The organism is Ornithinibacillus xuwenensis (genome assembly GCF_039614845.1).
GTDB lineage: Bacteria > Bacillota > Bacilli > Bacillales > Amphibacillaceae > Ornithinibacillus > Ornithinibacillus xuwenensis.
Genome location: NZ_JBDIML010000001.1, coordinates 572,061 through 629,731, shown reverse-complemented (window position 1 = coordinate 629,731; position 57,671 = coordinate 572,061). Strand labels below are relative to the sequence as shown.

The window sequence follows — 57,671 nt, the reverse complement described above, 5'->3', positions numbered from 1 at the left end:
AATATTGCTGGATTAATCTTGATGCCTGCCACAAGGCATAATTTCTTACATTTAAACAAAAGTATCCGCATTAAAGAAAGACTTCAAAAGAAGCTAGATTAATAGAAAAATAAAAGGAAATTTAACCAGAAAATAAATTAACGAATTAGAAATAAGCAAGAAAATACTGATTGCAGCTCTTTAGTTGGTTGATAACATAAAATTCCATTATTAACATAAGTTCTAAATATCTATGTTAGAATAATATAACTGTTTAATTTTCTTCCTCAGATTATACTACCGTAAGTGGCGGAAGAACAGATGCACGAATTACTATTTCCATCTATTCATGAACAATACCACTAAGGATTACACCACAAGCTAAACCTACATATAGTTACCTCTTGTTTGGAAATAGTTCAGAAGACAGTACTTTTGTTAGCAAGAAATAAAATAAGTTAATTGGGGTTGATAGATGTGGAAGAAACTCGTATGAATAACAAAGATAACGAATTAGTAGATATCGCATTACAAAAATATGATTTGCAGGTTAAATCTGTATCGTTCCTTATTGAGGAGACAAACGACTTCTACAAAGTAGAGGATCATCAACAAAATTTATATGTACTTAAAGTGTATCAAGAAGAGTCTAGTTCAATAGATGATAATTTAGTAGAAGTGTTTTTTCTAAAATATTTAACGGAGAATAGTGATTTATTGATTCCTACTATGATCCAAGCAAAGGATGGAAAATACATTCAACAAATTGTAACTCCTAACCATTCGAAGCCAAGACGCGTTGCCTTATTTTCATGGCTAGAAGGAGAGGACTTACATAATAATGAAACGGAAAGTCTATTTATCAAGTTGGGAGAACTAACAGCAAAACTACATCAAACTATGAAAGGCGTATCTATCCCTCCTAATATCTCACCTAAAAAGTGGAACAAAGTATTTTTTTATGCTGGTGAAGAAGCAGTTTACCGAAATGAAAATTATGAAAGTATTCTTTCACAGGAGTACTTTGACTTAATGGATAAGATCATTCCATTTTTAGATGAAGCCTTGTCGAATTATTATAAAGAAAATGAGAATCAGCTCCTATTAATTCATGCTGATCTAAATCCATGGAATATTAAGGTTTTACGAGATGAATTAAGAATACTGGATTTTGAGGATGCATTACTTGGTTTGCCAGTTCATGATATTGCAATAATGCTATATTACTATGATTACGAAGAAGATTTTAACCTCAAAGAAGTAAAAAACTTGTTCTTAAAAGGCTACGAAATGGTTTGTCCACCACCTTCGTTTACAGATTATGATTTGGATTTATTAATGACAGCTAGAAGAGTTAATTTTATGAACTACATTCTTCTAGTCAGCGATGAGCCTCAAAGCTTTATTGAAAAGAGTATTCCGCGCGTAAAAGATTTTATAAGACGATATAATATTGTATTAGATTAATAGCCCTGATGAATTAGAAAATTACCTTTTCATATTGATAGAAAAAATTCAGACTGGAACGAACAGTTACCATTTATTGATTGGGATTCCGTTAAAAATGGGGTATCAATTTCACCTGTGTTAAATCGAGTGGTTTGAATATGACTTGATTAATGAAAGGGAAATCCATAAGGCGATGATACAATTCGCCTTTTTTTGCTGTTTTTACATAAGGTGTTGGAAAATTATGATAGTATTTAAAATTACTGATATTATTAAACTAGGTAAACTTAGCTGTAGGAAAAATTAGGCATGGAAAAGGAAGGGATACTAAAGGAACATGTTAGGAAAGAGGGACGATATGAAGACCTCGTTTATTATGGAATTCTAAGCAACTAATAATACTCTTACATAGGGAAGGGGAAAATTCAAAGGATGAATATCCCAATAGAAATTAATCATGTTCTAGAAAAATATTTTGAAAACATGGAATCGAAATTACCTAAATTGCTTGATTCTTATTATATATATGGTTCGACATCACTAGGAGAATATAACCGTGGGATTAGTGATATTGATTTTGTAGCGATATTAGTTCACGATGCTTCAGAACAAGAAGTGAATTCGCTACTAGAAATTCACAGGAGCATGCAAAAGCAGTTTCCTAAATTGATTCTAGATGGTATTTATATTATTGCTGATGGAAGTGATTCCTTCAGCGGAAATAAAACCCTTCGTTTTAATGAAGGAGAGTTTCATGGATACGGAAAATTTAATAATCACTCAATTGATGCCTTTCAATTAAAGACATATGGTATCCGAATAAAAGGGAAAGAAAATGAAAGTCTGACTTTCGATGTTGATTGGGAAATCTTACTACGTAATATGAGAAATAATCTAAATACATATTGGGTTAATTGGTTAAATGGGTGTAAGAAGACATTATCACGCCAATATTTAAGCTTATTTGTTAGTTTAGATACGTTAGAGTGGGGGGTGTTGGGAGTATCGAGACTCTACTATACATTCAAAGAAAAAGATATCACATCTAAAGTAGGTGCAGGAGAATATGCATTAAAAAATGTACCACAAAGGTGGCATAAGATAATTCAAGAGTCTTTAAGATTACGAAAAGGCAATAAGAAGTCGCATTACATTTCCATATTCAAAAGGCGAAAGGATGCCCTAGACTATATTGATTATTTGATACGAGAGTGTAACTCGTTATTTAAATAAGCCTTTGATACAGAATACTGTCCAAAACAAATGGGGGAATTTTAGTTGGATAAGATCGATCATATTGAATTAAAACATTTTACACCGGAATATATAGATAAATTACATACTTTCAAACTACCAGAAGAACAAGCCAAATTCACTTCTTTACCTAGTAATTATATGGAGGTAGCAACCGGACAGTTTAGGGTTGTTATTTTATGCGGAAATGATCCGGTTGGATTCTTTCTATTGCATAATACGAATCGCGTGAACGATTACACAGATAACCCAAAAGCTATGCTATTAACTTCATTGTCCATTAATCATAATCAGCAAGGTAAAGGCTATGCAAAAAAAGCAATGAGTTATTTGGATAAGTTTGTCGCAACAGAGTTTCCAACCTGTAATGAAATCGTATTAGCAGTAAATCACAAAAATACTCCAGCACAAGACTTGTATGTAAAGGTTGGATTTCAGGATACAGGAAGAAGAAAAATCGGAGCTATTGGTGAGCAATTCATTCTTAGTAAACGATTGAAATAGCTTTACTTATAGGAATATTTTCAGGTTATAGTCAAATGAAAAAATGAGGAGTAATCAGAATGAATATTAGACTAGCTGAAGTAAAAGACATAAAACAATTAATTCAAATGAGATGGGACTTTACTATTGAACATGATGAAAGTAAGAAAGAAGCATCGTTCAATGATTTTGCCTCGGAATGTCAGGCTTTTTTAGAAAATGCCCTTAAAGGAAATCAATGGTTCATTTGGGTAGCAGAAGAAAAAGAACGAGTGGTATCACATATTTTTATTGAGTTGATCTATAAGGTACCTCGCCCGGGCAGAAAGACATATCCATTTACTTACATGACTAATGTCTATACCATCCCAGAATATAGAAATAAGGGTATTGGTAGTAAATTATTAAGCTCAATCAATAAATGGATTAAGGAAAATAATTATGAGTTTGTGATTGTATGGGCAAGTGACGAGTCTGTCAACTACTATAAGAAGAATGGGTATATTCCGTGTACGGAGCCAATGGAATATTTCCCATCATAATTAAAGTTTCTTTGAATTTGAAATTCTAAAGTCTTGTGTATTACATTCAATTAGTATAGAATCAATTATAGACATCAAAGGTCTTTAATATGTATAAAGGAGCACGGTAATGAAATATTCTAGAGCTACTAATTATGCCTTGCACACAATGGTATATTTAACTTTAACGTCAAAAGGAAAGTCAGTAGGAGTTGAACAATTAGCAAGCATTCAAGACCTCTCACCGACGTATCTATCAAAAATATTAACAAAACTTGTAAAAGCAGGATTGATTGAATCTACTCCAGGTGTAAAGGGAGGATACAGTATTGCGAAAAAAGCTAGCGAAATTTCCTTTTTAGATGTTATTCACGCCATTGAAGGAAAAACTACTTTATTCAGTTGTTCACTGGAACATGAAAACTTTCATAATGAAGACTGTCTAATAGAAAATGTGATGATTGACGCAGAAAAAGAGATGACAGATCAATTAGCAAATCAATATATTATGGATATTGCAAAGGAAATTGAATTAACAAAAAAACAAAAAAGCTGTGATTAAAAACAAATTTTTTTACTCCTATTATAGATATTAAGAGTCTTTAATGTACTTGATAAAGAGAGGAAGATTACATGTTATACGATTGTGTCATTATTGGTGGAGGTCCATCTGGTTTAAATGCTGCACTTGTACTTGGAAGAGCAAAGAAAAATGTTCTGTTATTTGATGAAGATAAACCGCGGAATGCTGTAACTTATGAATCCCATGGTTTTATCACAAGAGACCGTATTAAGCCCTCAGAATTTAAGCAAATTGCTAAAGAAGAATTAAAAAGGTACCCAAATATAACCATACACCATGAACGAGTAATTGATATTTCGAAAGAAAGACATTTTATAGCGATTCATACCAATAATGGACAATTATATCGTTCAAGAAAGGTGATATTATCGACAGGTCTTACAGATGTTCTTCCTGATATAGAAGGAATTCATAACTATTATGGTAAGAGTTTATTTAGTTGTCCATTTTGTGATGGTTGGGAATTAAAAGATCTACCATTATTAGTTATCTCAGAGGATGAGCGTGCTTTTCACATGACAAAAATGATCTCAAACTGGAGTAGTAATCTTGTTGTATGTACAAATGGGAAATCTTTATTCTCAATAGAGCAGAAGGAGTTAATCACAAATAAGAATATAACAATTATGGAAGAAGAAATTGAAACATTTTTGGGTCAGGATGGATTACTACAAAAGGTTAGGTTTAAAAACGGAAAAGAGATTACAAGGCAAGGTGGATTTGTCACGACTGGTTTGAGACAGGCATCTACATTACCCGAAAAATTAGGTTGCGCTATGAATAAGATGGGTGGAATTGAAGTTGATAGTTTTGGACGAACCAATATAGAAGGGGTTTATGCTTGTGGTGATAATACGATGCAAGTACCTGCCCAATTAATTATTGCTGCGGCAGATGGTAGTAAAACTGCAGCTGCAGTAGTAGGTGATTTCGTTCAAGAAGAATTTTAATGACCAAAAGCAAAAGGGGAATATAAATGGAGAAAAAACGATTTAAAAAAATAGTTAAATTTCTTGAAAATCCAAATAAAAGAGGCGACATACCACCAGAGCAACTTCTACAATTAATACCTATTAAAAAAGATGATAACATATTAGATTTAGGAGCTGGTTCAGGCTATATTACTATTCCAGCAGCTAAGTATGTAGAAGGGGTAGTTTATGCATTAGATATAAATTCTACAATGCTTGAAATAATTAAATCGAAGGCAAAACAAGAAAACATAGGAAATTTAGTAACGCTGGAAGCAAGCATTGACAATATTCCACTAGAAAATAGTACAATAGACATTTCACTAGCTTCCTTTGTATTACATGAGGTTATGGAATTGTCTATAGCACTCGAGAAAATTAATCAAGTGTTAAAGAAAAATGGACATTTCGTTTGTGTTGAATTCGAAAAGAATGAACCCTATGAAGAACCGCACCCTAGAATTTCCTCTACAACTATGGAGCAAGAGATATTGAAGGCAGGATTTCATGTCATAGAAAAAATATTTCCAACAAAAGGTGTGTACATTATCATTGCTAAAAAATAACTCTAATTATGCTAGTGAATGATTTTCAAAATAAAAAAGTTAACCATAAATTTGTGGACGTATAAGAAGACTTTCTAAATCAGAAAGTCTTTTTTTTTTATATAAAATCATTATAAATTGGAATATTATGATAAAAATAATATATAAAAAAGTTTCGTTCTACATCGTAACATTTTTTTAATAAAATGGGGGAGTATATGATCTGATGCCTAAAAAAAGAATCCTAGTTTTTTCTCTAAGTATATTATTTATAATTCTAGTAATGACTTGGTTTTATCCTTATTCATTCTTTAGTATTAAAAAAAGCTATCTATATAATCCTGATTCAGTAGTGGTTAATCAATATGTTAGGGACATAACCAATTTTAAAGAAGTAGTTGAACAAGATTTAAGTGAAAATACTTCGGAAAATCCAATAGATTTAACCGTAGATAAAACCCGCTCTGTGCTACCAATTTTAGAACAAGATTGGTTAGTTAGTAAGAAGCCTGTTCCAATGAATAAACAGGATTTAAGTACCATGTTATTTGAAGTTGAAAATGCCAGAGACACATTACTAAACCTTGTTGCTGACCAAGAATATTCTAGTGAATCGAGAGAGTATTTAGTAGCTACTATAGGTAGTCTGTTGCGAGTTGAGAAATCCATTACCGATCTTATAAATGAGACAGCAGCATCCAGGAAAGCATTGAGAATAAAATTTAACAACTTAAAAGGAGAGATCATGAAATCATTTATGTTATATGAATCATTTTATGAATGGTCCCAAGAAGAAATCAATTAGTAGGTTGGATTGTTCGTTCGTTAATTTCGTCGGATAAATTAACTTCATATTCAATTTCTAGCAAATTGTTTTGCTACTCTTGCCACAATTCTCGTTATTATTATCCGAATATTATGTTAGTATAAATCATAGGCAATAAAGTAACTGGAAATTATGGGTATAAGGATGGTTTAACTATGAAAATTTGTAAAACAATTATTCTACTATTGATTATATTGTTGGTTTCAGGTTGTGTATTTATAGGCATGGTACGTATTGAGGGAGATAGTCAGCATTGGAAAGGTGAAATAACCTATAAAATCAGTGATACTGTAGAGAATGGGGAAGGCTACATTGAATATTTAGGTGATGAACAATTAGTAAGTATTGAATATGTAATAAAATTCCCAGAAATTTTTACTATAGGACACTCAGGGTCCATGGAAAATATAAATCAGGATGACACAATCTTTAGTATAGGGATTTTGAATCCCCCTCACGAGGATGTTGATACCTTCCGAAATAATGTGGATGATATATCAATTACCGTAAAGTGGGAAACTGTCAGCGGAAATGTATTTGAGGAGAATATTGATTTAGAACAAAAGTAAATCTGTTATTAATAAAACATGAAGTGAGTGGAGGGTAATAATTGCAGTATTTCATAGGAATCGTACCATCTGAAGAATATAGCATGAAAATTATAGCATTCCGCAACAAGTGGACAAATAATTCCATTCATGATGTCGTAGAGCCACATATAACATTAAAAGCTCAAGGCGGATTAACTTTCAAACGAGCTAAACCTTCTACATAATTATATCGTAAAAAAAGTAGACCCACCTATTGAATTGGTAAATAAATATTTTGAATTAGAACGTTTTGTACCTCATATGACTTTAGGTAAAACGAGCTATGGGCTAAACCAAATAGATCTAGCAAACATGGCCAAGCTAGCTGAGATAGAATTGTTTCCATTTCCGACATTTAACGTAAATTTTGTAAGAGTATATCGAGAGAGCTCTCCAAACAAATATATAAAGTATTTAGATATCCCTCTAAAATCATGAATAAGTTTTTAGGAGGTTTTGAGGATTGCAAAGGTGTAACAACTGCAATAGAAAATTTAAATTGACGAAGAATTTGTTTTTGGTTCAATAATTACTTTATTCTTTTGGGCGATCGACGAGATTCTGATGAGAATACTTAAAAAGTGATAGACTAAAAATCACAAATGGAGGCCTGGTGAACTGATGTAAAAAATACATCCCGGTTATAATATAAAATGAAAATAGCATTTACTAAGACTTTTAGACAGAAAAATCGTTATACCCTCTACCTCATAATTAGAAGGAGATAGGAAAATGAAACCTAAAAAACTATTAATCATTACGAGCATAGTTTTTGTAATTGTTTTAATTTTAGCATTTGGAACTCTTAAACAAGCTTCTGTACATAATTTCCCTATACCAATTAATGCAAAGGTAGATGAGGAACGTTCAAATAATCATATTATCTATAGTTATATTGGAATTAATAGTATATATGTTAATCAGGTAAAGTTATTTGGGTGGAAAGAAATAGATAGATTAGGCTCTAAACGGATATTTGAAAAAGATGGAAAAAGGGTTGCGGTTACAACATTTAAAGAAGGATTTCACATCTCAGCTACCGAAGGGCAATAGGAGTATTACTCGGATAGGAACTATTGAATAGATACTTAATATATAATTACTTTGTTATGTTACATATTTAACCATTACTATTCTTTTTCCTAATCATTTCAAAAGGAGGGAGAAGAAATGTCAGGAAATATTCTTATTAAAGAAATGACGTTTCAATATATGTCAATGATCGACCCACTATTTAACAAGGTGAATCTTAATATCAATGAAAATTGGAAGTTAGGACTTCTTGGACGTAACGGAAGAGGGAAAACAACATTTTTTAAAATTCTTTTAAATCAATTGGAATACGAAGGTACCATTCAATCTGCGCTTAATTTCAAGTACTTTCCATTATATCCAAGTGTTCAAGAGGATCTAACCGCTTTAGAAATATTACGAAAACATAATCCGAATATAGAAATCTGGCAAATTGAGCGTGAGCTAGCTTTTATGGAATTAAGTCAGGACTTATTATATAAAAGCTTTCATAATTTGAGTGGAGGGGAACAAACAAAGCTGCTACTTATTGAGCTGTTTTTGGATGATAGTTCATTCCCATTAATCGATGAACCGACGAATAACTTGGATTTACATGGAAGGCAAATTGTCGGTAAATACTTACAAAATAAGAATGGCTTTATCGTAATTAGCCATGACGAGTCTTTTTTGAATCAATTTGTCGACCATATACTAGCAATCAATAAGGAATCAATTGATCTTATTTCTGGCAATGTTGATACTTGGAAATATGAAAAAGCAAATGCAGATGAATTCGCGCAGGAAAAGAACTCAAAGCTTAAAGCAGAGATTAATAGACTTCATGATGTTTCAAGACAGGTTGGAAAATGGGGATTAAAAAGAGAAAATAGTACAAAAGATGCGGCTGAAAGGCGATTAGCTGCGAAACAAATGAAGCGAGCAAAAGCTATTAAGAAAAGAACAGAAGAAATGATTGAAGAAAAAAGAAATCTACTACAAAATTCCGAGAATATAGTAGAACTAAATATGAAAGTTGAACAACCTAGAAAGTCGGTCTTATTCTTCCGAAACTTTACTATTTTACGAGAAGGCAGACCACTCTTTGAACCTATCGATATTGATATGTATCCAAATGATCGCTTCTTTATTGAAGGGAAAAATGGTGCTGGTAAAACCACTTTATTAAATTTCATACTTGGAAAGGAAAAGCTAGAGACAACTGGAGCCTATCACATAAACCTTCCTGAGAAACTATCTATCATGAACCAGAACAAGCAAATGGAAATCAGTTATAAATCCTTTTTAAATGGTTTTTCTTCCAAAGAAAAAGAAGAATATTGGCATCTTCTACATCAATTAGGTATCAAACGTTCAAGATTTTCTGATTTATCATCGAATAATTGGAGTGCAGGTGAACAGAAAATAGCATTATTAGCACAGTCATTATTAGGGGAAAAAGCTTTATTGGTTTGGGATGAAGTGACCAACTACTTGGATATGATGGTAATAAATCAGTTGATAGATGCCATTAAAGGGAATCTTCCAACCATGATTGGAGTTGATCATAATGAAAATTACGTTAATGAAATCGCTACCAATAAGATAAAATTGATACCATATTAAATCTAGTATAACTAAATTTGCTAGAATAACTACAAAAACTCACGAGATGGAATATAATGGAACTAACGAAGTGATAAAAATAATCATGATACTCATTATAGCTTGTTCTTTAGTATTTATCGGTTTTCAGATTAAAAGATTAATTGAAGCATTAGAAAATGTAGCACTAGAGTTAAGTTACATACGGGGGAACCTTTAATTTTTTTTATTAATGAAATTGCAAGATAATATTTCGTTTGCCAATACTATTTGTTGATTAAGTTAGTATTTTTCAAGCAAATGGAAAAGGAGTTATACTTATGAAAAAAACCTATGTTATATTTGCAAGTGTTATTGTGTTTATTGCTGCAATTTACTTGCTAAGTTACAAACAAATCAACGTGAAGCATTCAAGTGCTAGTGTGATTTCAAATGCTGATACTATGCAGCACAAAGAAGAAATGAAGAAAGAAAGTACTGTGTCCGACAAGGTACCCGTTGGAATTGATTGGCAAAACGAAATCGAAGAATTAGCTAAAAACAACTCAAATATTATGCCAGTATCTGAGTATGATTCAGTAGATGAATATATTAATAGTTATGTAGCATCATTAAACCGTGAGAACAAAGAGCAAGTTGGATTAACTGATAAATATACATACGAATTACATATTACAACAACAGCACAAGAATATGCTAAGCATTTTTTAGAGCTAACAGATTCTCAAATCGAACAAGAGAAATTAAAACAAATTGTAGAAATCACCAATGTAGTGTTTGAAAAGATGAAGGAGAACCAATTAGACGATACAACACTAGAAAGTGCATTTAACGAATTACGAGATACTATGAACAGATACTAAGATCATTTGAAGTAAGGAAAATTACTTCTATAACAAACTTACTATGATAATAATAGATTTCGATTATACATGTACAAATAGATTGTTTAGTTAATAGGAATAAGTAATAATATTCCTTCTACTAAGAATGCAATACTTATAAAACATAGGAGGAATTTATATGGAATACGTGATGGAGCTAAGGAAATTAGTCGGGAATAGACCTTTAATTTTACCTGGGTCAGTAGTGTTAGTAATAAATGAACAAAATGAATTGCTGTTACAACACAGAATCGATGGAAGCTGGGGGTTGCCCGGTGGTTTAATGGAATTAGGTGAAAGCTTAGAGGATACGGCTAAGAGAGAAGTTAAAGAGGAGACAGGACTTGATATTGCAAAACTAGAGTTACTTGATGTTTTCTCTGGCAGTGACTATTATTTGAAGTTGCATAATGGAGATGAATTATATTCAGTAACAGCTGTTTATGTTGCGCATGAATCAACAGGTAAGATTAAAATGGATAAAACAGAGTCTATTGATTTGCAATATGTAAGTCTAGATGATTTACCCGAAGGTTTAACGTTGGCAAATCGTAAGTATATTGAAGCTTATGTGAATAAAGTTATCTTAGCAAGCAAATGAAAGTGTAAAATTTAACCCCGAATCGTAACTCTTATTGATTGGTACGATTCGGGGTTAGGCATATGTTGGCGTCGTTAGAAAACTCGTAATTACTATTAATTGTATTTCATGATTCAAATAACGTATGAAACTAATTAATTGCATGTAAGCTTTCCAAGTAGAATCTTATATATCAGCGGGATTAATATTTTCAATATTCGAATCAGCTATATCCGGATCTGCCACGTTTGGTGAACTTAATGGATTATTCGTATTTATCCAATATCCTGTGTTTAGACTGCCTGCGCCTGTTACGACCTTACTAGTAGATGTGGGTGCAACATAAAAAGTATCCCCTGTAATGACTTGCCCTTCATTACTATTAATAAATATTGGTCCAATCAAATAACTAGGCATGTAACCTCTCCTTTTTTCAACTGGATAACCTTGTTGGAATGTATTACCCTTTACACCTATAATATGGATTCCAAAATCAGTTTGAAATGTACAATTGTCCTCGTAACTGATATTTAGGTAGATGTCCAATGTTCTTTTAATATACATATAATGCTTAACAACGGACTCATTGGTAAATGATTTATAACTTCTTGCTAAAAATAGAGCTTAATAAATGGATTATTAATTATAATAATAATATCGTTGGAAAAATATGTTAATATAATGGTATTAGGAGTCTAAGTACACACGTTATAAAAGTTCATTTCGATTTTTAACGTTATGACTAAATTAAGTATCTCGAAAGATTAGGGTGATGATAATGGATCCTTTCAACGAAATAAAGAGTCATTTAATTGATGGTAAATTGATTATTAAGAGAGAAGATGGTTATGTAGAAGAAGAAAGCTTTACTTTTTATGCACCAGCCTCTGAAACCGAAAGTAAACTTCTACCTTCATTTGCACCAATCGAGCTTCTATCCTTTTTGAAGTTACATAATGGGGCAGATCTATATGTTAGTCCGAAATATAGTGGCGGTACACATTTATTTTCCGTTAAAGAGATTTTACACTATAGTAAAGAATGGGAGTGTCCTGACAATTTCTTACCAATTGGCATTGGTTTAGATGGGCTTAGAATAGTTTGTCAATGCTATCTTGAGAAGGTTGAGAACTTCATTTGGGTAGGCGAATTTATTGACTTTGAGGATGATTACCATAATTTAAATATGAATTACAAAACGTGGTTGGAGCGATATGTCGCTGCACAGGGCGATCCTTTTTGGGAAAAGTAAATTGATATTGTAACAAGTAGATTGGATGGTTAATAGGTTATGAATCAAAATTCCAACAAAATTAGTTTCGAATATGAATTTATCCGGAATAAAGAAAACATTTCGAATAAGCTTAGAAAAGATGTTCCATCTATACTCTCAGTGGATGCATTATTTACCATTTATATTAATGAAGAACGATATTTTCAAGCAGAAATAGCTATACTAGAATTCTACAAATCACTATATAAATGGAAGCAAGAAGTTTCAATAGATAATATTTCTGCGTTTCATTATTACACGATTGAGTATGATGATTATGAAGATGGTGCCCTTATTTCTGTGATACCATTTTCGGATAAGGCGATTGTGAAATCAATTTGGGCTGAATTGGATATTTATAATTCGTTTGATCTTCATTATGTTGTAAAAGAGCTCGAAGTACTAGAAAAGAGGTTAAGAGAAGATATAGAAGAATACTATGAGATTACACTTGAAAAATTTATGAAACATATTCCGTATAGCCATTAAAGCTCAAAACTCATGAGGAATCAATGGAGGTAAGAACTTGAAAGTAGATATTAGAAGTTTTAGCGAAAAACAAATTCAAGCATGGGAATTGATGAGGCTATATCGAAATGCTGGTTGGTGGGAGGAAAGAGGTGAGCAGGATATTGACAGCATGTTAACTCGGGAAATATCGGTTGGCGCCTGGAAAGGAAATCTTCTAATAGGTTTTGCTAGAGCTATTACTGACGGTAAATATAGAGGCTATGTTGAAGATGTTGTGATACATCGTGATTACCATAAATCTGGTATTGGTAAGAAAGTGGTATCGAAGCTGTTGCAAGAACTTTCACATATTGATGTAATTAGCTTATTTTGCGACAAGGACTTAATTCCATTCTATGAGAAAAACAACAATTTTAAACATAGCAAATCCCAGTATGTTATGCACAGAAAATAGTATATATATAATATAAATTGATAGAGGTGGTTTTTAATGAAAAATAAAAAGTCACCAAGTGTTATTGCCATTGCTGGCGTATCCGGTGGTGGGAAAACAACAATAGCAAACAGACTAAGCGATAGATTACCTAATTCTAGTGTGTTATTTTTTGATAACTATGATTTTGAAGGTCCTAATGACATGATTGGTTGGGTTGACAGGGGATCTGTTTATGAAGAATGGAATCTAAGTCCATTAATCATTGATTTAGAGGGTCTATTACAAGACAATTTTGACTATATTGTATTAGATTATCCCTTTTCTTATAATCATTCCCAGCTACGTTCGTATATTGACTTTACTGTTTTCATTGATACTCCTTTAGATATTGCGATGGCTCGTCGTATTTTAAGAGATTTTCACAATAGTTCTACCGAGATAATAATGAAGGAAATGGATAACTACCTATTACAAGGTAGGAGGGGGTATCTAGAGATGCTAAAAACTATCAAACCTAATTCAGAACTTATTGTAGATGGATCACAAGCAGTGGCTACTCTTGTTGAAGAAATATACCATAAAACTATTAATGGAAAAATTTAGTTATTTGATGAAATTGGAGAAGTTTGATTATTACCTTGTATAAATTTGAATTAATTATTCGGTTACGATATGTCAAGATATAAGACAAAATATATTAAACACGGTGATCAGTAGCTTGTTCGCTTTTTCTGTATAACCCTACTCGTTACAAGTATTAAAATAATTTATACAAAAATGGCTTAAAACAGCTTTAATGTATACGTGACAAATCGTTAGCATCTCTGAAGAAAATCCTCTTCCTCACAATACTTACAACATCCACTAGTTTTTATTTAGCATAATCGGGTAAATAATAAATATATAGTTTTTCACCATATCTTCACATTTTATGGGAATTACTAACATTAGCAAACTAATTTTTTGAGACTAGACGAGGTGATATAGATGGAGAAGCATTCAACTACTCATACCAATCATGAACATCACAATCATGACAATAGTGAACAACATGATCACCAACATCATGGTCATAATCACAGTCATATGTTAGATGACTTTAAAAAGCGTTTTTACATCTCATTAATTTTCACTATTCCAATCCTAATTTTGTCACCAATGATTCAATCTTTCTTAGGGATTGAATGGCGATTCTCCGGCGATCAGTATGTATTGTTTATTCTAGCGACATTCATATTTATTTATGGTGGATTACCTTTTTTAAAAGGATTAAAGGACGAATTGAAGGAAAAAAATCCTGGTATGATGACGCTTATTTCATTGGCGATTATTGTTGCTTATGTCTACAGTTCGTTAACTGTATTTGGTTTGTCTGGCAAGAACTTTTTTTGGGAATTAGCGACTCTTATTGACATCATGTTACTTGGGCATTGGATCGAAATGCGTTCTGTAATGGGTGCCTCAAATGCACTTGAGGAATTAATAAAAATGATGCCCTCAGAGGCTCATTTAGTTGATGAAAATGGAGATGTTACAGATGTGCCTATTTCTGATTTAAAAGAGGGAGATCATGTTCTTGTAAAACCTGGAGAGAAAATTCCTGTTGATGGCGCCATCGTTAAAGGCCATTCATCCATTGATGAATCTATGTTAACGGGTGAATCTGTTCCAGTGGCTAAAGAAGCGGAGGACGAAGTAATTGGTGGTTCTATTAACGGCGAAGGATCGTTGACTGTTTCCGTACTTAAAACAGGTGAAAAGAGCTACTTATCTCAGGTAATAACAATGGTTAGAGAAGCACAAGAGTCTAAATCTAAAACACAGGATTTATCTAACCGAGCAGCTAAATGGTTGTTTTATGTTGCATTAGTTGCTGGGATTACGACATTGCTCATATGGCTTTTGTTAGGGTATGAGTTCAACTATGCACTTGAGCGAATGGTCACTGTAATGGTAATTGCTTGCCCTCACGCCTTGGGGTTAGCAGCCCCTCTAGTAGTAGCTAGATCTACTGCATTAGCAGCGAAGCAAGGACTACTTATACGAAACAGAGCAAGCTTTGAAGATGCAAGAAAACTTCAAACGGTCGTTTTTGATAAAACTGGAACACTTACAGAAGGTAGATTTGGGATTACGGATATGGAAATAGAGGAAGGGATTAATCAAGAGGAAATCATGATGCTAGCTGGCTCTCTGGAAGCACAATCCGAACACCCTATCGCACGAGGTATCGTAGAAGATGCAAAACAAAGAAATATTAAATTGAAGTCACCAGAAAACTTTGAATCACTCACAGGAAAAGGACTTCAGGGAATGGTGGAAGGAAAAGACATTAAAATTGTTAGCCCTGGATATATCAAGGAACAGGGTATTGAATATCAAGTCGACAAATTCCAAGACCTTTCCAAACAAGGAAAGACAGTCGTGTTTGTGTTAGTAGAAAACAAGCTGGCAGGTATGATTGCGCTTGCTGATAAAATTAGACAGAGTGCTAAACATGCTATTAGCGAACTGAATTCTCTAGAAGTAAAGTCGATGATGTTAACAGGAGATAATCGTCAGGTTGCTAATTGGGTTGCAACTGAATTAGGACTTGACGATGTATTTGCAGAAGTATTACCACATCAAAAAGCGGATAAAATTAAAGAATTGAAACAAGAGGGCTTCAAGGTTGCGATGACAGGTGACGGTGTTAATGATGCACCTGCTCTAGCAAATGCAGACTTAGGTATTGCAATAGGGGCAGGAACGGATGTTGCAATGGAGACGGCCGATGTTGTTTTGGTTAAAAGTAATCCAAGTGATGTGGTATCAATCATCTCGCTTTCAAAGGCTACTTATCGAAAAATGATTCAAAATTTATGGTGGGCAGCAGGGTATAATATTGTAACAATACCACTTGCAGCAGGAGTATTATCACCAATTGGAATCGTATTAAGCCCAGCTGTAGGTGCTGTTTTGATGTCGTTAAGTACAGTAATAGTTGCAATCAATGCACGATTTCTTAAAGTGTAAAAAAATGTCTCAATTGGCTTCAAGATTTTGTTTAAGATTGAATAAACCATGAATCGTTACTATATACCTATGATGATCTCCATAACATTGTAAGATACGAATAAATAAATTATTAATAGTAAAAAATATCTCTGAATAATAATATGGAGGTTGAATTATGGGAGTTTTGACAGGTTCTTCAACAAATATGGATAGCTGTATTGATGCATGTATAAAATGTGCGAGAGCATGTGAGGAATGCACAACAGCATGTTTGCAAGAACCAGATGTACAAGCAAGGATTAAATGTATACAAGGATTAAATGATTGTGCTGAAATGTGTTTTCAAGCAATTGCTTATATGTCTCGAAATAGTCCTAGTGCCAAACAGTTTTGTCAACTTTGTGCCGAGATGTGTGAGACATGTGCAACTGAGTGTGAGAAGTTCCAGGATACCCACTGCCAAGAATGTGCTAAAATTTGCCGTGAATGCGCAGAAGCATGCAAAAATATGGCTTAATAATGATCCCCAACAGATATATCACGTTGGGGATCATTATTTTTTGTTCATACAATGGTTAGCTTGCATGTTGAATATGGATATATGATGGATTTGTACTTTTACTTATCCTACTTATGATACTGACGGTACATAACACAACAATTCAATTATTTTTGATGCACCCTTTTATGCGTTTTCAAATTAGTAAAAAGTATTCAAATGGTTATCAATACTTTTAAATACTAAGATAATGCTTAAGATTTTTGATAGATGGACCAATTGTAGGCATATTGCATAGGATAATTCTGTAAAAATAAAAAGGAAGTGAAATCATGTACGCTGTACCTTGTATGTATTGGAATCCATATGTTACAAACGGAACATTTCGAAGCTATCCAAGTCAGCCACAGTATTGGAATACAGTTCAAAATCATGCCTATCTAAATCCTTATTATTACCAACAAATTCCTTATAGGCAAGAGTTTAATATGGATTTTGGAAAGATATTGGTTTAGAGGTTCATCCGGATGTAGATCAATTTCTTCGTATTGAGGAAGGAAGAGCACTTGTACAAATGGGTGACTCCCAGCAAAATTTGGACTTTGAAATGATGGCCTCGGAGGATGATGCGATCATGGTTCCTGCTGGGAAATGGCATAATCTAACTAATAAGGGTGAAAAGCCATTAAAATTATATACGATATACGCTCCTCCAGAGCATCCATTTGGCACAGTACATCGAACAAAGGCAGATGCGATGGCTGCGGAGGAATATTCCTAATTAAAGAAGTCGTTCCCTTATGTTCACTATAGGGGAAACGACTTCTTTTATGAAATATAAGCCTACACGAGAATAATAAATGTGAAAGGCAAACACAATTCCTACAGTACTTTAGTTTAATTCACTATGAATTTCTTTGTAACTTGCTAGAGTAAGAGATTTATTTAGTAATTTATGATTGGTTCACTTATAATCAAAATATGATTCTTACATAATGTTGGAGGAAAATGATGAAAAAAATGATAGTAATTGTTCTTACGGCCGTTGCTGCAATAACAGCAGTCATAATACTAAATAATACAGATGCTAAAGCGGATAAAGTCATTTATGTAGCGCTTAATGGAGATGATGAAAATAATGGTACGAAATCGAAGCCTTTTCGTACACTTGAGAAAGCCGCTTCTGTCGCCCAAGCAGGAACGACTGTATACATAAGAGAAGGAACGTATCATGAAAAACTAGTTGTAAAACATAGTGGAACAGACTCAAATCCTATTATTTTTAGTGCATATCAAGATGAAAAAGTAGTCATAAGCGGAAGTAATCATACAGAATCTGATGGGGATACAGCGTTAATTACAATTGACGATAAGAATAACATTTCAATTTTTGGATTATCAATACAGGATCTATCAACCAATTTATCAGATGAAACAGTTATTGGCATTTATGTAACTGGTTCTAGCAGTCATATTACATTAGAAAATAATCATGTTCATGGAATAACAACAAATTCAGAAAATGGCAATGGTCATGGAATTGCAATATATGGTACTGGTGAAATGAACGATATCAATATTGTAAATAATATCGTTGAAGAGTTAAAACTTGGTTCAAGTGAAGCAATTGTGCTTAATGGAAATATTAATGGTTTTACGGTAAATGGTAATACTGTTCGACGAAGTGATAATATTGGAATTGATATGATTGGTTACGAGGGTATTTCAAAGGATAAGGAACACGATTTTGTTCGTAATGGAATGGTGAAGGACAATGATGTTTATGAGATAAGCTCTTTTGGAAATCCAGCATATGGCGAAGAGTACTCTGCAGCAGGGATTTATGTAGATGGTGGGAAAAATATATCCATCGAAGGAAATACTGTATATAAAAATGATATCGGAATCGAAGCTACATCTGAGCATTCTGGAAAATCCGCTGATAATATTACCATCACAAACAATGTTGTTTATCATAATTATTATACTGGAATATCAATTGGAGGGTATGATGAAAATAGGGGTGGTACTAAAAACACCACAATCGCTCACAATATTATGTATCGAAATGATACAGAGGGTTTAGAGGGAGGACAGCTATTATTACAGTATAATACACAATATAACAGTATAGAAGGTAATATCCTAACTGCTGGACCGTCTCGTATATTTATTGCGAATTACTTTACAGCTAACAAGGAAAATGAATTAAAGAATAATGTTTTTCATTCTGAAGAAGGAAAAGAAGGAATATGGGTATGGAAAGACGAAGAATATCGTTCGTTCTCTGAATTTCTTGAAGCATCAAATGGGGATGAGAGTTCTCGTTATATCGATCCAGAATATCGAAATGAGAAAACATTTGATTTTGATCTTATAGAAGATTCACCTGCAAAAGAAATTATCGAATGATATCCATCATACATGTTGAGATAATAATCAATTATACAGGCTTAGGATAGCAAAAGTAGAGAAGGTGGTCATCGCATTGAACGCCTTTTTTATGATACTTGCGGAATATTATGCTAGCATCTGAACTAGTATAAAACTTGCAAGTAAGTTTCATGAAAGAGATTACCAATCATAAAACCTAGGAGGAATAGTGATGGAAAGTGAGTTAGAAAGAGCTATTAACCTACGAAAAACTGGAAACCGTAAAGAGTCGAATGAAATACTCATTCGATTGGTACAGTTGTACCCTGAACATCCATCTATTAACTATCAATGTGCTTGGAGTTTTGACTTGTTAGGTGAAGAAGCTAATGCAGTACCCTATTACGAACAAGCCATTGAGCTTGGATTACCACGCGAGGAGTTAGAAGGAGCATTATTAGGATTAGGCAGTACATATCGAACGCTTGGAGAATATAAACAATCAAAAAAAGTCTTTCAAAAGGCTATGGAAGCTTTTCCGACGAATCGAGCAATTCAAACATTCTATGCCATGACCTTATATAATCTCAACGAGCATCATAAAGCGATGGAGCTGCTATTAAAATGTTTAATCGATACCACAACTGATGATAAACTATTAAGCTATCAAAAAGCCATTGAATTCTATTCGAATAAATTAGATGTAACTTGGAAGTAAATGATGTTACAACTGAAACAATATTTATAGTAAAATCAAAGGTAAGGATATTCTGTTATGATGAATACATATTAATGATTCGTGTGCACACACTTCATCGGTAATAAATCTTTATGTCTTTAGGAGGGTTTCACATCCAAAGGAAAGTAATTGGAATCGGCGTATTAGTATTCGCTATGTTGACCTTGCTATATATGATAATGAATGATTATGATGCTTTAAATCTTGCAACTCAGAGAATCTCAGATGAAATTGGTATGCTTTCATTTCGAATAGCGGTATGGGCTTATCTTTTCGGTATTTTATCAGAATGGAGAGCTATTCAGCAGCTTATTAATAAAGAAATAAAGGTAAATTTAAAACTACTTATACCTTCTTTATTCTTAACGACCTTAGTCTTTATCCCAAACATATATTGGCTTAAATGGTTTGGTTCACCAATGCCAAAACTAGAACATCTCTTCATTAATATATTTATTATCCCAGAAACACATATGGTTGTTTCTGTATTAGCTGGAATCCTATTTATCCGGTCCTTTACTAAGAATTAATAGTAGAACTGACTAGCGTTGGTTAAAATTAGCTAACATTATTAGAAACGAACGTTTACAAAAATTCGCATTAAAAATAGTTACTAGAATTAAGAGAATATGAGGATGGAATAAAGAATATAGATAAATTAACTGATATTAACAATAACTAGTGAAGGAGATTCTCTTTGAAACATCTAATTTTGGGTATCTTATTAATTATGATTATCCTCATTATTCTGTACTTTATGACTAGCTCTACTCCTTAAAATTATATTTTGGCAATATTTACAAAAAGCGATCTTAAGATCGCTTTTTTGTTTGGGTATAAAAGAATTAGTAGTCTTTATTAACAATTATTAACAGTAATTAAATAGTAGATTAATAGTCATACAGCATAATAGATATAAAGCATGATTATTATGAACTAGAGGAGGAATAGAAGTGAAAAAATTATTATATGGCCTTACGCTTGCTTTGTTAATTGTTGTTGTAACAGCATGTGGTAATTCAGAAGATGCACAGACTAGTGAAGAAGAGACAGAAGGTACAGCTTCTCAAGGAAATTCAGATACAGCAGCAACTAGAACGATAGATACGTTATCAATTGGATTCGTTCCTTCAAGAGAACCAGAAGAAATTATTACGGCAACAGAGCCGTTAAAATCGCTATTAACAGAAGAGTTAGCAGAGTTAGGCTACGATATTGGTGAAGTCGACATAACGGTAGGTACAAATTATGAGGCTGTTGGTGAAGGCTTATCAGCAGGTACCTTAGATGTTGGACTTATTCCTGGTGGTACCTACGTTCTTTATGATGATGGTGCCGAGGTAATTTTAACTTCCACTCGTGCAGGGTTAAGTAACGATTCCAATAATCCAGTCGACTGGAATGATAATAAACCAACTGAACCTTCAGAAGATCAAGTAACTTACTATCGCGCATTAATTATTGCCGGTCCTTCAGAGAAAGGACAAGAACTTGCTGACAAAGTAAACAATGGAGAAGCGTTAACTTTTGAAGATTTAAATAGCGCAAACTGGGCTGTTATGTCATCTTCCTCTCCAGCTGGTTACATTTATCCAGCAATTTGGTTAGATGAACATTATGGCAAAACCATTACCGATCTTGAAAATGTAGTACAAGTAGATTCCTATGGTAGTGCATTTGCTCGCCTAGCGTCTGAACAACTTGACATAATGGTTACATATGCAGATTCAAGACGTGACAATGCAAATTCTTGGAAGAATGATTTTGAAAGAGATGCTTCAATTTGGGATGAAACCAATGTCATTGGTGTCACAACTGGTATCTATAATGATACGATAAGCGTCAGTAAAAATGCGGAAAATATGAATGAAGACCTGAAAACAGCTATCCAACAAGCATTTATTAATATTGCTCAAACGGATGAAGGAAAAGAAGTCATATCCATTTACAATCATGAAGGATATCAAGAGGCCGCTTCTTCGGATTACGACAATGAAAGAAAAGCACAGGAACTGGTGCAAAGTTTAAACTGATAGCGTTTACATCATCTATATTACTTTAAAAAAATGAGAGCATCCATGATGTTCTCATTTTCACAAGAATGGGGATTATCAATGATAGAGTTTATTAATGTCAATAAAACATACACCAATAATATAAAAGCATTACAAAACATTAACTTAAAAATCAATCAGGGTGAATTTGTCGCCATCATTGGATTATCAGGTGCTGGCAAATCGACATTGCTTCGGTGTATCAATCGAATGCATGACATTACTAGCGGTAAAATTATGATGAATCAGGTGGAGGTTAATGCCATTAGAGGTAGTGACGTCCGAAAGCTTCGTAAGCGAGTCGGGATGATCTTTCAATCCTTTAATCTCATTACTCGTACTACCGTATTAAAGAATGTGTTAGTATCATTTGTCCCTGAGCTAACACTTTGGAGAAAAGTAACAGGTGTATTCACAAAAGGTCAGAAGATTAAAGCACTGACTGCATTGGACCAAGTTGGGATACTGGACAAAGCCTATGTAAGAGTCAATCAATTATCAGGTGGCCAGCAGCAACGTGTTGCACTTGCTCGGACGTTGGCTCAAAACCCAGAAATAATTTTAGCGGATGAACCGATTGCCTCTCTTGACCCTGTTACATCTAGGCATGTGATGGATGATTTAAAACGCATTAATCAAGCAATGAATATATCTGTCATTATGAATATTCACCATGTCGAAATAGCTTTAGAATATGCCAATAGAATCATTGGCGTACGAGAAGGACAAATAATATTTGATGGAAATTCTACAGAGGTAACACCAGTTGTTCTAAAACATATTTATGGGGACTCAACTGAATACAAAGTCAATGAAAACACAGGAGAGACCGCTTATGTATGACAAAATATTTTCACCGAAAAAACTAACGTTACCAAATGGAAAGGTTGTCCAGGAGAAAAAGTCGAAGGCAGTTTTCATTATTATAGTTGTTCTAATTGCTACATATATATCGGTCCAAGCTACTAGCTTTGAAGCAAAGGTGTTAGCAGACCGCTGGCAGGAATTTTTTGTCATAATCAATGAAATGATTCCTCCTAAGTGGGATTACTTCGGCCATATTTGGCAGCCGCTCCTAGAAACCATACAAATGTCCTTACTTGGTTCATTATTAGGTTCGCTAGCTGCTATTCCGGTTGCTTATCTTGCATCATCCAACATGATGAAACATAAACTAGTAGTTTTCGTGGCTAAACTTCTGTTAAGTATTATACGAAAGATTCCTACACTAGTAGCTGCATTAATTGCTACATTCATCTTTGGTTTAGGAACATTAGCTGGAACAGTTGCGATATTTTTGTTCACAATATCTTATGTAGGGAAACTACTATACGAACAAATCGAAAATGGAGAAATGGGTAGTTTTGAAGCAATGGAATCACTCGGTATGTCCAAAATACAAGCATTCCGGTATTCGATAATACCACAGATCTTACCAAACTACTTATCTACGTCTTTATTTTGTTTCGAGGGGAACGTACGATACGCTGCTATATTAGGTTATGTTGGTGCAGGTGGGATTGGATTACTGATAAACGAAAGCTTAGGCTGGAGAGACTATGCTAGCGTTGGCATGATATTACTTATGCTTATCTTAACAGTATTTGTAATTGAAAAGATAAGTGAACATTTCAGGAAGAAGCTATTTTAAAGGGGTAAACGTACAAATGGATGTCATCGAAAAACAACTCAATAAATCACCTAAATATAATCGATATTTGATTACCGTATCGCTCATTATTCTACTTCTATTTTTATGGTCTTTTTCAACAATTGATAGGAAAGACATGGAAGGAAGCAGTTGGGAAATTGCAACAAGCATCATAAAAGGTATCATCAGTCCAGATTTAGACCTTTTATTAAACCTTACTTCGGAGGGTGTTCTATTTTTATTAGTCGAAACTCTCTCGATTGCATTTTTAGGTACGATTATTGGTGCACTGTTAGCTATTCCACTTGCGTTTCTCTCGGCTTCAAATGTTGTACCTAAGCCAATCGCTTCGTTCACCAAATTTCTATTAATTATCATTCGCACGGTTCCAGCGCTTGTTTATGGTTTAATGTTTATTCGTGTTACAGGACCGGGGCCATTTTCAGGTGTTTTAACAATTTCATTAATATCGGTTGGGATGTTGGCTAAACTGCTTGTTGATGCTATTGAGGATTTGGATACGAGTATTCTTGAAACCATGACTTCGATTGGATGCAATACCTTTGAAAAAATAAGATATGGGATAGTGCCACAGTTATTTGCGATTTTTTTATCAATTATTATTTATCGATTTGATATGAACTTAAGAGAAGCATCGGTTTTAGGTTTAGTTGGTGCAGGAGGAATTGGCGCACCACTTATATTTGCCATGAATGCTTATCGTTGGACAGAGGTTGGAGCTATTCTAATTGGACTAATGCTCTTAATATTACTTGTAGAGTTAATCTCGAATCGTACACGGGCAAAGTTAATAACCGGATAAAAACGTTGATTATCACAGAATGTTAGAGATATAGCAGCATTTACGAAGCGGCCATTCAATTGGTCGTTTTTCTTTTGCGAAAATTCAATCATTCAAATGGAATATTATGTTAGTATTATAGAATAGATAATTAATTTATATATAAATGCGCCAAAAAGAGTTTGTTGCAATTTCACGTAGAGGAACGGTATGAAAAGAGAGGAGAGATCTGGAATGAATCGAAAGAACTTCTTACTTATCTTAGGATTGTTCTTTTTAACTGCTTGTTCATCTAATGGTGATTTTATTGGTACTAAAAAGGTTTATAAAAGTAATGAATTAACCGGATTCGAACGCACGATACAATTCCCAACATATTCACCTTTTAAAGTTGATGATACCGTATTGGAAACCGAATTTAGAGGTCCTGTTGACTTAGTTAATAACAGTGATGATTCAGAAGATGTTGATGGGCTAGAGACTTTTGCTGAGCCCAGGGATCGTAAAAACAAAGAATTTTATGTTATCTTGACGAGATACATGTCAAGGGATAAAGAGAAGGTAATGGAAATCGAGCAATCAAGCACTTCTATTTTTTCTCTTGATAGTATTGCTAATTATGACGAAAATAAGCTAATTGATTTTGGAAAAGGATTGCGTGGCTTCTATATGGCTAATCGCCATGCACAGACGTTTTATTGGGAAGATAGTGGGACCACATTCGGGATACATCTGTATTCTCTTCATAAGGATAAAACTGTGGGAGAACTATATCCAAAAGAAGAAATCATTAAGATAGCAGAATCATTTAAACAGTATAAGTAATCATGATGATTGTAGAAATGTGAGGAGTGACAAATATGCAATATTTAATCCGTGAAATGGTAAGTGAAGATATTGAGCAGGTCCAAGCTGTAGCTAAGAGCAGTTGGAATGCAACATACGAAGGAATAATTCCACGACCAATCCAAGAAAAATTTTTAAACCTAGCATACAGTGACCAAATGATGAAAAGAAGACTTCGAGATTCTCTCCTAATGGTTGCTGTAATAAACCAGGAAATAGTAGGTTTTTGCAACTTTTCTTCAGTAACAGCAAAAGGGGAAGCAGAGTTAGCTGCGATATATCTATATCCAGATTCACAAAGTAAAGGAATAGGAACTGCCTTATTATATGAGGGGATTAAGAATTTACATGGAGTAAAGCATATTTATATTAATGTAGAAAAGGAAAACGAAGTCGGAAGAACCTTTTATGAAGCAAAAGGCTTCAAGGTAATTAAGGAATATGATGATAATTTCGAAGGTCATATTCTAAAGACTGTAAGGATGGTATTGTCATTATAATAAACTTGTTTTAAGGGAGCAATTAAGTATGAACCAAGGCTGCCTATTGAAACATATAGCTAATATAGACGTATGTAATGTAGGGAGGTTATGCGCTTGAAAAACATTATGGGGATACTGTTCCTGACTAGTATGTTCTTTGTCGTTACGGCATGCGGTGGTAATGTGTTTAATGAAGATTCTATCAAGGAATTCGTTATGGAATACAAAACAGACCAATATACAGTTAAAAATCCATCCAATCCGCCAACAGCAGTAGAAATCGGTGAGAGAGTTAAACCATATCTTTCAGAAGAAGAATACAATAGTTTCATGACAAATCGTTACTTCAATATCATTACTGTCGTTGCAAAAAATACCAGAAAGAGTATTGAAGTGCAAGATGTAGTATTAGAAAAGGTAGAGGAAAATGAAGATGGTTCCATTGACTACAACTATACATTACAATTGAAATACTATGACAATCATTTTGAAGACATAATTGAAAAAGAAGGGCAAATGACTATACAACATAACGGTCAATATATTATCACTCGTGATTGGGAAAAACCAAATCAATATGAACAGGATGCCATTTTAAATCAAGGAAATGAAAATTAATCGAGTTATATGAGCGGAAATATGGTTTTCGTATTTCGTTAGTATTAGGAGAATTACCTAACCACGAATTTCTATGGAGGTTTTATATGTTTATCGTAAATGTTGAAGGAGCAATATACCAAAATGGTAATTGGCTTTTAATCCGAAGAAGTGAGAAAGAAGAACATGGGGCTGGTACACTTTCTCTTGTTGGTGGTAAATGTGAAATTGAAGGCACAAGCACAGATATATTGGAAAGAACCTTAAAACGAGAAATATTTGAAGAAGTTGGAATAGAAGTATCCAATTTAAGGTATGTAAATAGTTCTTCATTTGTTGCTAATTCAGGTCAGAATGTCATTGATATCGTGTTCCTCTGCCAACATAAATACGGGGAACCATATGCTAAAAGTACCGAGGAAGTTGATGAGGTATTGTGGATGACCACTTCACAAATTTTGGATCACAGCGAACTGCCATACTTTCTAAAAGATAATATAAAGCTAGCACATAAGCTATTATCGGAGATTTCCTAGTTTACTATAAGATTGTCAGTGAAATTGGAAGGATAAAAAAATGCTCTTTTATATGAAGGATGTAATCTATTTATCGAGTATATGTTTATTGTCACTGTTTCTCTACGGCTGCGGCAATACCGTCACACTTGAGCAATCTAAAGTATAAGGTGAAATGACGTTTGCTCAACGGATTCCAATAATCGCATCATTTGTGATTTGGAGTGTATTCTACTTCATTCAGTTTGCAGGTTCAAACAAAGTCTGGAGACTATCCTGGTTTGGCATTATGATAGTGTTACTTTTCTTTTGGAATACAGGCCTAGGTGCAACCAGTGGAAGAGTGTTAAGTTAATAGTAAATACTTTAAAGTGACTACAGATAATCTTTATAAATAAAAGAATATAGGAGGAACTTGCATGACAAATAAAGATAATAATAATAAGCACTTATCACCAGAACAATGTGAGGAATTAATCCAGAATCTGAAAATACGATTTGAGAATAACATGGTTCGCCATCAAAATATTAAATGGTCTAACGTTCAAGAAAAATTGAAAGCTAATTCAGTAAAACTGTGGTCACTCAATGAAATGGAAAGAACTGGCGGTGAACCAGATGTTGTCGATTATGATAGGGAGAACGACGAATACATTTTTTATGATTGTTCTAAGGAAAGTCCTAAAGGTCGTAGAAGTATTTGCTTCGACCGTGAGGCTCTTGAGTCTAGAAAAAAACATAAGCCAGAAAATAACGCCATTGATATGGCAGCATCCATGGATATTGAACTGTTAACAGAAGAACAATATCGAGCGTTACAGGATCTTGGAAATTTCGATATGAAAACGTCAAGCTGGGTGCAAACTCCTTCTGATATTAGAAAACTTGGTGGTGCACTATTTTGTGATTTTCGCTTTGGGCATGTTTTCGTCTATCACAATGGTGCGGACTCTTACTATGGATCTAGGGGATTCCGAGGTTCATTAAGGGTATAGATAGACAATAAAATCAAGTGATTCTCGTTGGAAAATGGTTCCAATAACTAACTTTCACTTCTTTTTTGGTAGAATGCTAGGAAATTGTCCTACTGTATAGAAGTATAAATAAACCACTGGATAATAGGAGGAGGTGGAAAAATGGTAAGAAGTAAAGTGACAATAATTATTTCATTATTAATATTTGGTGTATGTATGTCTTTATTCTTCCCGTTTCCAAATAACGAAATAATGGATGCTCGAACTATCTTCATGTCGTTTCCAATTCGAAATTATAATGGATACATTATTTGGGGTATAATCGGCTCATTTTTGTTTCTAGTCGCTATGATACTACTTGTCATTGGCTTAAATAAATATCGCTTAAGGGCAGTATTTATTATGGTCATTGTTTATTCATTATTACCAACTTTTCTAACTACAATGTACCAAGAAACCTTGGCAAGTGGGGTAAAAGCAATTTCATACGATGGTAATGGAAATTGCACATTCCAGGAAATTAATGATAATAAAATTAATGGGGAATGTAATCTTGTCCTATACAATCGAAGCAATGAAGCTGTGACATTTGAGCTAGAGTTTTTAGATTCATATTATTGGGGAGATGAAGCACGAACGGAGTCCATAATGAATTTAGCTGGGCCATATCGTATCTCTATTGAAGCGAATCAAAAAAAATCTATTAATTTGAAGGAACTACTCGATTTATCAGATGTTTCTAATCACATTATTAGTGGAACATCAAATAATATCCACCTTAAATTACGTGATGAAGAGATAGAGCGAAAATTATAGACATCCTAATAAGTGAATGCACAGGTAAATGAGTCAAACAATAAAGGCTATTAGAGAAGTGATAGTTTAGATGGTTAGACTACTAGAATATCCTGATTACCCTTCAAGATTGTCTTGCTTATGTGTAGCTAAAACCTATGAAGATGCTTTAAAGTGGAAACAAATTTTTGATTCATATAACCGAAGAGTATTACAGATTGTTAAACTTCGAGTAACTGGAAATTATTTTGAAGGTGAAGGGAATCTCTTACCAAAGGATGATGGAGTTTCTTTTGCTATAAAAATAGAACAGGCAAGAAAATACTGGATGGGCAATGTAAAGAATGAGCTTCCTGAACTATTAATTAATGGATATATTGAAGTAGTAGACATTATTCATAACTTTTCCGATTAAAGTGGAGTTGGCGAACCAAAAAAGTTCTAGTTAATAAATTCTTTTAACACTAGGTTTATGGTAAATGGTTAGATTAAATCATTTTAAAGTAAATAACCTTTACTAACAGGAGGCTAAAAATGGGACTATTAATAGGAATATTATCTATAATCTCAACTGCAGGTGTTCTATATTATATGGGGAAATCTGGTTATGATTGGGGAACCAAAAGGGATGAACTGCAAAATGATAACTAGCTGTACAGTATGTTTACAAAAATATGAGAGTAATAGTTTATTTGAAAAAAGGTGATATTAATGTTGCTAACTCCTCTTGGGCCTATCAGAGTTTTTGTTAATAATAATGAAATAGAATTCTATCCAATTAGATATATCTTGGATAGCCGTTGTTTAAATCTAAATGGTAGATATTTAATTCAGTATAAATACAATCACGATTATAAGATACAAAGAATAAGATGTTGTTTACCTAACATTGCTACCGAAGGAAATATTGAAAGTGGCGAAAGACTTGAAGCAATCTCTTTCTATAAAGATTTTACCAAAGTAACAATAGGAGCAGAGGCTGCATTTGGTTTGGAAGAAGAATATAACTATGACTATAGTGGCAGTTATGTAAGTAATGGAATAGAGTATGAAACAACATTAACAACTAATAATCAAATTTTTCAATTTGGTGTAAGTTGGATCCGCCCCTTCATTGAGGAAAATGAGTATGAAACGGTGTATGGAGCAGAACCATCGATAATGCACTGGAGGAAAAATAAATAACAAAATAAGACATATTTTATATATATTTCTTTTAAGAAGATTCGTTAATAATCCTATACAGCGCGGATGCTGAATTCTCGGGAATAGGCATCAGGAGGATGATAAATTATCTAAAATCAATAAACCTTTTACCTAAGGAGAACGAGCATGAAGCTTGAAAATGGAATAACAGGCTTTTACGAGAGAACCAACGAACAACCCTTTAAAGAAGAAGGAAAGCATTTTAAACAGATATGTTTTAGTCTCATAAATTCTAATAGAGGAAGTGTAATAAAATTTGAGGAACCTAACGGAACAAATTTTTTTAATGTAGAAGTATTAATATCTGACAAAAATACTCATATTCTATTAAATGCGCATTATCCATATATCGCTTTTGCGTCTGATGTACAATTTGAAAACATTGCATTTATTGATGACGTGGAACTAAATAATGTTTTTAAGCCCTATTATAATATCTTAAATACTTATCAACTTAATAAAACGATGGCATCAGTAGAAATGGATCTAAATTCCGCTGAATTGAAACAAATTGATTATTGGAAACCAACTAGAATTGGAGATATTATTTTTAATTACTGGGATTAAGCGTATTTTTAATTAATTCACTAGAGGAAGGGTATTTAGGAACTTTAAATATTAAGCATGCTATAACAAACTAATATTAAAAGGGTGAATTAATATGGCAAAAGAAGCTTTATTAATAGTGGATATGAGCAATGATTTTGTAGCTGCTGATGGTTCATTAACTGCTGGTACGCCTGCTCAAGAGATAGTACCTTATATAGTAAAAATAGCAAACGAATTTTTAGAAATGGGAAACTTAGTAGTTGTAACAATGGATGCACACCAACCAGATGACCCACACTTTGAATTATGGGCTCCACATAATATAGTAGGTACAAAAGGACAACAATTGTACGGAGAATTATATGATTGGTTTCATCATCACAAAGATAATAAGAATCTGATTTATACGCCCAAAACGAATTACAACGCATTCTTTAAAACAGATTTAGCTGACACTTTAAGAAATTTAGGAGTTGAAAAGGTACATACAGTAGGGGTATGTACAGATATTTGTGATTTTTTAACAGTTGCAGGAGCAGACGCAGAAGGCTTTCGTACAGCAATACATAAACGTGGCGTTGCAACATTTACTAACTTGGGAGACACTATGATTAACCATATGAAACTTTGTTTCCATACGGAGATTATTGAATAAGCTCGGGTTATTGAACCTGTTAAAAGTATGACTTTGAATGAGAGGTTGGTTAACTAACTAATTAATAGTCGAGATTAGATATGGAACAGAACAATATCTCCATCCCAAACATAATGATTATAAATATCATAACCAAGATTCCTTTTAAGCAAAGCCATATTCTTCAAAGAAACAGAAGAATATGGCTTTTCAAATGAAAAAGGTAGAGTTAAGGTACCGTATATTTGGATTACTAGTCATTTGTTTAGTAAGATCTTTGGAATAGGCTATTAATAATGAAGTCGTAATAATTTATATGATCTGGCAGAAAAATTGTGGAATTAGAGGGATAACTATTTTGGATACAACAAGGAAAGAGCTGCCGGTAATGCCTAATATAAATAATTACACTTAAAAATGTAAGATATATATTGAAAAATGTAATGTATAGTGTATAATGTAATATATAGATTACATCTCTGGGGGTTTTATATTTGTGGAAAATCAATTAAAAATTGCTCGTGTTAAAGTGAATTTAACACAACAACAATTAGCTGAAAAAGTTGGTGTAACAAGGCAAACAATTAGCTTAATTGAAAAAGGAAAATATAACCCAACCTTAAAGTTGTGTCTTAAGATCTGTTATACCGTTAATAAGTCTTTAGATGAAATTTTTTGGGTTGAAAAGGAGAGTAATAATGATGTCATTACAAAGAATTAACGATGAACGTCTAATTCTGAAAAATTTACAAAATATAAGGGTTGCTTATGCCATTCAGACTCTTGGAATAATTGGTGTATTAGGCTACGACTATATCACTAAAGGTATGGATGGAATGAAAGAAAATCCATTATGGATTATATTTATAGTATCAACAACTATTTTAGCTTTTTTATCAATGAATATTAGTGTAGATTACGAAAACAATAAAAAATCCCCCAAAAGAGGTTTCGTTATTTCAATTGTCGTGCTGACACTTATTTGTACCAGTATTGGTTTCTTTACAGCGTTAAGTGAAGGTTTTACTGTAATGGATGGTGTGTTTATTGGAGGGATATTTCTTATTTGTGGAATGGTTCCTTTCCTCTTTTTATTTGGCATTAGGAAAAAGCGAAGAGATGAATTTTCAGATGACGAATAAACGTACCAGTAAAAAAATTCTTTGAAGTTACTTTATAGAGATAGAACAATGTCAATTTAGTAAATTCAAGTACTGAGATAAAGTATAGAGAAATATTTAAACCATTTGCGAATTCATTTAGTGACTCGCAAATGGTTTTTTAACATTCTAGTTCTTAACTAGATAGTCGATCATGTATTTCCTATTTCCTCAAAAAATCGGTCAACTTTATGTTATCTTTGAATAAAGTTATTGTGAAATTATTTACTTAAATTAACGAGGGAAGGTTTGATTTAAGAAGGGAAAGTTAGAAGTCGATTTTTAAGTAAGTAGTTTCGTCATTGCAGAGTAAAACAGAAAAACCATAAAAATAGCAATTTAAATATCAGGAAATTGGAGACAAAATATTATCCCGCTTTTTTATGACCAATCGCACACGTTTAGCATAGTTATCAGAACAAACAAAATGATTGATGATTTATAAAGGGGAAATGAGATATAATGTTAATTTGTGTACACTGAAACTTTTTATTGTACTCACCCGTATATACTGAAAAGGGGGTTACCATTATAAAAAAACGGTTAATTTTTCTATCACTGTTATCGGTGTTTTTTTTATCAGCCTGTAACAATAGCGATGAATTATCTGGAAAAACGTTTGACGTTGCTTATTGGGGACCTAATCCCGATAAATATTACTCTGAAATAACATTAGAATTTTTAGATGGTAATATAGTGAAAAACACGAAGGGTTATGAAGAAGGAACTTATGAGTTGAAAGAAGATAAACTTGTACTTTTATTTGAAAATGAAAATGAAAACTTAGAAATAGTATTTACAGTTGAAGAAAGTGATAAAGATTCTAGTAAATACTCAGCAGTAATTAGTGATGTGTCTTATGAAATGACTGATACGGATAAAATAAGCCACTTTCAACATTTATTTTTTCAATTAGATAAAAAGATGCCATACGAATTCATAAAAAAATAGAAGAAGGTAAGTTATCTAAATGAAACTTCAGTTATGAACTATTGAGTGCGTTGATCTAAGAGGGATTAATGCACCTTTTTGTTGAAATTATTTTACTGACGTGGTCGTATAGTGGAAGAAGTCTTTGTTATACCCAATTTTTGAAATTTTTGATACTTAATCTTGCAATAGACGTATTTTGTATCATAGCTGTAAAAACTTGTTTATAGGAGGTAAAGATTTCATTGAACTTATTATTAAAAGGTTAATTGAATAAATTTTCATATGCAAGTACTCTATAATAAATTTTATCAAGGCGTGAATTATATATATATGAATTCTGAACGGTATTACATTCATTGATGTAAATAGTATTTTGGTGTTTAGTATTAGAAAAATAACTTTTAAACAAGGGTAGAAATATACTCTTCATAAACGAGTGTAATAGTAATAGATAAGAGAAAAGGAAGGGAACATAATGGAATTACTGTTTTTAATCTTAATTTTTGCGGGTGTTTTCGCAGTATACGACGCGATAAGGAAACTAAATAATAACCTCCTTGAACAAACAGAAGAAATCAAAAAGATGCGAGAAGAGTTAATGCAGAAAAATACATAGTAGATTTAGTGTACTTCACCTAGATACATCTAGGAGATATTTCTAATTCTTCTTATTCCTATTTTTACAAGTGTCAATAGGGGAGAGCAATTAAATGAGAAGCATAAAATAGAGATTATGAGTTTATCTGAATCTGTTTACACATGTGACATTAGTGAGACTACTAGAAGCTGGGACCAAGTAGAATTAAAACTTGAATGTTTGAATGAGGCTATGGATTATTAACACCTGTTGAGGAGTTTAGACTAAGATAACCCGTACTATATCGCACTTATAGAAAACAGAGAGTGAAACTTCTTTTAAGAATAATCGTATAAGTAATAAAGCAAAAAGGGGGATTAGCTATGTTATTCATTCTCATAGTTTTTTCAATACCTGTTTATTGTTTTGGTATTTGGAGTCTTTATGAACCAGAAGAAAGTTTTTTCTTTTTAGACCGATGGAGATACAAAGAGATTCCAGATTTGTCAGATATTCAGATTAAGTTGATAAGAATTGGAAGTATAGTTGGTATGATTATATGGACGATATTAATTATTATTGCTGCAATTGATACCTTTACACCTGAACCACCTTTACCAACTAACGATTTAATGAACTTATAGTAAATACCAACTTACGTTATTTGAACTATATTGTAGAATACTAATAGAAGGTGATCTGAATTGAAGAGATCGCCTTTTTTCTAATTGGTAAGTTTCTCATAAGATGTTTGGAATATTATGTTAATATTGATATAGAAATAATTAGGTTAACAGGTCAGAAAATACATGATAGCATTTCTCGCCAGATTTATAGAAGGTTAAATTTCACTAGAATAATGTTGAGAGGTAAAAATATGAATATATATATTCGAAACGCCACCCAAAGTGATTATGAGTCTTTGTTGCCTTTATTTAGGCAGGTTCATGAATTCCACGTTTTTGTAAGACCAGATTTATACAAAGAGAATTCTACTCCAGTAGAACAAGAGTTTTTCGAAAGCCAATTAATTGATGAAAAACAGCATATTTTTGTGGCTACTATAGGTAATGATATAGTCGGCTTTGTTGTGGCAAAGGAAGATGAAGTAATTGAAAATACTTTTGTTAACGAGAGAAATGTTATATTTATAAAAAGTTTATGTGTTTCCGAAACACATAGAAAATTAGGTATCGGAAAAAAACTAATGAAGCATGTGTTTGATTTTGGAAGTGGCCTCAAAATTGATAGTATTGAATTGGGAGTATCCGAGGAAAACTTATCTGCCATTGAATTTTATAAATCAATTGGGATGGCTACGAAGAGTAGGAAAATGGAGTTGAAATTAAAATAACTTGTTAATGAGTTAAACAATCCGATCATAGCAGATTTCATTAATTATTTGGTCAAAAAATTACAGAAATAAAACGAATGAATTGTTAATGCTGTTATTATTTATTGGTATCATAAGGTATGGGAATTATGGATAATAGGCATAGGTTAGCGCAATAAAAGGAATATACCTTGGATACCAAAAAGGAGAAGTAGAACCATTGAACTATGAGATAATTAAAGCAGACTTAGATAATAAAGAAACACTTACGAACTTATTACAATTCTATATCTATGACTTTTCAGAGTTTATTGATGCACATGTCGAGAAGAATGGGAGATTCGATGAATATCCTTTAAACGATTATTGGACTAAAGATAATCATATACCATATTTAATTAAGTTAAATGGTAATTATGCAGGATTTGTACTAGTTAGATTAATAGAAGTGGAAACGAAATCATTCTTTTCAATTTCTGAGTTCTTTATTATGAAAAAGTATCGAAGAACCGGTTTAGGTAGATCAGTTGCAAAAGATATTTTTCGTTTGCATAAGGGGAAATGGGAAGTATTCCAAATAGGAAAAAATGAACCAGCGCAATTGTTTTGGAGAAATGTAATAAATGAGTACACAAATGGACATTTTTCTGAGCGAATAGAGGAAGGAAAAAGAGTAATACAAGAGTTTGTTAGTTAATAATCATTTTTGCAACTACCTTCAGTTAAAAATTGTTGTAGAAGTAAATTAACGTAAAGGGAGGTTATTATGAAAAATCAAAGGATTTTTCCTGAAATAGAGACAAGCAGACTAAAATTAAGAAATGTTAATGAGTCTGATGCTGAGTTCATTTTTAAACTTTTCAGTAACGAAAAAGTTTGTGAGTTTCTATATGACGAAGAAATATTTACAAAAAAAGAGGATGCAATCGAATTTATTGAGTGGAATAAAAATCCAGAAGAAAAAAGTCATAATAGATGGGTTATAGAGATGAAAGGTAATAATGAGAAGATTGGTACTTGTGGTTTTGATTTATGGGACAGGACCAACAACATAGCAGAAATAGGCTATGACTTGTGGTATGAATTCTGGGGATACGGATATATGAAAGAGGCATTAATCGCAGCGATAGAGAGTGGTTTTAGAAATATGAACCTTAATAGAATTAATGCATATGTAGCATTAGAAAACAAAAAATCTTCTAATACATTAGAAAGCTTAGGTTTTTTAAATGAAGGAATTTATCGAGACAAACATCTGTTTAGAGGCAAATACTATGACCATTATTCGTATTCACTATTAAAGAATGATTGGTGCTATTAGTTATTCTTCAACCAAAGTGTCATTTATTCAAAATAATGCCACTATTTTCTCTGGATCCTATTGCACTATGGTCAAAGAGATTAGTAAAGGAGGAGGAAAAATACTTTCTACTAAAACAATGCTACTAGGTATTGCAATTATGCTTGTCGCAATATACATACCACATGAAGTTGCCTTTAGAACAGGTGGTTATGAGATTTCCCTGTTAGCTCTTGGGTTTATTCTTGTCGTATTTGGTCTTTTCATAAAAGAAAAGAAAGGTCATTCTTAGAAAAATTGCTCTAGTACGGGTGAAGTAGTTATACAAGGTGAAATTAGTATTGGATTAAAGTGGGAGTCCAGAATATTCTTTGCTCATATTTCGGGCCATTCTCTGAAAATATTAGGTTATAAGTATTGATTATGAATTTAAAACTACTACTCTTTTTAATTGAGAATCGTTATCACTTATAGTATAATAGAGTGTAATAATACATATAAACTGAATAAGGAGAATCCATTATGCAAATATACTGGGCGAAGATAAATAAGATTATTGAGGAAACCTCTGAGGTTAAAACGTTCATGATCGACTGTCCGGAAGACTTTACATGGGAAGAAGGTTCCCATACCCATTTAGCACTAGAAGGTTTCAATGCAGGAGATAAGCCAAACCGCAGTCTGATTCGCCATATGTCAATTTCCACCTTACCGCATGAAAATTCTATTGGTATTACAACACGGATTAGAGAACAGTGCTCTGAGTTTAAGACGATTTTAAGAAATCTTGAAGTTGGCGATGAAGTTGCAATATTTAAAACTCATTCGAATGTACCACTTAAAAGAGAAGACAAAAATGTATACCTGTTATCATCAGGCGTCGGATTAGCAACTTTTAGGCCACTTGTGCTTGATTATTTCCAACGTGCTGATAATGTCAATCAAATTCATTCTCTAAACATCGATTCATCAAGGGATTTCTTATTTACTAATATTTTCGAATCCGTACCTGACAAGAAGTTCACAGCACAGTTCGTCGATAACCGTAATAACTACTATGAAGAAGTAAAAAATCTTGCTGCAGACAAGGATGGAATCTTCTATATTGTAGGAAGCGATGAGTTTCTCGTCCAGAATATTGATGTATTGCGTGAGCAAGGTATTAAACCAGAACAAATTATGCTCGACAAACGTGAAAATTTACTGACCGAGTTTTTAACATTTAGCTAGAAAAATGAGTATTCATAGGAAATAGTTAATAGATGTCGAAATAACAGGCGCAATGATTAATCAAGGCGATCATAATTGATCGTCTTTTTTCGTTCCTAAATTTTTAACAATAACTTCGGAATATTATGTTAGTATTTAAATAATAAATACGAAGCTAACAGGCAACTTAATTCAGCTATCAAATGTATTAAAGAAAGTGTTTGTCAAGATGAAAGAGGGGTTATTACACATGAAATATCGGATGGATTCCCAATTACTTGTTTCTGTTTGTTTATTCCTTATTATTTCGGGGCAAGCTTTACAACATTAGGAGAATTTTTCTTCAATAAGGTAGTGGATAGTTGGAGTATCAGTATTTTTATGGTTATTTCACTTTTTTTATATTATCAATAACGATCAATGGATAATTTATTTTACAAGATGTATTAGATGTACTTGTTAATTAATATTGATAGGGAAAGAGAGGAAGTTGGAAATACATATATTCATTATTCATCGATTTTCATAAATTATTTCTAGTTTACATAATACTTATTATAGGAAGTAATAGTTAAAATCATTATTAATGTCTCACAACCCAAGTATACTCATGATATTGAGACAAAATAGAAAATAACGCTATAATTTACACAATAAAAACTTATAGCGTTATTTAAATTAAATTTACTCACCAACATACTGAGCGTTTGGTCTAAAAATTGTATTATTATTTAGCTGTTCAATTACATGTGCACACCAGCCAACTATTCGACTTGCGCTAAATATTGCTGTAAATAACGTTGAATCTAGTTCTAATGTCTTCATAATTGCTGCTGCATAATATTCTACATTTGTATACAGCTTATAATTTGGTTTTTCTTTTCTTAAAATTTCAATTGTTTCTTGTTCCGTTTTCAAGGCTAATGACATCCAATCTGGTAATTCATTTAGTTTTATAATAGTGTTTTTTAACGACTCTGCACGTGGATCAGTTGTTTTGTAAATTCTATGGCCAAATCCCATTATTCGATCCTTATTTTTTAGTTTATTGTGAATTACTTCACATATCCTATCTTCTGTATTTATTTCTTCTAATAAATCTATTACTCCTGATGGTGCACCGCCATGTAAAGGACCCTTCATAGTACCCAAGGCACTTGTTATGGCAGATACCATGTCACTTTCAGTGGAAATGGTTACTCTTGCAGAAAATGTTGAAGCATTTAAGCCGTGTTCCATGGTTAAAATAAAATATGTTTCTAGAATTTTAGCATTTAGTTCGTTTCTTTTACCACTTAACATATAGATAAAGTTCTCAATATGATTTAATTTCATATCAGGTTTTACAATTGGAAGGTTACTCATTTTACGATAGCGATATGCTATGATGCTGGGAAAAATAGCGATTAATTGTAAAGCAATCTTATTATTATCACCTATATTATTTGTATTAAATGAGGAAATCGTGGTTCTCAAAACATCCATTAAACAGAGTTCTGGCGGTAAGTTATCAAGTATGCTTATCATATAATCTGGTAGACAACGGGATTCTTTTAAACTTTGATTAAATGCAACCCATTTCTCTCCCGTTGGAAGCTCGCCATGCAATAGAAAGTGCGCTACCTCTTCAAATGAATAATTCTCGACCAATTGTTGTACGGGTACACCCCTATAAGTCAGTAGCCCTTCTTCCCCATTTATATTACTTAATTTCGTTTCTACTGCTGTTACACCTTTTAATCCTGGTTGAAACATTATGCTACTACCCCTCTCTTCTTTTTTCTTTGTTGTCTTCATTATAAGCAATTAATTTCATTATTAAAATTTAGTAATTTTTACTATAATAATAAATAATACTTATTAATGGGGTGGGCTATGGATATCAGAACGATCAGAACATTTCTTCTGGCAGCTGAGCATGAGAATTATCGGGAGGTAGCCGAGCGATTATTTATTACGCAGCCCGCTGTAACCTTTCAAATTAGACAATTGGAAAAGGATCTTGGCGGGAAGCTCTTTATGAAGGACGGTAGAAATATTGTTTTAACGGAGTTTGGAAGGCTATTTTATCAAGAATGCGTTGAAATTGTATCGCAATTTGATAAAAGTATCCATCGGATGAATCAGTTTAAACAAGGTTTTCATAAATTACTAAGAGTTGGAATATCACCATTATTTGCGGACACTATCTTACCAACTATCATTCATCGTTATATTGAAGGAAATCCGAATGTAGAAATTACGATTAAAATAATGGAGTCAAGTGAAATTTCACAGCATATCGAAAAAGGGATCATTGATATTGGTTTGTCCTGTCTCCCTGGTTCCTCACTTGTTGAAACGATACAATTTCATGAAGAAGATGTATCATTTGTAACGAGGCATGATGGGTATGATTCAGAATCAGGTCCAGTCCTTGATGCAATGAATTTATTAGAAAATAATCTTTTATTTACTGATAATCATCCCGTATATTGGAATTCGTTAACAGAGCAGCTTTCAGCAAAGATACCATCTTTACGTACGATGCAAGTAAATCAATCCTATATTACGAAACGCTTTGTATTGGAGGGTATCGGGGTAAGCTTCTTACCAAAATCCATTATCACGAGAGAATTAATGGAGGGAAGATTGTTAGAGGTACCGATTGATTTTATGACAGTTCCTACAGCAAGTATGTACCTAGTATATAAGAACAAGCAACAATTAGATTCGGAATTTGCCAGCTATATTATGAACTTTCATTATAGTTAAAGTGGAAAAAGACTAACAAGGAGTTGTTTGTTAGTCTTTTTGATCTATATCTATTCGAGATCAATACGCTCCAATGGACGTTTAGCTGGTCCCTCTATCACTTCACCTTTATAGGAAAATCTAGAACCGTGACATGGACAGTCCCAGGTTCTGTCACCGGAATTCCAAGATACTTCACAACCCATATGGGTACACGTAGTATCCACTGCATGTAGGTTATTTTCCTTATCTTTGTATACGCCCGTGCGTTTACCGTGGACGCGTGTAACAGTTGCATCATCTGGTGAGAGCTCATCAATACTATTTTCCGTAAATTCTAGCTTACCCTTAATTAAATGCTTCGCAACATCGGCATTTACCCTTGCGAACTTTCGCAATGAAGGATCTGCTTGGAAGCGTGAAGGGGTAAATAACTCACCGTATGGGCTATCCTCACCTGTTATTTTATCTGTGATAATCTTAGCGGCAATTGTACCATTTGTCATTCCCCATTTTCTAAATCCGGTTGCAACAAATACAGCCTCCTCTTCAGCAGATATTCTTCCAACATACGGGACTTTATCTAACGTTGTTAAGTCTTGTGCCGACCATCTATTGACATACTCTTTTACGCCAATGTATTTTTCTGCAAAATCTTGTAATGCCTCATAATGATCCATTGTCGATTTCCCTTGGCCAGTTTTATGATTCTCACCTATTACTAGCCACATTTTTTCACCGTTAATCGTTACAGAGCGTAACGATCTTGTTGGATCCTCAGCAGTAATGTACATGCCGCCTGGATAGTTTTTGGCTGACTTAACAGCTAAAACATATGCCCTTTCTGCATACATTCTTGTTGGATAAAACGCTTGCCCATCATAAAAAGGATAGTGAGACGCCGAAATAACGTAATTGGAAATGATGCGATGGCCATCCCTTGTAATGATGGCTGGATGTTTGTTATATTCAACATCGATGGCTGTGGAATTTTCATAAATTAGCACACCATTTTTTACACATTCCTCGGCTAATGCTTTTAAATATTTAAGAGGATGATACTGTGCTTGGTCTTTCATCACTAGAGCTTTCTTGATGGGAATATCTAATGGTATCTCTTCCGTTAACTCACTCTTAATATCTAATTGGTCATATGCTTTTCGTTCATTCTCTAGCTTTGATATGTATTCGTCAGAATTTGTATAGATGATGGCATCCTGTGACTCATAATCACATTCAATTTGGAGCTCTTTAATATTATCTTCAATTATTTGTTTTGCTTCAATTTGTGCTTCATAGTAAAGTTTTGCCTTTTTCTCCCCAAAATGCTTGATAAGCTCATCATAAATAAGCCCATGCTGTGCAGTAATTTTGGCTGTTGTATGACCAGTAGTTCCATTTAATATAACACCTGCATCAATTAGAGCTACTTTTATGTTTCTTTTGGAGAGTAAATATGCCGCTGTAAGTCCAACGATGCCGCCACCAACAATTCCAACATCAACATTTATTTTCTCTTCTAGCTTTGGAAAGCTTGGAAAATCAATATCCTGTCTCCAATACGGTTCAGGGAATTGTGGTAAATCTGTAGATTGTGTCATGAATGTTCACTCCTCACTGTGTATCGAAACTGCATCAAATTAGTTGTTTTGTCATAATAAAATTACCGTTAATTAGTATTACCAAATCATCAACTAAATATTTGATAGTCAGGAAATATAGTAGATGGAGGGATTAGATGCGTATGTATTTACATGTTAGTGGTCGTGTTCAAGGAGTTGGGTTTCGTTATGCCACAAAGCAAAAAGCAAATGATTTTGAACTGGCTGGGTGGGTTCGAAATCTGGAGGATGGAACCGTGGAGCTAGAGGTTGAAGGAAAGCAAGAAAGTATTCAGAGATTTATCGATACATTAAAGGAAGGATTCCACCCTTTTATTCGCGTGGACCATATCAATATGGAAACATTAGAAAAATCAAAGGGCTATAATGGGTTTAAAATTAAATAAAATCGCTATCTAATGTTAGATAGCGATTATGAATTAACGATCCTCAAAAAATTTCCGGTTTAATAATATATATTCATTTTCTTCATCTGGAACTTCATCTTCCATATAGATTGCTTCAACTGGACAAACAGCTTCACAAGCTCCACAATCGATACAAATGTCAGGATCTATATAAAACATATCTTTACCTTCTTCAATACAATCCACTGGGCAGACTTCAACACATTCTCCTGCCTTTTCTGTTTTACAAGGCGATGTAATAACAAATGCCATGTAAGCCCCTCCTTTATAAAAGTTTATAACCTGTATCAATGCCATATTATAGTAATTATATTACAGAACATCCTATTATTGTTCAAGCAATTAACTATAGAATCACCTATTTTAATTTTCTTCATACGATTTATTAGCCCCTATTAAAGGAGAGAGTATGATATGGATATTTATGTTCGTAGTGGAGATTCTATGTGGTTATATAGCCAATTATTTCAAGTTCCTTTAGAGCTAATCGAAGAATCCAACTCAATTTTTCCCTCTTCACAATTAACGATAGGGCAACGTGTTCGAATACCGGGTTATGAATTAACAAATTATACTGTTAAACCAAACGATACCCTCTGGAAAATAGCATCGAGTCAAAACCTTAGTGTTGAGGTACTCTTGAGAGTAAATACTGCTATAAATCCAACAAACCTACAAATTGGCCAAACAATTCTTCTACCTAGAAGAGTAACTTCAACATTAATTAGTGATGTATCCAATTATACGTATGATAAAATGGTTCAAGACATTCAACGTTTAACAGCTACCTATCCTTTTATTCGAACAAATACAATAGCTCAATCCGTGTTGGGAAAAGATCTTATTGAATTGCAAATTGGTAAAGGAAATAAGCAGGTTCATGTTAATGGATCGTTTCATGCGAACGAATGGATTACTACCCCTGTTATCATGAGATTTTTAAATGAGTACGCCCTGTCCATAACAAATAATGAGCCAATAAGAGGGCTGCTTATGCTTCCCTATTTTAATACTATGATGCTGTCAGCAGTCCCTATGGTGAATCCTGATGGCGTTAATCTAGTAATTAATGGCCCTTCAGCTGCTGGACCATTTCGAAATGAAGTATTAGAAATAAATAATCGTAATACAGATTTTTCCGAATGGAAAGCCAATATTCGAGGAGTAGACTTAAACAACCAATATCCTGCTCGATGGGAAACCGAAGCAGCAAGAAAACCAACAACACCACAATCAAGAGACTTTCCAGGCTATCAACCTTTAACGGAGCCTGAGGCTGTTGCAATGGCAGAATTAACAGGTAAAAGAAACTTTCAAAGGATGAATGCTTTGCATACGCAAGGTGAAGTAATTTATTGGGGATTTGAGGGCTTAGAACCACCTGAAGCTGAAACGATTGTAAATGAATACGCTCGAGTTAGTGGGTATAATCCAATCCGTTATATCGATAGTTATGCTGGTTATAAGGATTGGTTTATCCTGGTTTATCGACGGCCAGGCTACACCATTGAATTGGGGACTGGCATTAATCCACTTCCGATTTCACAGTTCTCGGAAATTTATCAAGAATCCTTAGGAGTGATGTTGGCTAATCTTTACCTATAATAGAGCAGGAGCACTGTGAAGAAACAGTGCTCCTGGATTCATTATACCTCTTTAAAATAGTCCTTACGAAAACCAGCTATACGATTACTATTATCAATAATGAAATAAAATTCATCCGTTTCGTTTTTAACATCGTAGATTTTACCTGGAGTTAGTTTATTGTCTACTACAAACTTTTTTGCATTTGCATGTACACATTCAATTCGCTTTATTGTTGGGTTATTTTCCCATTTTAAATGCATCATTCGAATTCTCCTCTTGTTTACATAATAATTTTACAGTAAACTAAATATTTTCATTCAAATAAAGATAAGTATTTTCCATAACCCTCTTCTTCAAGCTTATCCTTGGGAACAAATCGCATCGCAGCAGAATTCATGCAGTAACGTAATCCCCCCTTATCCTGTGGCCCATCCTCGAATACATGGCCTAAATGAGAGTCAGCAGTTCTACTTCTAATTTCTGTGCGTATCATCCCATGAGACTGGTCTAATTCTTCTACGATTTCATATGAATCAATTGGTTTCGTAAAGCTTGGCCAACCACAGCCAGCATCATACTTATCCCTAGAGGAGAATAATGCTTTCCCCGAAACAACGTCTACATAAATCCCATCTTCTTCTAAATTCCAATACTCATTATGAAAAGGTGTCTCCGTTCCCTTTTCTTGTGTCACGTGATATTGAAGAGGAGTTAATGTATTCTTCAAGTTACTTTTATCAGTTTTCCATGTATTTTTAATAAAATCCTCCCTGCCAGAGCCTTTCTTATAAAGTCGATAATGGAATGATTGTTTTTTGTAATAGTCTTGGTGTTTTTCTTCAGCTTCATAAAAAGGTTTAGCAGGAAGAATTCCTGTAGCAATAGGTTTTGAAAATTTTCCACTTTCCGCTAAAGCTTGCTTTGATTTTTCAGCAATCTCTTTTTGTTCTTCATTATGGTAAAAAATAGCGGTTTGATAAGACTCACCACGATCATTAAATTGCCCACCTGGATCAGTTGGGTCAATTTGCTGCCAAAATGTTTCTACTAATTGTTCATATGGCATAAGTTCAGGATTAAAGGTAATTTGAACAGCTTCAACATGCCCTGTTGTATCAGAACACACCTCTTCATATGTTGGGTTTTCAACGTGACCGCCCGTATATCCAGATATTACGCGGTGAATTCCTGGGCGCTGATCAAATGGCTCAACCATACACCAAAAGCACCCACCTGCAAATGTTGCTTTTTCTTCACGATTTGTCATGATACCTACCTCCAAAAGTTTCCTACTACTACTCATTTTTTCTTTTTTTACTTAAAAAATCAAGTTTTGAGCATTTATTAGATAAATAATTTTGGGGTAGACTGACCATTATTGATTCTCTTAGAAGCCGATTTGTAACTTTCATAATCACTACTAGACTCATTACTTTCATAGTCTTCTTCAATACTGTTGTAACTTTCAATACTTTCAACATTATTTTCCGTGCTCTCTGATGCTGATTCTGTGCTATCCGCATCCTTAAATGCTTTCATCATTCGATACATTGCAGGTAAGTTTCTCACTAAAGGGCCATATTGTTTAACGATTGGAGCAGTTTGATCAACCACTCTCAATACCTGTTGAACATTATTTAGTGTTTTTGATAATCCACCTACGCCTTTTGTAGCAATGTCAGTTACATTGGTGGTCGCAGTTGGATTAAAGAAGCCCCTTGTAGCCATATTTGCAACATCCGTACTACCTTTGGGGTTTATGAATCGCTTGAGGATGTTGCTAATATTATTTTGTTTCGGTAGTTGTTGTGTGTATCCTCTATTTGGAAACCAAAAGTCATTTGGTGGCATGAAATTGTTATGGTTTGGTTGTCTCGGGAATACCATCTTACAATCCCTCATTTCATAGAATTATCTAGTTCATTGTACGTATTTGGTTACAATACGTGTAGGCGAACATCAGGAATTTGTATGGTATATTTCCCGGGTAACCGCAGGAACTTACATTATTCATGCGATATCACGCGATTATTGACGAATTCAGGAGTATTATCGCTATATTATTTGCAAAGTAGCTCAATTTCCAAAAGTAAATCTCAAATTAGACCCTTTATGGGAAGGGGAAATGGTTAATTTCGTGTGTATTTCATTTTTCAACTGTGGTACATGGGAAATGATTCCGAGCAATCGATTACTCTCCTGTAAGTCTTTTAAGCAATCGATTGCTTGTTGTAAGGAAATTTCATCAAGTGTACCAAACCCTTCATCGATAAATAGTGTATCAAGCTGAACACCACCAGCATGTGCTTGGACAACATCCGCTAATCCAAGCGCCAGACTGAGGGCTGCTTTGAATCCTTCCCCACCTGACAATGTTTTTACAGATCTTGTTATGCCAGTGTGATGGTCCATAACCTCTAAATCTAATCCGCTTTGTGCACCTCTCTTTGCAACTTCGCCACTACGTATCAATTGATAGCGATGCTCTGTCATTCGATCAAATCTGATATTTGCTTGTAACAGAATCTCATCTAAGAACGACGCTAGCACATATCGCTCAAAGGATAAACGTAAGGCGTTATTACCACTTGATAGGTCTGATAAATTACCAATAATATAGTATTCACTTTCCAGTTCCTTTTGTCGTGCTGTAATCCTTGATACTTCCCGTTGAATACTTTCATCCTGTTTTGCTTTGGCGTTCATGGCAAATAACGTATCATTTATTTCTTGTAATTGCTTATTATAAGATTCCATAAGCGCTTCTAATTCTGCTAGATTTATTCTTTCCACTTGAGATAGCTGCTCCTGTAGCTCCTCAAGTCGATATCTAATTTGTTTTGCTCTATTCTCATAAGCCTGAATTTCTTCTTCCATTTTAGCCTGATCTGCTATGGGTAATTTTGCTACTGTGTATGCTTCCTGTGATAGGAAGCCGGCGTTTTGCACAGCATTTAGAAAACCTTCATGCTGCACATAATAATTTTTCTTTGTCTCTTCTTCAAATGAACGAAGCTGTTCTAAGACGGTTTTTTCTTTTTGGAGTGACTCATGTGAAGCCTCATATGCTGACTTTAATTGTTCCCATTCTTTCATCAATCGCTGATAATTCGCTTCTTTCTCTCGTAAAGCTTCAGCAAAAGCTCTTGGGTCTGCTATATCTTCTGGAAGCTGCTTTTCCATTTCCTCTATTTGCGTTCGTGTCCGAACAAGCTCTTCTTGACTAATTTGAATAGCGCGATAAAGTTGTTCAAACGTTTGTTTTAATTCTGTACTTGTTCGTTTCATTTCTTCTCTTTGTTGCTTTAATAAACTTATCACTTCAAGCTTTTCCGTTATTTCAGTCAACTGCTTCTTACTATTATTTATTCGATTCTCTACATGACTCATCACTTCCGTAATAGTCGCTTCAGTGATTTCCTCAGGAAGCACATCGTTCAGCTCTTCTTGAAGCTTTTCTACTTCATGTCGTTGTGTCTGCCCTTTAGAGGTATGATCCAAATACGTCTGCTGATAAGTTTCAACTTCATTTTCTTTTTTCTGGATAGCTATTTTTAATTGTTCCATTTCGTTAAAATCATTATCTACTTCAGCATGCAGTGCCTTATCAGGATGCTCCAGAGAGCCACAAACCGGGCAGGGTTCACCAGGGATTAATTTATGTGCGAGCAATGCAGCAAATTGTTCTTTTTGCTTGGTTTCTAGCATATCATATTTCATTTTTATTTCTTTTAATTCCTGTTGCTTTTCTTGATACGTCCGATGAATAACGGAATATTCCTGACGAAGATGTAGAAGCCTTTTGGTTTCAGATGACAGCTTGGATAGCTTTTTCATTAACTCATCTAGCTTATTAAGCTGTTCCTTCGTTTCATAATATGTTTTTGTTAAAGGATTTTCTTCCTCTAATTTACGTTCAATTTCCTGTAACGCTGTTTCTAATGCTTGCTGCTTTTCTTCTACCTGCTTAAGCGAGCTTTGTTGGATTTCTTTATCCTTCCAAATTTCTTCTACTTGTTGCTTTAGGATTAGATAGCTGTTTACTTGTTCTAGCTGATTTTTCGCTAGTTTTATGGATTCCTTTAATTGTTCGCGTTCAGTTTCTTTCGCTTGTGCTTCCTGAAAACGAATTACAATGCTTTCATACTCACCTTGCTTGTGCTTTACGATTTTTTCTTGCTCATTTAATCGCTTTAGTTGATTATGCCATTCTACATTTCGAGCATTACTCTGTTCTTCTAACGGAATAATTTGCTGTGCAATCTGTGCTTGTTTTAGCTTCTTCTTTTGAGTAGTGATTGTTTCACTATCTTTTTCCAGTTGTGTTAATTCGGTTCTTAAAGTCTCTTGTTCTTTAAACTTTTCTTCTATCAATCTTGCATTGCGAAGTTTCTCCTCGACCATCTTTATGTTTTCTAATTGCGTTGCTTTAACTTGATTATGATTATCGAGCTGTTTCTTCGTCTGTTCTATTTCCTGGCTCAATTTTTCTGCTCGTATCGCATCTGAATCTGACTCTTCTATCGAAATATACTGCCAGTAGACCTTGGAGAATTCATAGTTTAAATCTGCTTCAAATTGTTTTATATTGCCCTCTAATTCTTTTGCTTTCAGCTTTAATTCATCCGTAATTTTTTCATAGAAATGTGTGCGAAATATTTTTTGTAATATCGCTTCTCGTTCTCTACTGTTCTCTGAAATTAGTTTTCTAAACTCACCTTGTGGTATCAACACCATTTTTCGAAACTGCTCATAATCAAAACCAAGCTTTGACTCAATCGTTTCATTAACGTCTTTTATTCGAGAAGAAATTAGTTCTCTTTCGCCATTAATAATCTCATAAAGAATGGCTTTTGCTGGCTCATCTGTAAATCCTTCACCACGTTCCTTTTTCTTTTGTTGTTTAGGGTGACGAATAATTTCATATTCCTTTTGATTTAATGCAAAACGAAATTGGACTTCTGTCGGTTCATCATTTGCTGCAAAATGGCTTCTAAGTGAATCCTGATCCCGATCTGATCCACTTGCTTTACCATATAATGCATAACAGATTCCATCAAAAATTGTTGTTTTTCCTGCTCCCGTTGGTCCAGTGATTAAGAATATTGTTTCATCGCCTAATTCCTCGAAATTAATGACCTGTTTCTCTAGATATGGACCAAAGGCTGTTAAACTTAGGCTTAATGCTCGCAAATTATTCCCCTCTTTCTTTCGCGATTACACTTGAAATTGTTTTTTCAATATAGGCCATTCTTTGTTCATCAATAGCTTCATCCGTTATCTCTTTATAAAAGGATGCAAATAGCTCTGAATGAGACTGTGATTGCTTTTTTCTAATTTGCTGCAAATCTAGTAAACTCTTAGCTGATGATTGCCCTACACGTTCAAGGCGAAGAATATTGGGATAGATTTTTCGCAGCTTGTACATCGGATCGATAATTTGCCCCTTATCGAGTAATCGAATGTGCAAATAATCCTCATTATCTTCCAATGGTTGTTCAATCAGTTCTTGAAAATAACCTTCTACCACACGCATATCATGTTTTGGTGCTAATGGGATAAATTCAAGTTCACAATTTCCTTCTTTATCAAGGTGAACGATAGTTACGGATTTTTTATGGTTTGCTTCTGAAAAGGAATATTTTAAAATCGAACCACTATACCGAATGACATCTCGTTTAATTCGCTGCGGTTGATGCAAATGCCCCAATGCCGTATAGGAAAAATCCTGAAATAAAGCTGCATCCACATATGGTGTTCCACCTATCATTGATAGTCGTTCCTCTGATTCAGATTCCATTCCCCCTGCCACAAAGGCATGTCCAACAAATATGTGACGCTCCTTCATGTTATGATGCTCTTTTATATAATTGATAACGGCTTCCATTGCTGTTTGGTGAGAGTGGATGGAGTCATCCTGAAAGAATGCTCTTGCTTCTGCCGGTTCAATATATGGTACCAGGTGAAAGTATACTGGTCCGTGTTCATCCGTAAGAACCACTGGTTTTAGGCTTCTACTTAGGCTTGTCTCAATATATAAGTGCTGTGCACGAAACATCTCTGTACCAAATTCAAGTCGCTCAGGACTGTCGTGATTTCCGGAAATTGCTAATACCGGTATTCGAATATCTTTTACAAGCGTCGTAAATATACGATTTAATAAATCAACTGCTTCTTTTGGTGGTATTGCACGATCGTATAAGTCACCGGCAATGATAAGTACATCTGGCTTTTCAGCTCTAATAATCTCTAGTAACTGATTTAATATAAAATCCTGTTCGTCTGTCATATGAACACTGTTAACAATCTTTCCGAGATGCCAATCAGCTGTATGCATTACTTTCATCTGATTTCCCCCTTGCAAGTTTATATAAGTAATAGGAAATACCTATTTAAATTTTATTGTTTCTTTCATTTTAACACGTTTCCGACCTTCTCCATATAACGAAAAGTTGAATAACGAACAAATGTTTGTATATAATGATATAGAGGTGATTTTTTAATGGTGAATGATAGAGGAACGATTAAATGGACATCGTTAATGCTTCCTGAGCATGTTGAGCTCTTAAAGAATATATGGAAAGAAGATAAAAAAGTAAGAAGGCCGGCTTTGGATGAGCAAGAGCTGGAGATACTAAATCAATTTATTATCGAGGCATATCAAGAAAAACAAACGATAACAATCAACTATTATCAAGATGGACAAATGCATAATACAAGCGGGATCATCAAAAAGCTAGACCCATTAAATCATACAATCTTACTAAACAATCTAAGTGTAAGTGCGGATACTATTTCAATTCGGTTTACGGATATTTATACGGTCATATAAAAATGCTCTGGAGCTAATTCCAGAGCATTTAATCTTTTTCCTTCATCAAGTACGTATCCCAAAGGGAGTCAAACACAGAAAGCGCATTTGTAAACGGACTATTCCATTCAAGATAATCACTAATTTCGTGATAGCTTTTGGAATGCTTTGGAAAATTATGATCATCAAACATCCAATCTGCAAGTCTACTTGAATCATCTGGTTTCTTTTTACCACGGTAAGTCATCATGAAATGATAAAACGAACGCATCATACCCCCCCTTTATATAAACGAATTAGGCTTCCATAAATTCCTTGTGCTTCTCCTGTTTCTTGCGATATACAATAGCAGCAAGATAGATACTTATCTCATATAGAAGAATAAATGGAATCGCCACAAAAATTGGTAAGAAAAAGTCGGGTGGTGTGACCATGGTTGCAATAATAATTAAGACTAAATACGCATATTTTCTCGTTTTACGCATGATATTAGGAGTTAAAATTCCTAGTTTTGTTAAAAACATGGTAATAACCGGTATCTCAAAAATAATGGCAAATGGTAAGGTTACTCGAAGTAAAAATTTAAAATATTTTTCAACGGTAAACATTTCATTAAAGATACCATCGTTTAATGACAACAAGAATGGAAGAATTAACTTAATAAACATCAAATAACCACAAGCAAGTCCACCGATAAACAATAAAAAGATTGCTGGGATAAATGCTAACGACGCTTTTTGCTCCTTTGCAGTTAGCCCAGGCTTAATAAACATCCATATTTGGAAGGCTAGTATTGGAAGCGTACCTGCGAGTGCCACAACTCCAGCGATCGTAAACCAAATCCACATAATTTCACCTGGACTTAACAAGGTGAGCTTAAAGTCAATATCAGACTCAAAAAAATTATAAATATCCTCCACAAAAATAAAGCTTACAATAAAGAAAAGAATGAAGAATATTGCCGTGACAACTAACCGGTTTCGTAGCTCCGATAAATGTCCCGTAAAATTCATTTCCTTTTCATCATAATTCCTCGCCATACAAAACACTCCTAGTAACAAATGCCACTGTAATAAATAAGCATGTCTCACTATATTTTCTAATACATTAAACTTAATAGAACATTACATCTACTGTCTTTAATGTTTGGTACAAACAGAAAAGAAGATGCAAGGTTAATAAACCTTACACCTTTTTTTAATCATTTTTAATTGTCGTATTAGAAGGATTATTTACATGCTTGTTTGCATCTTCCTCCGAAACTATATCTTTTGCAGCATTTCGGAATTCCTTCAAGGAACTACCAAAGGCTTTTCCTATTTCAGGAAGCTTTGAAGGACCAAAAACAACTAATGCAACAATAAGAATTAGAATTAATCCTGGAATACCTATACTGCCCATAAATTTCACTCCAAAAGATTTATTTGTTATCTTTGCCTTTCACAACATCTTTCGTTTCGTTAATTTCATCCGTTACATCTTCAGTTAAATCTTTAGTAGATTTTTTAAATTCACGTAATGTTTGTCCTGCAGCCTTACCTATTTCTGGTAGCTTTTTTGGCCCAAAAATTACCAACGCAATAACAAGGATTAATATTAATCCTGGAATACCTATACCTGCCATGCTTACACCTTCTTCTATCTGATTAAAGTAATTATAGTCCAAAACGATTCATTTGGTATGTAACTTAATAAAATATCACAAAATGTTCATAGAAATACAGCTCAATAGCTTGTAACCAACTATATTTTATCAGTTAAACCAGCTTTATACAACTTCTAATCGACTGTTTTCACTCGATCATATTGAATAAAATAGTAATCGTATGGATTTTTTTCGTCCCTTTCACCCTTCGTACTAGAAGTTTTCTTCCATTCTTCAAGTGAAAAACTCGGGAAATAAATATCTCCTTCAAACGCTTCATCAATAAAGGTGACGTACATTCGATCAGCATGAGGTAAAATATGTTCAAACAAAACGCCACCACCAATAACAAAGAATTCCTCATTGGGGTTCTCTCGATTCCATTCTAAGATAGTACTCATATCTTGAATGAACTCAACATTTTCTGATAGCTGGACAGTATTTCTACTCAGAACAACATTTCGACGATTCGGTAAAGCCCTCCCAATGGAATCGAAGGTTTTTCTTCCCATAACAATAGTATGACCGGTGGTTTTTTCTTTAAAGAATTTTAAATCATTTGGTAAATACCAAGGTAAATCATTATTGGAGCCTATCAGTTGATTACGATCCATAGCAACTAATAATGAAATCATATTGTTCCTCCTTACACAGCAATTGGAGCTTTTATTGTAGGATGAGGGTCATAGCCCTTTAGTTCAAAATCAGTTAATTCAAAATCGAAGATAGAACGTTTATTTTCATTTAATAATAGCTGTGGTAATTGTCTAATATCACGTTCCATCTGGGTTTTCACTTGTTCGATATGATTCGAATAGATATGTGCATCCCCCATTGTGTGAACAAACTCTCCAACCTTAAGTCCTGTTTCATGCGCAATTAGATGCGTTAACAATGCATAACTTGCAATATTAAAAGGCACGCCTAAGAAAACATCCGCACTACGTTGATATAATTGACAAGAAAGCTTTCCATCCGCTACATAGAACTGGAATAAGGTATGACAAGGCGGTAATGCCATTGTAGGTATATCTTCAGGGTTCCATGCTGAGACAATATGCCTTCTTGAATTCGGGTTATGACGGATGGAATCTATCACCTCTTTTAACTGATCAATGACTTCATTCTGAGAGGTCTTCCATGCTCTCCATTGCTTACCATAAACAGAGCCTAAGTCGCCATACTTCTCTGCAAATACATCGTCTTCTAAAATATTTTTCTTAAAGATTTCCATCTGTTCTTCATATATTTTATTAAATTCTGGATCAACCTGAATCCGATTTCCAAAGTCGTCCATGTTAGGGCCTTTATATTCATCGCTTTCAATCCAATTTTTAAATGCCCATTCGTTCCATATATTATTATTATTTTCGAGTAAATATCGAATATTAGTGTCACCTTTAATAAACCATAGTAATTCACTAGCTACTAATCGAAATGGAACCCTTTTGGTAGTTAGTAATGGAAAACCATCTTCTAAGTTAAACCGCATTTGATGACCAAAGACAGAATATGTTCCGGTGTCCGTACGATCATCTCGCTTTGTACCGTTAGTTAAAATGTGATTGCATAGATCAAGGTATGCTTTTTCGCCTCTTCCCATTACTTCTCCTCCATTATTTACACTATTTCATTCATTGTAACATAATCGTAATTCATAAAAACAATATTTTAGCAATAAAACTAGTTAACAAGAGTCCAAACGAAAGGGGAAATTTGGATGTTAAATGGAACGGTTGAATCCATTGCCAAGAACACACTTTTATATAGCTTTGTATTAAGTCAACCTTTTGCGCTATACGCAGGAGCTTACCCTATATTTGAAAATAAAACATTACTGGAAGCCGAGGAATTAGAATATGGTGATCATGGTGAGGCGGTAAGAATCTTACAGTATAAACTAAATGAACTATCCTATTATGATGATAAAATCGATGGAGAGCTTGGTGTCTTAACTGAGCATGCCATTAAGAAGTTTCAAAGAGATCATAATATGACCATTACCGGTCAAGCAAATAAGGAAACGATTTACGCACTTATTGAGGTTGAGATAGAAGGTCATCTGAAAAGACTAGAAAACTTATCAGGATCTGTATATCCAGGTCTCCATAGTGAGGATGTTAAGATCGTTCAGGAATCCCTTCAATATTTTGGATATTATGAAGGCGAAATTGATGGCATGTATGGCCCACTGACGAAAAAAGCGATTGAAATAGCAGAAGAAAAGCACGACATTGATTTTCAAGATGAAGCTCCACAGCAATCATTCAATACGATGTATGAATCCGAAAGACAGCAAGCGGCAGCAGCTACACAAACAAGTACAAAACAATCATCCATTAAACAGGTTCAAGTGCAAGGTGGCAATTCAGGAATTATTCAAACTGCTTATGCTTATGTAGGCACACCTTATGTTTGGGGAGGCACCTCTCCAAGTGGATTTGATTGTAGTGGTTTTTTACAATTTGTATATAATACAGAAGGCATTTCCATTCCAAGAACAGTTACAGACATCTGGAATTTCGGTTCACCAGTTGGTTCTCCTTCTGTAGGGGATGTTGTCTTTTTTGAAACCTATAAGCCAGGTCCATCGCATGCAGGGATTTACCTTGGGGATGGTAAATTCATTCACGCAGGGTTAGATGGAGTTGAAGTGAGTAATATGTATACATCTTACTGGGAGCAACGATACTTAGGAGCAAAACGAATTGGTGAATAAATACTTAGTAGAGGAGCTTGGAATTCATCCAAGTTCCTTTTTTATATCATCAGACCTTAAACTAGGGTAATAATTCTTTTAAATACACACGAATATCCTCTGGTAGCGATTCAACACGTAACACCTTTAATTTTTCCGTCCCAGGAGTTGTCATGACAATATAAGATTGATCATCATAGTCAAGCAGTGTAAATTGTCCAATTTGTTCTAATGAGCCCTCTTTAATATGTTCAAAGTCTTCTTCTTGAAAGTACGCTTCATATCCTTCTTCGGTTAAATCAAGCGCCTTTTCATATGTATCTGCAAACGCTATATCCTGATACAATTCAAGTGAGTTTTTAGGTGAGAAGAAATAGATATAGTACACACTAATTCCAGTAATAATAAAGATTACAACACCAAATAATAGCCAATTTTTCTTGTTACGCTTCAATTGATAATCACTCCTTTCACATCAATGAATGTATCCACCCTAGAATATCCTCTAGTACAATATACGTAATAGAGAAAAAATCGTTTCAGAAATCTAGAAAAATTCGGTAATTTGATGCTAGTCTTTTTAATCTAAAAAGCATGTGTTCCTTTTGATGAAACACATGCTTTCAAACTTATCCCCATTCTTTAAAAAACTGTTCCAAATAATCCTCAACGAATTGATGCCGGGACTGCGCTAGTCTTTTTGCAGCACTCGTATGAAGTAAATCCTTCAACCTTAATATTTTGTCGTAAAAATGCTGTACAGATGTTCCCGCTTTAGCAGTGTCGTGATACATTAAATTCCCACTTGCCCCTCCATAGGCAAACGTCCTTGCTATACCAATTGCACCTATTGCATCAATCCGATCCGCATCTTGGATTATCTTGCCTTCTAATGTCTCTGGTATATTCCCTTTACTAAAGGACACATTTTCTATTGCTTCATGAATCGCTAATATTTGTTTATTCGTTAACCCAATCGAATCTAGGAACTGGTCCATATCGTTTAATGCTTTTTCGGTGTCCGAAAACAACTTATAATCGCCAACATCATGAAGCCATGCTCCAACTATGCAAATAAACGAGTCAGCACCTTCTTCTTCTGCAATCTCACCTGCAATACGAGCAACACGACTTAAATGGAAGAAATCATGGCCACTAGCGTCCTGGTGAAATAGATGATGACAGTATTCTCGAACTGCTTTTAATTGATCAAACTGAATCATTAGAACAACCCTACAATTTTTCCATCTTCTGTTACATCCATTTTTAACGCAGCTGGCTGTTTCGGTAGACCTGGCATTGTCATTACATCTCCTGTTAATACGACGATAAAACCAGCGCCGATAGAGGGACGTAACTCACGAATAGAAATACTAAAACCAGTAGGACGACCAAGTAGTGAAGGATTATCTGACAAGGAATATTGTGTCTTTGCCATACACACAGGAAGATTACCCCAACCTTGTTCTTCAAAGAATGCAAGTTGCTTTTTGGCTTTTGATGATAATTCAATATCATCTGCTCCATATACAGTGTGGGCAATTTTTCTAATCTTTGTCTCTAAAGAATCCTCTAATTCATACACTCTTGTGAAATTCCTATTATCAGAGTCAATGGTGTGTACCAATTTTTCTGCTAGTTCAATTCCACCTTCTCCACCTTTTGCCCAAACATCAGTGAGAGCAACTTGATATTGATGTTCATTACACCAAGCTTCGATATATTGTACTTCGTTTTCTGTATCCGTTGGAAACTTATTAATGGCAATAACGAACGGTAGCCCAAATCCTTCTATCGTTTCGATATGCTTTTTCAAATTTTCCATTCCAGCTTTCAATGCATCAACATTTTCCTCTGTTAGATTGTTTTTAGGAACTCCTCCATGCATCTTCAACGCACGGACAGTGGCGACAATGACAACTGCATCAGGCTCAAAATTACCTGCTCTCGTTTTAATATCAAGAAACTTCTCCGCTCCAAGATCAGCACCGAATCCCGCTTCTGTTACGACATAATCTCCTAATTTGGCTGCGGTTTTAGTCGCAAGAATACTATTACATCCATGCGCAATATTGGCAAACGGTCCACCATGAATAATAGCTGGTGTATTTTCGATTGTTTGAACTAGGTTTGGTTTAATGGCATCTTTGAGCAGCATGGTTAAGGCACCTTCAACGGCCAAATCCTTTACATATATTGGCTCTTCTTGATATGTATAACCAATAACAATATTGGATATCCGTTTTTTCAAATCGTTTAAATCGTTGGATAAACAAAGTATCGCCATGATTTCTGATGCTACCGTAATATTGAAACCATCTTCTCTTGGTACTCCGCGAAGCGGGCCGCCTAGACCAACTACAATTTGCCGCAATGCTCGGTCATTCATATCCATAACACGCTTGAATTCGATTCTTCTTGGATCAATATGTAATGCGTTTCCTTGGTGAATATGATTGTCAATCATTGCTGCCAATGCGTT

72 protein-coding genes and 1 pseudogene (2 of these 73 cut by a window edge) are annotated in these 57,671 nt (G+C 34.0%); 55 read left to right on the top strand and 18 right to left on the bottom strand.

Going from position 1 to position 57,671, the window contains the following annotated elements; genetic code table 11:
• The 15 genes from ABC228_RS03765 to ABC228_RS03695 all read left to right on the top strand — a co-directional run.
• Positions 1-102, top strand: partial view of a DinB family protein gene (locus ABC228_RS03765; protein WP_345823745.1) — the final stretch only. 594 nt of this gene lie to the left of the window's left edge; only the last 102 of its 696 coding nucleotides appear in the window; its start codon lies off the left edge, out of view; it ends in the stop codon at positions 100-102.
• A gap of 369 nt (positions 103-471) precedes the next feature.
• Complete coding sequence (locus tag ABC228_RS03760; protein ID WP_345823744.1) at positions 472-1,446, top strand: phosphotransferase enzyme family protein; 975 nt, start codon at positions 472-474, stop codon at positions 1,444-1,446.
• Between the two features lie 414 nt (positions 1,447-1,860).
• Complete coding sequence (locus ABC228_RS03755; protein ID WP_345823743.1) at positions 1,861-2,661, top strand: aminoglycoside adenylyltransferase domain-containing protein; 801 nt, start codon at positions 1,861-1,863, stop codon at positions 2,659-2,661.
• 45 nt (positions 2,662-2,706) lie between these two features.
• Positions 2,707-3,186 carry a GNAT family N-acetyltransferase gene (locus ABC228_RS03750; RefSeq protein ID WP_345823742.1) on the top strand — a complete coding sequence of 160 codons (480 nt, stop codon included), beginning with the start codon at positions 2,707-2,709 and terminating at the stop codon, positions 3,184-3,186.
• Between the two features lie 59 nt (positions 3,187-3,245).
• Positions 3,246-3,707: a GNAT family N-acetyltransferase gene (locus tag ABC228_RS03745; RefSeq protein WP_345823741.1), complete on the top strand. Its 462-nt coding sequence runs from the start codon at positions 3,246-3,248 to the stop codon at positions 3,705-3,707.
• Positions 3,708-3,816: 109 nt separating this feature from the next.
• On the top strand, positions 3,817-4,248 hold the full coding sequence (locus ABC228_RS03740) for an Rrf2 family transcriptional regulator (RefSeq protein WP_345823740.1): 432 nt from the start codon (positions 3,817-3,819) through the stop codon (positions 4,246-4,248).
• A 71-nt stretch (positions 4,249-4,319) separates the two neighbouring features.
• Positions 4,320-5,219: an NAD(P)/FAD-dependent oxidoreductase gene (locus ABC228_RS03735; protein ID WP_345823739.1), complete on the top strand. Its 900-nt coding sequence runs from the start codon at positions 4,320-4,322 to the stop codon at positions 5,217-5,219.
• 26 nt (positions 5,220-5,245) lie between these two features.
• Positions 5,246-5,806 carry a class I SAM-dependent methyltransferase gene (locus ABC228_RS03730; RefSeq protein WP_345823738.1) on the top strand — a complete coding sequence of 187 codons (561 nt, stop codon included), beginning with the start codon at positions 5,246-5,248 and terminating at the stop codon, positions 5,804-5,806.
• Between the two features lie 205 nt (positions 5,807-6,011).
• Complete coding sequence (locus tag ABC228_RS03725) at positions 6,012-6,590, top strand: hypothetical protein (protein WP_345823737.1); 579 nt, start codon at positions 6,012-6,014, stop codon at positions 6,588-6,590.
• Between the two features lie 176 nt (positions 6,591-6,766).
• Complete coding sequence (locus ABC228_RS03720) at positions 6,767-7,180, top strand: hypothetical protein (RefSeq protein WP_345823736.1); 414 nt, start codon at positions 6,767-6,769, stop codon at positions 7,178-7,180.
• Positions 7,181-7,221: 41 nt separating this feature from the next.
• Positions 7,222-7,386 carry a hypothetical protein gene (locus tag ABC228_RS03715; RefSeq protein WP_345823735.1) on the top strand — a complete coding sequence of 55 codons (165 nt, stop codon included), beginning with the start codon at positions 7,222-7,224 and terminating at the stop codon, positions 7,384-7,386.
• 547 nt (positions 7,387-7,933) lie between these two features.
• Positions 7,934-8,254 carry a hypothetical protein gene (locus ABC228_RS03710; RefSeq protein ID WP_345823734.1) on the top strand — a complete coding sequence of 107 codons (321 nt, stop codon included), beginning with the start codon at positions 7,934-7,936 and terminating at the stop codon, positions 8,252-8,254.
• A 117-nt stretch (positions 8,255-8,371) separates the two neighbouring features.
• Positions 8,372-9,838 (top strand): ATP-binding cassette domain-containing protein, encoded by a 1,467-nt coding sequence (locus ABC228_RS03705; RefSeq protein WP_345823733.1) that lies wholly within the window; start codon positions 8,372-8,374, stop codon positions 9,836-9,838.
• 299 nt (positions 9,839-10,137) lie between these two features.
• The gene (locus ABC228_RS03700) at positions 10,138-10,680 is read left to right on the top strand and encodes a hypothetical protein (RefSeq protein ID WP_345823732.1); all 543 of its coding nucleotides are present in this window, start codon (positions 10,138-10,140) and stop codon (positions 10,678-10,680) included.
• Between the two features lie 160 nt (positions 10,681-10,840).
• Positions 10,841-11,302, top strand: a complete 462-nt coding sequence (locus ABC228_RS03695; RefSeq protein ID WP_345823731.1) for an NUDIX hydrolase — start codon at positions 10,841-10,843, stop codon at positions 11,300-11,302.
• A 165-nt stretch (positions 11,303-11,467) separates the two neighbouring features.
• Here ABC228_RS03695 and ABC228_RS03690 read toward each other — a convergent pair whose 3' ends face one another.
• A complete protein-coding gene (locus ABC228_RS03690; RefSeq protein ID WP_345823730.1) occupies positions 11,468-11,698 on the bottom strand; it encodes a spore germination protein in 231 nt (76 codons plus the stop codon).
• 361 nt (positions 11,699-12,059) lie between these two features.
• Between ABC228_RS03690 and ABC228_RS03685 the strand changes: the two genes are divergently transcribed.
• The 35 genes and pseudogenes from ABC228_RS03685 to ABC228_RS03515 all read left to right on the top strand — a co-directional run bounded on the left by ABC228_RS03685 (position 12,060) and on the right by ABC228_RS03515 (position 37,707).
• Positions 12,060-12,533 (top strand): SMI1/KNR4 family protein, encoded by a 474-nt coding sequence (locus ABC228_RS03685; RefSeq protein WP_345823729.1) that lies wholly within the window; start codon positions 12,060-12,062, stop codon positions 12,531-12,533.
• A gap of 39 nt (positions 12,534-12,572) precedes the next feature.
• Positions 12,573-13,043: a DUF7878 domain-containing protein gene (locus ABC228_RS03680; protein WP_345823728.1), complete on the top strand. Its 471-nt coding sequence runs from the start codon at positions 12,573-12,575 to the stop codon at positions 13,041-13,043.
• 37 nt (positions 13,044-13,080) lie between these two features.
• Positions 13,081-13,479: a GNAT family N-acetyltransferase gene (locus ABC228_RS03675; protein WP_345823727.1), complete on the top strand. Its 399-nt coding sequence runs from the start codon at positions 13,081-13,083 to the stop codon at positions 13,477-13,479.
• 36 nt (positions 13,480-13,515) lie between these two features.
• Positions 13,516-14,064, top strand: a complete 549-nt coding sequence (locus tag ABC228_RS03670) for a nucleoside/nucleotide kinase family protein (RefSeq protein ID WP_345823726.1) — start codon at positions 13,516-13,518, stop codon at positions 14,062-14,064.
• Positions 14,065-14,448: 384 nt separating this feature from the next.
• On the top strand, positions 14,449-16,476 hold the full coding sequence (locus ABC228_RS03665; protein WP_345823725.1) for a heavy metal translocating P-type ATPase: 2,028 nt from the start codon (positions 14,449-14,451) through the stop codon (positions 16,474-16,476).
• Between the two features lie 157 nt (positions 16,477-16,633).
• A complete protein-coding gene (locus tag ABC228_RS03660) occupies positions 16,634-16,975 on the top strand; it encodes a four-helix bundle copper-binding protein (RefSeq protein ID WP_345823724.1) in 342 nt (113 codons plus the stop codon).
• A gap of 314 nt (positions 16,976-17,289) precedes the next feature.
• Positions 17,290-17,472: a hypothetical protein gene (locus tag ABC228_RS03655; protein ID WP_345823723.1), complete on the top strand. Its 183-nt coding sequence runs from the start codon at positions 17,290-17,292 to the stop codon at positions 17,470-17,472.
• On the top strand, positions 17,463-17,738 hold the full coding sequence (locus tag ABC228_RS03650; protein WP_345824157.1) for a cupin domain-containing protein: 276 nt from the start codon (positions 17,463-17,465) through the stop codon (positions 17,736-17,738). Before ABC228_RS03655 ends, ABC228_RS03650 begins: the two co-directional genes overlap by 10 nt.
• Positions 17,739-17,968: 230 nt before the next feature.
• Entirely contained in the window at positions 17,969-19,369 is a 1,401-nt protein-coding gene (locus ABC228_RS03645) for a right-handed parallel beta-helix repeat-containing protein (protein WP_345823722.1), read from the top strand.
• A 193-nt stretch (positions 19,370-19,562) separates the two neighbouring features.
• A complete protein-coding gene (locus ABC228_RS03640; protein WP_345823721.1) occupies positions 19,563-20,048 on the top strand; it encodes a tetratricopeptide repeat protein in 486 nt (161 codons plus the stop codon).
• Between the two features lie 113 nt (positions 20,049-20,161).
• The gene (locus ABC228_RS03635; protein ID WP_345823720.1) at positions 20,162-20,599 is read left to right on the top strand and encodes a hypothetical protein; all 438 of its coding nucleotides are present in this window, start codon (positions 20,162-20,164) and stop codon (positions 20,597-20,599) included.
• Between the two features lie 423 nt (positions 20,600-21,022).
• Positions 21,023-22,102, top strand: a complete 1,080-nt coding sequence (locus ABC228_RS03630; RefSeq protein ID WP_345823719.1) for a phosphate/phosphite/phosphonate ABC transporter substrate-binding protein — start codon at positions 21,023-21,025, stop codon at positions 22,100-22,102.
• Between the two features lie 81 nt (positions 22,103-22,183).
• Positions 22,184-22,966 carry a phosphonate ABC transporter ATP-binding protein gene (gene phnC, locus ABC228_RS03625; RefSeq protein WP_345823718.1) on the top strand — a complete coding sequence of 261 codons (783 nt, stop codon included), beginning with the start codon at positions 22,184-22,186 and terminating at the stop codon, positions 22,964-22,966.
• Positions 22,959-23,774 carry a phosphonate ABC transporter, permease protein PhnE gene (gene phnE, locus ABC228_RS03620; RefSeq protein ID WP_345823717.1) on the top strand — a complete coding sequence of 272 codons (816 nt, stop codon included), beginning with the start codon at positions 22,959-22,961 and terminating at the stop codon, positions 23,772-23,774. Before phnC ends, phnE (ABC228_RS03620) begins: the two co-directional genes overlap by 8 nt.
• Before the next feature lie 16 nt (positions 23,775-23,790).
• Entirely contained in the window at positions 23,791-24,597 is an 807-nt protein-coding gene (gene phnE, locus ABC228_RS03615) for a phosphonate ABC transporter, permease protein PhnE (protein ID WP_345823716.1), read from the top strand.
• Between the two features lie 213 nt (positions 24,598-24,810).
• Entirely contained in the window at positions 24,811-25,401 is a 591-nt protein-coding gene (locus ABC228_RS03610) for a hypothetical protein (RefSeq protein WP_345823715.1), read from the top strand.
• Between the two features lie 35 nt (positions 25,402-25,436).
• A complete protein-coding gene (locus ABC228_RS03605; RefSeq protein ID WP_345823714.1) occupies positions 25,437-25,922 on the top strand; it encodes a GNAT family N-acetyltransferase in 486 nt (161 codons plus the stop codon).
• 96 nt (positions 25,923-26,018) lie between these two features.
• A complete protein-coding gene (locus ABC228_RS03600) occupies positions 26,019-26,522 on the top strand; it encodes a hypothetical protein (protein WP_345823713.1) in 504 nt (167 codons plus the stop codon).
• A gap of 86 nt (positions 26,523-26,608) precedes the next feature.
• Positions 26,609-27,037 (top strand): NUDIX hydrolase, encoded by a 429-nt coding sequence (locus ABC228_RS03595; RefSeq protein WP_345823712.1) that lies wholly within the window; start codon positions 26,609-26,611, stop codon positions 27,035-27,037.
• Between the two features lie 398 nt (positions 27,038-27,435).
• Complete coding sequence (locus tag ABC228_RS03590) at positions 27,436-28,011, top strand: DUF4256 domain-containing protein (protein ID WP_345823711.1); 576 nt, start codon at positions 27,436-27,438, stop codon at positions 28,009-28,011.
• A 141-nt stretch (positions 28,012-28,152) separates the two neighbouring features.
• A complete protein-coding gene (locus tag ABC228_RS03585; protein ID WP_345823710.1) occupies positions 28,153-28,806 on the top strand; it encodes a hypothetical protein in 654 nt (217 codons plus the stop codon).
• A gap of 28 nt (positions 28,807-28,834) precedes the next feature.
• A pseudogene (locus ABC228_RS03580) lies at positions 28,835-29,200 on the top strand (DUF2441 domain-containing protein); the annotation flags it as partial.
• A 296-nt stretch (positions 29,201-29,496) separates the two neighbouring features.
• Positions 29,497-29,970, top strand: a complete 474-nt coding sequence (locus ABC228_RS03575; RefSeq protein WP_345823709.1) for a hypothetical protein — start codon at positions 29,497-29,499, stop codon at positions 29,968-29,970.
• Positions 29,971-30,117: 147 nt separating this feature from the next.
• Entirely contained in the window at positions 30,118-30,558 is a 441-nt protein-coding gene (locus tag ABC228_RS03570; protein ID WP_345823708.1) for a hypothetical protein, read from the top strand.
• A 94-nt stretch (positions 30,559-30,652) separates the two neighbouring features.
• A complete protein-coding gene (locus ABC228_RS03565) occupies positions 30,653-31,195 on the top strand; it encodes a cysteine hydrolase family protein (RefSeq protein ID WP_345823707.1) in 543 nt (180 codons plus the stop codon).
• 475 nt (positions 31,196-31,670) lie between these two features.
• Entirely contained in the window at positions 31,671-31,895 is a 225-nt protein-coding gene (locus ABC228_RS03560; protein ID WP_345823706.1) for a helix-turn-helix transcriptional regulator, read from the top strand.
• Positions 31,873-32,316 (top strand): hypothetical protein, encoded by a 444-nt coding sequence (locus ABC228_RS03555; RefSeq protein ID WP_345823705.1) that lies wholly within the window; start codon positions 31,873-31,875, stop codon positions 32,314-32,316. The genes ABC228_RS03560 and ABC228_RS03555 overlap by 23 nt, the downstream gene beginning before the upstream one ends.
• A gap of 714 nt (positions 32,317-33,030) precedes the next feature.
• Complete coding sequence (locus ABC228_RS03550) at positions 33,031-33,285, top strand: hypothetical protein (RefSeq protein ID WP_345823704.1); 255 nt, start codon at positions 33,031-33,033, stop codon at positions 33,283-33,285.
• A gap of 457 nt (positions 33,286-33,742) precedes the next feature.
• Complete coding sequence (locus tag ABC228_RS03545; RefSeq protein WP_345823703.1) at positions 33,743-33,883, top strand: hypothetical protein; 141 nt, start codon at positions 33,743-33,745, stop codon at positions 33,881-33,883.
• A gap of 344 nt (positions 33,884-34,227) precedes the next feature.
• Positions 34,228-34,488, top strand: coding sequence for a DUF6199 family natural product biosynthesis protein (locus ABC228_RS03540; RefSeq protein ID WP_345823702.1), 261 nt, complete (start codon positions 34,228-34,230; stop codon positions 34,486-34,488).
• Positions 34,489-34,721: 233 nt separating this feature from the next.
• Complete coding sequence (locus ABC228_RS03535; RefSeq protein WP_345823701.1) at positions 34,722-35,198, top strand: GNAT family N-acetyltransferase; 477 nt, start codon at positions 34,722-34,724, stop codon at positions 35,196-35,198.
• A gap of 199 nt (positions 35,199-35,397) precedes the next feature.
• The gene (locus ABC228_RS03530; protein WP_345823700.1) at positions 35,398-35,874 is read left to right on the top strand and encodes a GNAT family N-acetyltransferase; all 477 of its coding nucleotides are present in this window, start codon (positions 35,398-35,400) and stop codon (positions 35,872-35,874) included.
• A gap of 69 nt (positions 35,875-35,943) precedes the next feature.
• Positions 35,944-36,498, top strand: a complete 555-nt coding sequence (locus ABC228_RS03525) for a GNAT family N-acetyltransferase (protein ID WP_345823699.1) — start codon at positions 35,944-35,946, stop codon at positions 36,496-36,498.
• 67 nt (positions 36,499-36,565) lie between these two features.
• Positions 36,566-36,769: a hypothetical protein gene (locus ABC228_RS03520; protein ID WP_345823698.1), complete on the top strand. Its 204-nt coding sequence runs from the start codon at positions 36,566-36,568 to the stop codon at positions 36,767-36,769.
• A gap of 230 nt (positions 36,770-36,999) precedes the next feature.
• The gene (locus tag ABC228_RS03515; RefSeq protein ID WP_345823697.1) at positions 37,000-37,707 is read left to right on the top strand and encodes a dihydropteridine reductase; all 708 of its coding nucleotides are present in this window, start codon (positions 37,000-37,002) and stop codon (positions 37,705-37,707) included.
• Positions 37,708-38,370: 663 nt separating this feature from the next.
• On the opposite strand, the gene ABC228_RS03510 is transcribed toward ABC228_RS03515, so the two are convergent.
• A complete protein-coding gene (locus ABC228_RS03510; protein WP_345823696.1) occupies positions 38,371-39,441 on the bottom strand; it encodes a citrate/2-methylcitrate synthase in 1,071 nt (356 codons plus the stop codon).
• Positions 39,442-39,561: 120 nt separating this feature from the next.
• On the opposite strand from ABC228_RS03510, the gene ABC228_RS03505 reads away from it, so the two are divergent.
• Complete coding sequence (locus ABC228_RS03505) at positions 39,562-40,440, top strand: LysR family transcriptional regulator (protein ID WP_345823695.1); 879 nt, start codon at positions 39,562-39,564, stop codon at positions 40,438-40,440.
• A gap of 50 nt (positions 40,441-40,490) precedes the next feature.
• Here ABC228_RS03505 and ABC228_RS03500 read toward each other — a convergent pair whose 3' ends face one another.
• On the bottom strand, positions 40,491-42,020 hold the full coding sequence (locus ABC228_RS03500; RefSeq protein WP_345823694.1) for an FAD-dependent oxidoreductase: 1,530 nt from the start codon (positions 42,018-42,020) through the stop codon (positions 40,491-40,493).
• Positions 42,021-42,157: 137 nt separating this feature from the next.
• Between ABC228_RS03500 and ABC228_RS03495 the strand changes: the two genes are divergently transcribed.
• The gene (locus tag ABC228_RS03495) at positions 42,158-42,427 is read left to right on the top strand and encodes an acylphosphatase (protein WP_345823693.1); all 270 of its coding nucleotides are present in this window, start codon (positions 42,158-42,160) and stop codon (positions 42,425-42,427) included.
• Positions 42,428-42,460: 33 nt separating this feature from the next.
• Here ABC228_RS03495 and ABC228_RS03490 read toward each other — a convergent pair whose 3' ends face one another.
• Entirely contained in the window at positions 42,461-42,700 is a 240-nt protein-coding gene (locus tag ABC228_RS03490) for a ferredoxin family protein (protein WP_345823692.1), read from the bottom strand.
• Positions 42,701-42,862: 162 nt separating this feature from the next.
• On the opposite strand from ABC228_RS03490, the gene ABC228_RS03485 reads away from it, so the two are divergent.
• Positions 42,863-44,053, top strand: a complete 1,191-nt coding sequence (locus ABC228_RS03485) for a M14 family metallopeptidase (RefSeq protein ID WP_345823691.1) — start codon at positions 42,863-42,865, stop codon at positions 44,051-44,053.
• 41 nt (positions 44,054-44,094) lie between these two features.
• Here ABC228_RS03485 and ABC228_RS03480 read toward each other — a convergent pair whose 3' ends face one another.
• The 5 genes from ABC228_RS03480 to ABC228_RS03460 form a co-directional block, all read right to left on the bottom strand.
• Positions 44,095-44,298, bottom strand: a complete 204-nt coding sequence (locus ABC228_RS03480) for a DUF6501 family protein (RefSeq protein WP_345823690.1) — start codon at positions 44,296-44,298, stop codon at positions 44,095-44,097.
• 50 nt (positions 44,299-44,348) lie between these two features.
• A complete protein-coding gene (msrA, locus tag ABC228_RS03475) occupies positions 44,349-45,302 on the bottom strand; it encodes a peptide-methionine (S)-S-oxide reductase MsrA (RefSeq protein WP_345823689.1) in 954 nt (317 codons plus the stop codon).
• Between the two features lie 77 nt (positions 45,303-45,379).
• Positions 45,380-45,922, bottom strand: a complete 543-nt coding sequence (gene vrrA, locus ABC228_RS03470; protein WP_345823688.1) for a VrrA/YqfQ family protein — start codon at positions 45,920-45,922, stop codon at positions 45,380-45,382.
• A gap of 189 nt (positions 45,923-46,111) precedes the next feature.
• The gene (locus tag ABC228_RS03465; RefSeq protein WP_345823687.1) at positions 46,112-49,228 is read right to left on the bottom strand and encodes an AAA family ATPase; all 3,117 of its coding nucleotides are present in this window, start codon (positions 49,226-49,228) and stop codon (positions 46,112-46,114) included.
• A gap of 1 nt (position 49,229) precedes the next feature.
• Complete coding sequence (locus tag ABC228_RS03460) at positions 49,230-50,381, bottom strand: exonuclease SbcCD subunit D (protein WP_345823686.1); 1,152 nt, start codon at positions 50,379-50,381, stop codon at positions 49,230-49,232.
• A gap of 156 nt (positions 50,382-50,537) precedes the next feature.
• Between ABC228_RS03460 and ABC228_RS03455 the strand changes: the two genes are divergently transcribed.
• Positions 50,538-50,867, top strand: coding sequence for a YolD-like family protein (locus ABC228_RS03455; protein WP_345823685.1), 330 nt, complete (start codon positions 50,538-50,540; stop codon positions 50,865-50,867).
• Between the two features lie 28 nt (positions 50,868-50,895).
• On the opposite strand, the gene ABC228_RS03450 is transcribed toward ABC228_RS03455, so the two are convergent.
• The 6 genes from ABC228_RS03450 to ABC228_RS03425 form a co-directional block, all read right to left on the bottom strand.
• Entirely contained in the window at positions 50,896-51,117 is a 222-nt protein-coding gene (locus ABC228_RS03450) for a YozE family protein (protein WP_345823684.1), read from the bottom strand.
• Between the two features lie 25 nt (positions 51,118-51,142).
• The gene (gene tatC, locus ABC228_RS03445; protein WP_345823683.1) at positions 51,143-51,886 is read right to left on the bottom strand and encodes a twin-arginine translocase subunit TatC; all 744 of its coding nucleotides are present in this window, start codon (positions 51,884-51,886) and stop codon (positions 51,143-51,145) included.
• Positions 51,887-52,043: 157 nt separating this feature from the next.
• The gene (locus ABC228_RS03440) at positions 52,044-52,247 is read right to left on the bottom strand and encodes a twin-arginine translocase TatA/TatE family subunit (RefSeq protein WP_345823682.1); all 204 of its coding nucleotides are present in this window, start codon (positions 52,245-52,247) and stop codon (positions 52,044-52,046) included.
• Between the two features lie 19 nt (positions 52,248-52,266).
• Entirely contained in the window at positions 52,267-52,470 is a 204-nt protein-coding gene (locus ABC228_RS03435) for a twin-arginine translocase TatA/TatE family subunit (protein ID WP_345823681.1), read from the bottom strand.
• Between the two features lie 155 nt (positions 52,471-52,625).
• Positions 52,626-53,126, bottom strand: coding sequence for a dihydrofolate reductase (locus ABC228_RS03430; RefSeq protein ID WP_345823680.1), 501 nt, complete (start codon positions 53,124-53,126; stop codon positions 52,626-52,628).
• Between the two features lie 11 nt (positions 53,127-53,137).
• The gene (locus tag ABC228_RS03425; protein ID WP_345823679.1) at positions 53,138-54,094 is read right to left on the bottom strand and encodes a thymidylate synthase; all 957 of its coding nucleotides are present in this window, start codon (positions 54,092-54,094) and stop codon (positions 53,138-53,140) included.
• 117 nt (positions 54,095-54,211) lie between these two features.
• Between ABC228_RS03425 and ABC228_RS03420 the strand changes: the two genes are divergently transcribed.
• Positions 54,212-55,210 carry a C40 family peptidase gene (locus ABC228_RS03420; RefSeq protein ID WP_345823678.1) on the top strand — a complete coding sequence of 333 codons (999 nt, stop codon included), beginning with the start codon at positions 54,212-54,214 and terminating at the stop codon, positions 55,208-55,210.
• Between the two features lie 61 nt (positions 55,211-55,271).
• Here the strand turns inward: ABC228_RS03420 and ABC228_RS03415 are convergent, their stop codons facing one another.
• From ABC228_RS03415 to ABC228_RS03405, 3 genes are all read right to left on the bottom strand, one after another.
• The gene (locus tag ABC228_RS03415; RefSeq protein ID WP_345823677.1) at positions 55,272-55,643 is read right to left on the bottom strand and encodes a hypothetical protein; all 372 of its coding nucleotides are present in this window, start codon (positions 55,641-55,643) and stop codon (positions 55,272-55,274) included.
• Positions 55,644-55,818: 175 nt separating this feature from the next.
• Complete coding sequence (locus tag ABC228_RS03410) at positions 55,819-56,412, bottom strand: HD domain-containing protein (protein WP_345823676.1); 594 nt, start codon at positions 56,410-56,412, stop codon at positions 55,819-55,821.
• A protein-coding gene (locus ABC228_RS03405; protein ID WP_345823675.1) for a formate--tetrahydrofolate ligase crosses the window boundary here: on the bottom strand, positions 56,412-57,671 show its 3' portion. 411 nt of this gene lie beyond the right edge of the window; 1,260 of the gene's 1,671 nt are visible here — the last part of the coding sequence; the start codon falls outside the window, past its right edge — the gene reads right to left on this strand; it ends in the stop codon at positions 56,412-56,414. The genes ABC228_RS03410 and ABC228_RS03405 overlap by 1 nt, the downstream gene beginning before the upstream one ends.

Coding starts and splice junctions, on each gene's coding strand:
- ABC228_RS03735 (WP_345823739.1), top strand. CDS start 4,320: ATGTTATACGATTGTGTCATTATTGGTGGAGGTCCATCTGGTTTAAAT.
- ABC228_RS03690 (WP_345823730.1), bottom strand. CDS start 11,698: ATGCCTAGTTATTTGATTGGACCAATATTTATTAATAGTAATGAAGGG.
- ABC228_RS03685 (WP_345823729.1), top strand. CDS start 12,060: ATGGATCCTTTCAACGAAATAAAGAGTCATTTAATTGATGGTAAATTG.
- ABC228_RS03545 (WP_345823703.1), top strand. CDS start 33,743: ATGGAATTACTGTTTTTAATCTTAATTTTTGCGGGTGTTTTCGCAGTA.
- ABC228_RS03730 (WP_345823738.1), top strand. CDS start 5,246: ATGGAGAAAAAACGATTTAAAAAAATAGTTAAATTTCTTGAAAATCCA.
- ABC228_RS03760 (WP_345823744.1), top strand. CDS start 472: ATGAATAACAAAGATAACGAATTAGTAGATATCGCATTACAAAAATAT.
- phnE (WP_345823717.1), top strand. CDS start 22,959: ATGTATGACAAAATATTTTCACCGAAAAAACTAACGTTACCAAATGGA.
- ABC228_RS03505 (WP_345823695.1), top strand. CDS start 39,562: ATGGATATCAGAACGATCAGAACATTTCTTCTGGCAGCTGAGCATGAG.
- ABC228_RS03555 (WP_345823705.1), top strand. CDS start 31,873: ATGATGTCATTACAAAGAATTAACGATGAACGTCTAATTCTGAAAAAT.
- ABC228_RS03420 (WP_345823678.1), top strand. CDS start 54,212: ATGTTAAATGGAACGGTTGAATCCATTGCCAAGAACACACTTTTATAT.
- msrA (WP_345823689.1), bottom strand. CDS start 45,302: ATGACAAATCGTGAAGAAAAAGCAACATTTGCAGGTGGGTGCTTTTGG.
- ABC228_RS03535 (WP_345823701.1), top strand. CDS start 34,722: ATGAATATATATATTCGAAACGCCACCCAAAGTGATTATGAGTCTTTG.
- ABC228_RS03540 (WP_345823702.1), top strand. CDS start 34,228: ATGTTATTCATTCTCATAGTTTTTTCAATACCTGTTTATTGTTTTGGT.
- ABC228_RS03590 (WP_345823711.1), top strand. CDS start 27,436: ATGACAAATAAAGATAATAATAATAAGCACTTATCACCAGAACAATGT.
- ABC228_RS03665 (WP_345823725.1), top strand. CDS start 14,449: ATGGAGAAGCATTCAACTACTCATACCAATCATGAACATCACAATCAT.
- ABC228_RS03725 (WP_345823737.1), top strand. CDS start 6,012: ATGCCTAAAAAAAGAATCCTAGTTTTTTCTCTAAGTATATTATTTATA.
- ABC228_RS03645 (WP_345823722.1), top strand. CDS start 17,969: ATGAAAAAAATGATAGTAATTGTTCTTACGGCCGTTGCTGCAATAACA.
- ABC228_RS03680 (WP_345823728.1), top strand. CDS start 12,573: ATGAATCAAAATTCCAACAAAATTAGTTTCGAATATGAATTTATCCGG.
- ABC228_RS03480 (WP_345823690.1), bottom strand. CDS start 44,298: ATGATGCATTTAAAATGGGAAAATAACCCAACAATAAAGCGAATTGAA.
- ABC228_RS03740 (WP_345823740.1), top strand. CDS start 3,817: ATGAAATATTCTAGAGCTACTAATTATGCCTTGCACACAATGGTATAT.
- ABC228_RS03490 (WP_345823692.1), bottom strand. CDS start 42,700: ATGGCATTTGTTATTACATCGCCTTGTAAAACAGAAAAGGCAGGAGAA.
- ABC228_RS03450 (WP_345823684.1), bottom strand. CDS start 51,117: ATGCGTTCGTTTTATCATTTCATGATGACTTACCGTGGTAAAAAGAAA.
- ABC228_RS03720 (WP_345823736.1), top strand. CDS start 6,767: ATGAAAATTTGTAAAACAATTATTCTACTATTGATTATATTGTTGGTT.
- ABC228_RS03510 (WP_345823696.1), bottom strand. CDS start 39,441: ATGTTTCAACCAGGATTAAAAGGTGTAACAGCAGTAGAAACGAAATTA.
- ABC228_RS03635 (WP_345823720.1), top strand. CDS start 20,162: ATGTCTTTAGGAGGGTTTCACATCCAAAGGAAAGTAATTGGAATCGGC.
- ABC228_RS03745 (WP_345823741.1), top strand. CDS start 3,246: ATGAATATTAGACTAGCTGAAGTAAAAGACATAAAACAATTAATTCAA.
- ABC228_RS03495 (WP_345823693.1), top strand. CDS start 42,158: ATGCGTATGTATTTACATGTTAGTGGTCGTGTTCAAGGAGTTGGGTTT.
- ABC228_RS03485 (WP_345823691.1), top strand. CDS start 42,863: ATGGATATTTATGTTCGTAGTGGAGATTCTATGTGGTTATATAGCCAA.
- phnC (WP_345823718.1), top strand. CDS start 22,184: ATGATAGAGTTTATTAATGTCAATAAAACATACACCAATAATATAAAA.
- ABC228_RS03755 (WP_345823743.1), top strand. CDS start 1,861: ATGAATATCCCAATAGAAATTAATCATGTTCTAGAAAAATATTTTGAA.
- ABC228_RS03440 (WP_345823682.1), bottom strand. CDS start 52,247: ATGGGCAGTATAGGTATTCCAGGATTAATTCTAATTCTTATTGTTGCA.
- ABC228_RS03565 (WP_345823707.1), top strand. CDS start 30,653: ATGGCAAAAGAAGCTTTATTAATAGTGGATATGAGCAATGATTTTGTA.
- ABC228_RS03700 (WP_345823732.1), top strand. CDS start 10,138: ATGAAAAAAACCTATGTTATATTTGCAAGTGTTATTGTGTTTATTGCT.
- ABC228_RS03695 (WP_345823731.1), top strand. CDS start 10,841: ATGGAATACGTGATGGAGCTAAGGAAATTAGTCGGGAATAGACCTTTA.
- ABC228_RS03425 (WP_345823679.1), bottom strand. CDS start 54,094: ATGGGAAGAGGCGAAAAAGCATACCTTGATCTATGCAATCACATTTTA.
- ABC228_RS03640 (WP_345823721.1), top strand. CDS start 19,563: ATGGAAAGTGAGTTAGAAAGAGCTATTAACCTACGAAAAACTGGAAAC.
- ABC228_RS03575 (WP_345823709.1), top strand. CDS start 29,497: ATGTTGCTAACTCCTCTTGGGCCTATCAGAGTTTTTGTTAATAATAAT.
- ABC228_RS03430 (WP_345823680.1), bottom strand. CDS start 53,126: ATGATTTCATTATTAGTTGCTATGGATCGTAATCAACTGATAGGCTCC.
- ABC228_RS03520 (WP_345823698.1), top strand. CDS start 36,566: ATGGTCAAAGAGATTAGTAAAGGAGGAGGAAAAATACTTTCTACTAAA.
- ABC228_RS03670 (WP_345823726.1), top strand. CDS start 13,516: ATGAAAAATAAAAAGTCACCAAGTGTTATTGCCATTGCTGGCGTATCC.
- vrrA (WP_345823688.1), bottom strand. CDS start 45,922: ATGGTATTCCCGAGACAACCAAACCATAACAATTTCATGCCACCAAAT.
- ABC228_RS03585 (WP_345823710.1), top strand. CDS start 28,153: ATGGTAAGAAGTAAAGTGACAATAATTATTTCATTATTAATATTTGGT.
- ABC228_RS03410 (WP_345823676.1), bottom strand. CDS start 56,412: ATGATTCAGTTTGATCAATTAAAAGCAGTTCGAGAATACTGTCATCAT.
- ABC228_RS03455 (WP_345823685.1), top strand. CDS start 50,538: ATGGTGAATGATAGAGGAACGATTAAATGGACATCGTTAATGCTTCCT.
- ABC228_RS03435 (WP_345823681.1), bottom strand. CDS start 52,470: ATGGCAGGTATAGGTATTCCAGGATTAATATTAATCCTTGTTATTGCG.
- ABC228_RS03460 (WP_345823686.1), bottom strand. CDS start 50,381: ATGAAAGTAATGCATACAGCTGATTGGCATCTCGGAAAGATTGTTAAC.
- ABC228_RS03595 (WP_345823712.1), top strand. CDS start 26,609: ATGTTTATCGTAAATGTTGAAGGAGCAATATACCAAAATGGTAATTGG.
- ABC228_RS03570 (WP_345823708.1), top strand. CDS start 30,118: ATGAAGCTTGAAAATGGAATAACAGGCTTTTACGAGAGAACCAACGAA.
- ABC228_RS03705 (WP_345823733.1), top strand. CDS start 8,372: ATGTCAGGAAATATTCTTATTAAAGAAATGACGTTTCAATATATGTCA.
- ABC228_RS03500 (WP_345823694.1), bottom strand. CDS start 42,020: ATGACACAATCTACAGATTTACCACAATTCCCTGAACCGTATTGGAGA.
- ABC228_RS03655 (WP_345823723.1), top strand. CDS start 17,290: ATGTACGCTGTACCTTGTATGTATTGGAATCCATATGTTACAAACGGA.
- ABC228_RS03710 (WP_345823734.1), top strand. CDS start 7,934: ATGAAACCTAAAAAACTATTAATCATTACGAGCATAGTTTTTGTAATT.
- ABC228_RS03660 (WP_345823724.1), top strand. CDS start 16,634: ATGGGAGTTTTGACAGGTTCTTCAACAAATATGGATAGCTGTATTGAT.
- ABC228_RS03605 (WP_345823714.1), top strand. CDS start 25,437: ATGCAATATTTAATCCGTGAAATGGTAAGTGAAGATATTGAGCAGGTC.
- ABC228_RS03525 (WP_345823699.1), top strand. CDS start 35,944: ATGAAAAATCAAAGGATTTTTCCTGAAATAGAGACAAGCAGACTAAAA.
- ABC228_RS03610 (WP_345823715.1), top strand. CDS start 24,811: ATGAATCGAAAGAACTTCTTACTTATCTTAGGATTGTTCTTTTTAACT.
- phnE (WP_345823716.1), top strand. CDS start 23,791: ATGGATGTCATCGAAAAACAACTCAATAAATCACCTAAATATAATCGA.
- tatC (WP_345823683.1), bottom strand. CDS start 51,886: ATGGCGAGGAATTATGATGAAAAGGAAATGAATTTTACGGGACATTTA.
- ABC228_RS03515 (WP_345823697.1), top strand. CDS start 37,000: ATGCAAATATACTGGGCGAAGATAAATAAGATTATTGAGGAAACCTCT.